Origin of the sequence: Pedosphaera parvula Ellin514 (assembly GCF_000172555.1) — a bacterium.
Lineage (GTDB): Bacteria > Verrucomicrobiota > Verrucomicrobiia > Limisphaerales > Pedosphaeraceae > Pedosphaera.
In genome coordinates, this window is the sequence record NZ_ABOX02000002.1 from 288358 (window position 1) to 346028 (window position 57671).

25 protein-coding genes and 1 pseudogene (2 of these 26 only partly in view) are annotated in these 57671 nt (G+C 51.9%); 19 read left to right on the top strand and 7 right to left on the bottom strand.

The features are described from left to right. Positions 1-1276, bottom strand: partial view of an Ig-like domain-containing protein gene (locus CFLAV_RS02305; RefSeq protein WP_150107226.1) — the 5' portion only. 1655 nt of this gene lie to the left of the window's left edge; the window shows 1276 of its 2931 coding nt (coding positions 1-1276); the start codon lies at positions 1274-1276; its stop codon lies beyond the left edge, outside the window. Positions 1277-1818: 542 nt separating this feature from the next. Here CFLAV_RS02305 and CFLAV_RS31685 point away from each other — a divergent pair. The 9 genes and pseudogenes from CFLAV_RS31685 (at position 1819) to CFLAV_RS02340 (ending at position 19582) form a co-directional block, all read left to right on the top strand. Further along, complete coding sequence (locus CFLAV_RS31685) at positions 1819-2799, top strand: beta-ketoacyl synthase N-terminal-like domain-containing protein (RefSeq protein WP_007412987.1); 981 nt, start codon at positions 1819-1821, stop codon at positions 2797-2799. Beyond that, positions 2681-4356, top strand: a pseudogene (locus CFLAV_RS37320) (type I polyketide synthase); the annotation flags it as partial. The gene CFLAV_RS31685 and the pseudogene CFLAV_RS37320, both read left to right, overlap by 119 nt. Positions 4357-4506: 150 nt before the next feature. After that, positions 4507-9075, top strand: a complete 4569-nt coding sequence (locus tag CFLAV_RS37325) for a non-ribosomal peptide synthetase (protein WP_341849380.1) — start codon at positions 4507-4509, stop codon at positions 9073-9075. A 118-nt stretch (positions 9076-9193) separates the two neighbouring features. After that, on the top strand, positions 9194-9439 hold the full coding sequence (locus CFLAV_RS02315) for a hypothetical protein (protein WP_040546511.1): 246 nt from the start codon (positions 9194-9196) through the stop codon (positions 9437-9439). Between the two features lie 509 nt (positions 9440-9948). After that, positions 9949-13965, top strand: a complete 4017-nt coding sequence (locus CFLAV_RS02320) for a DUF7133 domain-containing protein (RefSeq protein ID WP_007412990.1) — start codon at positions 9949-9951, stop codon at positions 13963-13965. 16 nt (positions 13966-13981) lie between these two features. Beyond that, positions 13982-15118, top strand: a complete 1137-nt coding sequence (locus CFLAV_RS02325; protein WP_007412991.1) for a c-type cytochrome — start codon at positions 13982-13984, stop codon at positions 15116-15118. Positions 15119-15208: 90 nt separating this feature from the next. Further along, a complete protein-coding gene (locus CFLAV_RS02330) occupies positions 15209-17200 on the top strand; it encodes a sialate O-acetylesterase (RefSeq protein WP_007412992.1) in 1992 nt (663 codons plus the stop codon). A gap of 105 nt (positions 17201-17305) precedes the next feature. Continuing rightward, positions 17306-18448 carry a glycoside hydrolase 5 family protein gene (locus tag CFLAV_RS02335; protein WP_007412993.1) on the top strand — a complete coding sequence of 381 codons (1143 nt, stop codon included), beginning with the start codon at positions 17306-17308 and terminating at the stop codon, positions 18446-18448. A gap of 87 nt (positions 18449-18535) precedes the next feature. After that, a complete protein-coding gene (locus CFLAV_RS02340; protein ID WP_202796822.1) occupies positions 18536-19582 on the top strand; it encodes an aldose epimerase family protein in 1047 nt (348 codons plus the stop codon). A 73-nt stretch (positions 19583-19655) separates the two neighbouring features. Here CFLAV_RS02340 and CFLAV_RS02345 read toward each other — a convergent pair whose 3' ends face one another. Both CFLAV_RS02345 and CFLAV_RS36330 read right to left on the bottom strand, forming a co-directional pair. Further along, the gene (locus tag CFLAV_RS02345; RefSeq protein ID WP_007412995.1) at positions 19656-22265 is read right to left on the bottom strand and encodes a glutaminase family protein; all 2610 of its coding nucleotides are present in this window, start codon (positions 22263-22265) and stop codon (positions 19656-19658) included. A gap of 124 nt (positions 22266-22389) precedes the next feature. Further along, on the bottom strand, positions 22390-23253 hold the full coding sequence (locus CFLAV_RS36330; RefSeq protein ID WP_007412996.1) for a type II secretion system protein: 864 nt from the start codon (positions 23251-23253) through the stop codon (positions 22390-22392). 388 nt (positions 23254-23641) lie between these two features. Between CFLAV_RS36330 and CFLAV_RS02355 the strand changes: the two genes are divergently transcribed. From CFLAV_RS02355 to CFLAV_RS02390, 7 genes are all read left to right on the top strand, one after another. Further along, complete coding sequence (locus tag CFLAV_RS02355; RefSeq protein ID WP_160164459.1) at positions 23642-25441, top strand: beta-L-arabinofuranosidase domain-containing protein; 1800 nt, start codon at positions 23642-23644, stop codon at positions 25439-25441. 273 nt (positions 25442-25714) lie between these two features. Further along, the gene (locus CFLAV_RS02360; RefSeq protein ID WP_007412999.1) at positions 25715-28768 is read left to right on the top strand and encodes a sensor histidine kinase; all 3054 of its coding nucleotides are present in this window, start codon (positions 25715-25717) and stop codon (positions 28766-28768) included. After that, positions 28765-29400: a response regulator gene (locus tag CFLAV_RS02365; RefSeq protein WP_007413000.1), complete on the top strand. Its 636-nt coding sequence runs from the start codon at positions 28765-28767 to the stop codon at positions 29398-29400. The genes CFLAV_RS02360 and CFLAV_RS02365 overlap by 4 nt, the downstream gene beginning before the upstream one ends. 19 nt (positions 29401-29419) lie before the next feature. Continuing rightward, positions 29420-31705 carry a glycoside hydrolase family 2 protein gene (locus tag CFLAV_RS02370; protein WP_007413001.1) on the top strand — a complete coding sequence of 762 codons (2286 nt, stop codon included), beginning with the start codon at positions 29420-29422 and terminating at the stop codon, positions 31703-31705. A 301-nt stretch (positions 31706-32006) separates the two neighbouring features. Next, positions 32007-36554 (top strand): LamG-like jellyroll fold domain-containing protein, encoded by a 4548-nt coding sequence (locus tag CFLAV_RS02380; protein ID WP_007413002.1) that lies wholly within the window; start codon positions 32007-32009, stop codon positions 36552-36554. A gap of 188 nt (positions 36555-36742) precedes the next feature. After that, entirely contained in the window at positions 36743-41536 is a 4794-nt protein-coding gene (locus tag CFLAV_RS02385; protein WP_007413003.1) for a LamG-like jellyroll fold domain-containing protein, read from the top strand. Further along, positions 41533-43095, top strand: coding sequence for an alpha-L-arabinofuranosidase family protein (locus tag CFLAV_RS02390; RefSeq protein WP_007413004.1), 1563 nt, complete (start codon positions 41533-41535; stop codon positions 43093-43095). The genes CFLAV_RS02385 and CFLAV_RS02390 overlap by 4 nt, the downstream gene beginning before the upstream one ends. Positions 43096-43138: 43 nt before the next feature. On the opposite strand, the gene hrpA is transcribed toward CFLAV_RS02390, so the two are convergent. Next, a complete protein-coding gene (gene hrpA, locus CFLAV_RS02395) occupies positions 43139-47260 on the bottom strand; it encodes an ATP-dependent RNA helicase HrpA (protein WP_160164460.1) in 4122 nt (1373 codons plus the stop codon). Positions 47261-47567: 307 nt separating this feature from the next. Between hrpA and CFLAV_RS02400 the strand changes: the two genes are divergently transcribed. Continuing rightward, positions 47568-48707 carry a lactonase family protein gene (locus CFLAV_RS02400; protein ID WP_040546635.1) on the top strand — a complete coding sequence of 380 codons (1140 nt, stop codon included), beginning with the start codon at positions 47568-47570 and terminating at the stop codon, positions 48705-48707. Positions 48708-49072: 365 nt separating this feature from the next. Here CFLAV_RS02400 and CFLAV_RS02405 read toward each other — a convergent pair whose 3' ends face one another. Next, a complete protein-coding gene (locus CFLAV_RS02405; RefSeq protein WP_007413007.1) occupies positions 49073-52057 on the bottom strand; it encodes a sensor histidine kinase in 2985 nt (994 codons plus the stop codon). A 440-nt stretch (positions 52058-52497) separates the two neighbouring features. Here CFLAV_RS02405 and CFLAV_RS02410 point away from each other — a divergent pair, with 440 nt between their 5' ends. Continuing rightward, entirely contained in the window at positions 52498-53463 is a 966-nt protein-coding gene (locus tag CFLAV_RS02410; RefSeq protein WP_007413008.1) for a hypothetical protein, read from the top strand. 63 nt (positions 53464-53526) lie between these two features. Here the strand turns inward: CFLAV_RS02410 and CFLAV_RS37330 are convergent, their stop codons facing one another. Together CFLAV_RS37330 and CFLAV_RS37335 are read right to left on the bottom strand one after the other, a co-directional pair. Then, entirely contained in the window at positions 53527-53877 is a 351-nt protein-coding gene (locus tag CFLAV_RS37330) for a helix-turn-helix transcriptional regulator (RefSeq protein WP_341849379.1), read from the bottom strand. Next, a complete protein-coding gene (locus tag CFLAV_RS37335; RefSeq protein ID WP_237712352.1) occupies positions 53855-54187 on the bottom strand; it encodes a response regulator transcription factor in 333 nt (110 codons plus the stop codon). Before CFLAV_RS37335 ends, CFLAV_RS37330 begins: the two co-directional genes overlap by 23 nt. 409 nt (positions 54188-54596) lie before the next feature. On the opposite strand from CFLAV_RS37335, the gene CFLAV_RS02420 reads away from it, so the two are divergent. Continuing rightward, positions 54597-57671, top strand: partial view of an immunoglobulin domain-containing protein gene (locus CFLAV_RS02420; protein ID WP_150107231.1) — the 5' portion only. It continues 960 nt past the right edge of the window; the window shows 3075 of its 4035 coding nt (coding positions 1-3075); its start codon is at positions 54597-54599; its stop codon lies beyond the right edge, outside the window.

Here is a 57671-nt window from a genome sequence, read left to right on the forward strand (position 1 = left end):
CAGAGGCCCCGACTGGAGCGGCAACTGGGAGACCCATCATAGGCACCATGATCGAACCGCCGTTATAGGTTCCCTTGACTACGGGAGTGCCGTAGAAGTTCTGGGCGCTATGCACTTCGTAAGCCGTGCCGACAGGTAGCACCTGGCTGACATCGACAGCCACGGAGTTCAGCTTTTCCCAGTTGTAAACGAGGATGTTGGCGCGTCCCGGCTCGTACTTGTTAGGACGAACAGCGATAACGTTCTTCGTTGGCGTTGTGGTCAGGTAACTATTGTTTGGATAGCTGCTCTGCGTGAGGCCGATGGTGGCACTGAGGAAGGTATTACCCGCCAGAGTCATGTTAGCGTTGGCGTTGAACATGGTGCTGGTCTGGAAGTAATTGCCCTGGCAAATGGCATTCGCAGAACCGCCGTCATAGCCCAGAAAGAAATCTGAACTGGTTCCCTGAGTGTCATAAATGAAGTTGGTGCGGACGACCGGATTTTGAGCCTGTCCCTGATAAGGGCCGATCAACAGATTTTGTTGATGCGAATTGGCCAGTGCGCCGTTCAGGAAGAAGGCGGAACCTTCGATGGTGAAGTTGTCGGCGATAGGACTGGCGGATCCAGTAGCTTGCATGCCCAGGGCGTAGTTGTTAAAAACGAGACTGTTTTCGACATACTTGACTGCCGGGGCTACGTTCTGTGCATAGATTCCATGACCGTGACCACGATCGGCACCCTGCCACCCATTGTAATAGGAGAGCATGCCATAGACCTCGGTATTTCCAGCGGCCGTATTCATGCCTAAGCCGCCACCGATATTATCATGAATAACCAGGTTGATCAGCTTGCAGTTCGGGGCTCGCAGGTCGACTCCGCTCACGCAGAAGTCGATTTGCTTGCCGTCATAGGGAGCCCACCAGGTTGTGGGGAAAGGGCCGGTTTGAGTGCTGGTGCGGGTCGGAATCCATCCACTGGCGAATTGTTGGGAGTCCATGACTTCGAATCCCCAATAATTGACATAGCCACCGGTGCTTTGCGTGAGGTTGCCGTCAATGGTCGCGCGTTCGCCAGGATATTGCCGGACCGTGATGGGGGCAGCGGATGTGCCGGACAAACTGCTGGTGAACTTGGTGGGACGGTTTAACTGACGATGAACACCGCCGCGCAACCAGATGGTATCACCAGGTTTAACGCTGGAAGCTGGTTCAACGCAGTCTGGAGATCCCACGGGCTGCTGGCGCTTCCGGTGCCGGAGGCGGTGCCGTGGGGGAGACATAGAACTCGGTGGCATGCTCTTGCCAGCGAGGCTGCGAGACCAAGTGTGACCAGAACTGAGGCTTTCAGAGTAGAACCAAATTTCGGAACCCGAAATTGGTTGGTTTTAAATTGTTGATTATGGGCCTTGCCACGGTATTGCACGCGGGCAGCCACACAACGAGAGCACGGACACTGTGTTTTCATTATGATGTTCTTAAGTATTTCTTATGTTACAAATGCAAAACTTCTCTAGGATGAATTGCACACAGGCTCAAATGAGCGTCGCCATGGTATGCGGGGTGTGATGAATGGTCATTGGAAAAGGCTGTAGGAATACTCCCGTTTTTTTGTAGGTCGATGTCTTACAAAAAATCGGCGGCACTGGAGGACCATACTTTCTGCCCACGAATGCGACTGACTTTCAATCGACCCGAGAAGAGTTGGAATCGGAACTTCAAAAGGCGACATGCCGGTTTGTTTCTGATGAAGCAAGCCACCTTGGGAGGAATTTAATCTACGAATGAGCCCGATAAGCAAGGGGCTCAGTACACCAATGCAAATGAAAGGAACTACAATATGATAGAAACAGTGACAGAAGGCATCGCCATCATCGGGATGACCGGGCGGTTTCCTGGCGCTTCAAACATTGAGGAGTTTTGGCGAAATCTTGCTACTGGTGTGGAGTCCATTTCCACGTTCAGCGATGATGAACTGGCGGCTTCCGGATTGGATGTGGCGGCAATCAGGAAAACACCTGGTTATGTTGCTGCACGTGGTATTTTGAAGAATGCCGAATGGTTCGATGCGGCATTCTTTGGGATGAATTCGAAGGAGGCGGAGGTTACAGATCCACAGCAAAGACTCTTCCTGGAAGGAGCCTGGGAGGCATTGGAGCATGCCGGGTATGATCCTGAGAGGTACGCGGGTTCTGTTGGTGTGTATGCCGGCATGGGAAACAACACCTATTACATTAATAACCTGCACTTGCGTCCGGATGTCCTCGAGTTGGTTGGTCCGATGGCAACGATGATGGGCAACGAGAAGGATTATCTGACGACGCGCGTTGCGTATAAACTTAATTTAAAGGGCCCTGCAATTAATGTTAATACCGCCTGTTCGACATCATTGGTGGCGGTGTGCCAGGCGTGCCAGAGTTTGCTGAACTATCAATGCGACATGGCGCTCGCAGGCGGCATTTCTGTCTCCTTTCCGCAGAAGCGCGGTTATTTTTATCAGGAAGGTGGGATCACATCCTCCGACGGACATTGTCGTGCGTTCGATGCTCAGGCACAAGGAACCGTTTCGAGCGACGGACTGGGAATAGTGGTGTTGAAACGTTTGGCTGAGGCTATCAAGCATGGGGATCAAATTTATGCCGTAATCAAAGGTGTGGGGCTGAACAACGATGGTTCCTTCAAGGTGAGCTTCACTTCTCCAAGTGTTGGCGGTCAGGCTGAGACCATTGCCCTCGCCCAAGCCCAAGCCCGGTTTCGACCCCGATACCATCACCTATGTCGAAACGCATGGTACGGGCACACCATTAGGCGACCCGATTGAGATTGCAGGTTGGCCCAGGCATTCGGTGACGCAGGCGGAAAAAGTAAATTTTGTGCGATTGGTTCAGTTAAGTCCAATATTGGTCACTTGGATACCGCCGCCGGCGTGGCAGGACTGATCAAGGCAGTGTTGGCGCTGAAAAATAAGCAGCTGCCACCCAGTCTGCATTACACGAAGCCCAATCCGAAAATTGATTTTGAGAACAGCCCGTTCTTTGTGAATACGCAATTGACCGACTGGAATCCGGGAGGGATTCCCCGTCGAGCAGGTGTCAGTTCATTCGGTCTGGGGGGCACCAATGCACATGTGGTCTTGGAAGAGCCGCCGACAATGCCTGCTTCAAGTGCATCCCGTGAGTGGCAATTGCTGCTGCTGTCAGCAAAAACGAAGTCGGCTTTGAACGATGGGACCGCCAACCTGACAGCCCATTTCAAAGCCAATCCTGGGCTCAAACTCGCGGACGTGGCCTACACCCTTCAGGTTGGAAGAGGGGTATTTGGCCATCGGCGAATGCTGGTATGCCGTAATGCTGCCGATGCAATCAAGACGCTGGAATCAGGGGACTCCAAGCGTGTGTTCACACAGCGCTCGGCTCTGAAAGATGTCCCCGTGTTTTTCCTGTTTCCAGGCCAGGGGGCACAATATGTGAGCATGGGGGCAGACCTTTACCGCACTGAACCAGTTTTCAAGGAAGAAGTTGACCGTTGCAGGAAACTCCTGCAGCCACAACTGGAGCTGGATCTGCATCAGATTCTATTTCCCCAGCCGGAACAGGCTGATCTGGCGAAGGAACTTTTGGTGCAAACCCGCACCACCCAGCCCGCGCTGTTTGTGGTTGAATATGCCTTGGCCAGGCTTTGGATGTCATGGGGCATCAAACCGAAAGCAATGATCGGCCATAGCGTGGGTGAATATGTCGCCGCCTGTCTGGCAGGTGTATTCACGTTGGAAGAAGGGCTGAGGTTGGTTGCCAGCCGCGCCCGGTTGGTGCAGGCGCAACCTGGCGGAGTGATGCTGGCGGTCAGGCTGTCTGAGGATGAATTGCAATCTCTGCAGGTCGATGACCTTTCCATTGGCGCAGTCAATGCCGCAAACCTGTGTGTCGTGTCAGGGCCAACCGGGCAGATTGAAAAGTTGGAAAAGGAACTGGACGCCCGGAACATCGGCAACCGCCGTCTATCGACATCGCATGCGTTCCATTCGACGATGATGGAGCCGGTGGTGTCACCCTTTTTGGAACTGTTAAAGAAGGTAACTTTCAAAGCCCCGACCATTCCGTACGTGTCGAATGTCACAGGCAAATGGATTACCCCTGCCGAGGCAACCGACCCGGTTTATTGGGCTCGACATGTGCGAAAGACTGTTCGATTTGCGGAAGGTGTTACAAAGTTATTGGAGGATTCACAAGCGATCCTGCTGGAGGTCGGACCGGGCAAGACGTTGACAACTTTGGTGCTTCAGCATGCGGCAAGGTCTCCTGACCAGATGGTGATATCCTCCATGATGCCCGGGAAAGACGAGGGGCAGGAAATGCTGAATGCGCTTGGAAAACTTTGGCTCGCAGGCGCCACCGTGGATTGGCCGGGCTTCTATCAGCAGGAGAGCCGCTGTCGAGTTGCGCTCCCGACCTATGCGTTTGAACGGAGCCGGTTCTGGATTGAACCTCCTGCCGTGAACACAAGGCAATTGGCTGCCCTGGCAAATCCAATGAGAGAAGTAGCGACTGTTTACGAAGTGGCAAGGAGCGCCCTCACAATCGAAGAAAGTCGGAATGGGATCACACGGAGCAGTCGGTTGGAGCATGCACTCAAGGGGCTTTTTGAGGAAATTTCGGGAATACAGATTTGCCATTCATCACGTTCGGAAGCATTTGTGGAGCTGGGTTTTTATTCCCTCTTACTCGCACAGGCAAGCCAGTTCATTCAGAAGCGATTTGGCATCGAGGTCACATTCCGACAGCTACAGGAGGAGTTATCCACCTTAAAGGATTTAGCTCAATATCTCGATGTCCGGTTGCCCGCAGAAACACCAGCTGTTGGTCAAGGAAAAGTTGAAGAGGTCGAGATTCCGCCGGCATCCACTGGATCAGAAAGCCAAACGAGTTCAGAGCCTACGATCTTTCCCTTGACTGAAGGGCAGACCGAGTTGTGGCTGGCCGCGCAGTTGGGGGCGGATGCTTCCCGCGCATTCAACCAAAACTTCCTCCTGCATCTTAGGGGCCAATTGAGGCAGGAATTCCTGATGCAGGCTCTTCAGGAAGTTGTAAATCGGCACGATGCCTTGCGGACCACCTTTCTTCCCGACGGGAAGGAGCAACAAATTGCAGCCCATCTAGAGATCGAGGTTCCATTTGTGGATTTGTCATCCATTGCTGAGCCAACCCGCGACCAAAAAATCAGAGAACTACTCAAGGAAGAGGATGAATTCACCTTCGATCTGGCGAAGGGACCGCTGTTTCGCGCAAAAATAATCAAGGTTTCCACCGAATACCATATGCTCGTGATTTCATCCCACCATATTGTAATGGATGGATGGTCAATGGGAGTTGTCTTTAATGAGGTTAGTAGAATCTATTCGGCAAAACTCGAAGGAAAGGCGGGGTTGCTCGCGCCAGCCATGCAATTTAAGGAATATGTGGAATGGCAACAGGGGACAGAGGCCTGCAAGAAAAGTGCGGAAGCAGAGGCGTATTGGCTGCGGCAATATGAAACTGTGCCAACCAACCTGGAATTGCCTGCGGATAACGCGCGTCCCTTGAATAAGACCTATAAAGCTGGCACCGAGTGCCTGGTGATTAGTTCCGCTCTTTATAAGACTTTGAAAGAAGCAACAGTGGAGCAAAGGTGCACGCTTTTTACTTATCTGCTCGCGAGTTTCAATGCCTGGCTTTATCGGTTGAGCGGGCAGGAGGATATTGCCATTGGCGTTCCCACTGCCGGGCAAATTGCCGCCGCGAACCATGGCCATTCAGGAAACAGAATGCTCCTGGGTCATTGTGTAAACCTCCTTCCATTTCGCAGCCGTTGTAATGGGGCAATCGCATTCAAAGATTACCTGAAGGAGGTCAAGCGAGTGGTTCTGGAAGGCTATGAGCACCAGCACCTCACTTATGGCAGACTGGTGAACAAGCTGAATCTGCCGCGAGATACGAGTCGCCTGCCATTAATTTCCATGACTTTCAATGTTGTGCAGGTCACGAATGGCGTCCATTTCAGTGGATTGGAATCAGAAATTGGGCTGTTAACCAAAAGTTGCAACTTCTTCGATATCACATTCGACTTGATGGATTCGGAAAAGGATCTCCTGATCGAATGCCGTTTTAACCTGGATTTGTTTGGCCCGGGCACAATCAAAAAGTGGTTGAAGCATTGGAAGACCATGTTGGAAGCCGCGGCAGCGAATCCGGCACAGCAGATCTGCGCCATTCCACTTTTAGATGAGGCTGAGCGCAAACAAATCCTCTGTGATTGGAATGATACGGATAAGGATTATCCAAAATCCAAGTGCTTGCACCATTTGATCGAGGCACAGGTGGAACGGACGCCTAAAGCGGTGGCCGTGCAGTTTGAGAGCAGCCAACTGACCTACGATGAACTGAACAAAAAAGCGAATCGTTTAGCCCATCACCTGAAAAGGTTGGGAGTGGGGCCTGAGACGCTGGTGGGATTATGTGTTGATCGTTCGTTGGAAATGGTGGTCGGTTTGCTCGCCATTTTAAAGGCGGGAGGTGCTTACGTTCCTCTGGATCCACATTATCCAAAGGAACGTCTGGCTTTTATTCTGCACGATTGCCGGACGCCCGTGCTTTTGACCCAACAACGTTTGCTGGAAAGCCTGCCCAAGCTGATTCCAGAATCCGAGACGAGTTCCAATGCGAAAACGCCGACCGTTATTTGTCTTGATTCCGATTTATTGACCGTTGAGCAAGGAGATGAGAGGAATCCCAAGACGACTGTCAGCGCTGAGAATGCAATCTACGTGATTTTCACATCCGGCTCAACTGGACAGCCGAAGGGGGTGCTGATTTCGCATCGGTCGTTCATAAACTTTCTAATCGGCATGCAGCAGGAACCGGGGCTTGAAAAGGACGACGTGATTCTGGCAGTAACCACGCTTTCCTTTGATCCCGCAGGATTGGAATTGTGGCTGCCTCTCGTGGTTGGAGCAAAAGTGGTGATTGCCAAATCTGATGTAGCCATGGACGCGAAGCGGCTCTCAAAGCAACTCGCTGCCTGTGGAGCCACGTTATTGCAGGCGACCCCTGCCACCTGGCAACTCCTGCTTGATTCCGGTTGGACAGGCAGTCCGAATCTCAAGATTCTCTGTGGCGGGGAGGCATGGTCGAACGAGATGGCGGGGCAGCTTCTGCCCAGGTGCAGGTCATTGTGGAACATGTATGGCCCAACCGAAACGACCGTTTGGTCGGCAGCCACCAGAGTGGAAAAAGCTGAAGTGCCGCTGATCGGCAAATGCATTGCGAACATGCAGTACCATGTTTTGGATTCCCAATTGCAGCCAGTGCCAATTGGTGTGCCCGGAGAGTTGCATATAGGCGGGGATGGACTGGCCAGAGGATATTTGAACCGGGAAAAGCTTACCGGCGAAAGGTTCATTCCCAATCCATTCAAGGCCGATCCAAAATCGCGTTTATATAAAAGCGGCGATCTGGTCAGATATCGTGAGGATGGAAGAATAGAGTTCCTGGGACGTATGGACAACCAGGTGAAAATCCGTGGCCACAGGATTGAACTTGGTGAGATCGAAAGCACGTTGCGCAAGCATGCCGCTGTGCGCAATGTCGTGGTTGCGGCACAGGAGTTGGCACCGGGTGATAAACGCCTGGTAGCCTATTTGGTGCTGGAGGAGTCAGAGACCGTCACCACAGCGGCACTGCGACAGTTCGTAAAGGGGCAACTACCGGAGTATATGATTCCTTCGGCTTTCATGGTGCTGGAGAAATTTCCCTTAACTCCGAATGGCAAGGTGGACCGGAAAGCGCTGCCACTGCCGGATTCCCGGCGCACGAGCAAGAGCTCAGTGGCTCCGCGTGACCCCCTCGAATTGCAACTCGCGCAGATTTGGGAAAAGATTTTTAACATGCGCGATAGCATCGCGATGATTCTTTCCTGGCGGCACTCGCTGCTCGCGATACGTCTTTTGCTCAAATCGAGAAATTTACCGCAGAACCTGCCATTGGTCACGCTGTTCCAGGCGCCAACGATCGAACAATTGGCCGGTGTGCTACGACAGCAAGGCTGGGAATCTCCATGGTTATCATTGGTGCCGATTAAAGCGGATGGCGCCAAACCACCGTTTTACTGCGTGCATGGGGTGGGGGGAAATATTTTGGAATACATGGATTTGGCCAAATACATGGATGCTGATCAGCCGTTTTACGGTTTACAAGCGATCGGTCTGAATGGCAAGCGACCATGGCACAAAAGCGTGGAGGAAATGGCCAGCCATTATGTTGAGGAAATCAAGGCCTTTCAACCGCGCGGACCCTATTATATTGGCGGATCATCGTTCGGCGGCCTCGTGGCGTTCGAGATGGCCCAACAACTCAAAGCGAAAGGAGAGGAAGTTGCGTTGCTGGCCTTTTTCGATACTCGTGCGCCAGGGTATCCGAGGTATTTAGCGAACGTATCGGCCTGGAAACTCAAGTTGAACCAGCTGGCGCATCGAGTGGCACTGCATTGGGGAAATTTCAGGGCTGCGCGAGGTGTTGAGAAAATAACATATATTAAGACCAAGGCGCAGAGATGGTACCGCAGCCAGATTTGGAGTTTCAATCGGATGCGGCGGCGTTGGAAGGAAAAGTTCGAGAGCATTTTTTGGCCCAAGGCGATTAAAGAAGCGCAGAAAAAAGGACTGCAGGCGGCCTGTGTGTATGTGCCTTCCAAATATGACGGGAGCGCGACCTTGTTTCGTGCAACCGGACAGATCAAGGGGATTTACCCGGATCCAACACTAGGCTGGAGTGAACTGATCGGGAAGGGTTTGGAGATCTACGACACCCCAGGCCACCATGGAGCAATTGTAAGAGAACCGCGAGCGCGGGTGCTGGCTGAGCAGCTCAAAGAGAGTCTGCGCAAAACCCAGGCGGCAGTGATGCTCCGGCGGGAGCATGTGAATTCAAAAAAGCCGCATGCCAATAGTAACAGGAACGGTCAAACCCAGGAGCCTGCCGTCCCGGAAGAAAAAGAAGTCGGGCAGATTCTGATTACACCTTCAGGAACAACAAACGCGGAAGAACTTGCTTCCTGCCAGGCGTGACTTTCGTTGGACCAGAATCCAGGAGAAACAGCCAATAAGCTCCGTGGTCAAATCCTGGCTTTGGTTGCCAGAAGCTGGTTTTTTATGAAGTGAAAAAATGCCTTTAAAAACTATGCATATGAAGGCGCTATTGCAGCAGATCGAAACGGGATTTTATTTTAAGAGTCCGGGGCAATGGACGGCGAGCACCCGGGAGGCTTATGATTTTAAGTCATCCCTGAATGCGCGGAGTTACTGTGTCCGGTGCAAAATGCCTGGACTGCAAATCCGCCTGAAGTTTGAAGAGGACAAATACGACATTGTTTTACCCACGGAGTACCCAATCACCAACGAGGAATTCAAAAGGCCCCGAATTAATATTTAAGCTCACTCCGAGAACTCATAACAACCCATCCCTGCATAGCGGGGGTGGGTTTTTTTGGGTCCAGGCGGGACTGTAATCGATGGCTCCGCCGAATCGGGTAATTAAAAAAACGTAGGTGAAGTACTTTTAATCTACCCCACTGTGCAGAGAGATGGTAAAACGATTTTGAATTCCGGTGATCGAACAGAGCCGACCGTGGGATCGGCTCAGTTTTAAATTAAGTTATGCTTTCTTAAATAATAATGTATCTGGTTCGTCAGAACTTTTTCATATGCGATTAAAATCGTTTCGTCTTGGTGCCTGGTTGCCCGTCCTGCTCATGCCTCCCGGCTGAGTCCCGCTTCCCCTTTGAGCGCTGAGGAAGTGAAGCCGATTCGTGCGTGTTGGTAATTGGAGGATGTTGCCACGACTATCCCCAGCAGAAGAGGATTTTAACGGAAGGGATTTCTGCCCGGGCCAATGTTGAGTGGACAATTGTGCATGAGGGTGATGGATCCACTTCGCACAGGATGAGTATTTACGAGGACCCGGATTGGGCGAAGGGATACGATGTGGTGGTGCATGACGAATGCTTCTCGGATGTAAAAGACAAGGATTTTGTGGAAGGGATTCTCGAGCCACACCGGGAGGGTTTGCCTGCAGTAAACCTGCATTGTGCGATGCATTGTTACCGGGTGAGTTTCGATGACTTCAAGGACTGGTTTGAATTTACCGGCCTGGACAGCCGGGGGCATGGAGCGCAGTTGCCGATTGCACTTACCTTTGTTGATCCTGAGCACTCGATAACCAAGGGGATGCAAAATTGGACGACCATTCATGAGGAGCTTTATAACAATGTTCAAATTTGGAAAACAGCGAAGCCGCTGATTTATGGCCAGCAGGGAAATGACAAGAACATGGTCGCGTGGGTGAATGATTATCATGGAACCCGGGTATTCAGCACCACGCTTGGCCATAACAACGAAACGGTTGGTGATTCCCGGTATCTGGATCTGGTTACGCGCGGTCTGTTGTGGTCGGTGAATAAATTGAATGCTGATTATATGAAGCCGGCTAAACGTGTGCTTGCGCCGGTGAAGCCTGGAAAGAAGGTAATTGTTCCCGAGAATTTGGCGCTGAATAAACCGGCAACAGCTTCAGCCTCACAAGGCGGTCATGATCCCGTTCATGCCGTGGATGGGGAAACGGATACGCGGTGGTGTGCGCCCGACAATGGAAATGGCTATTGGTGGCAGGTGGATTTGCAAAAGGCGGAAGAGATTACCGGGTGCAAAATTGCGTGGGAAAGAGGGGGGGTGGCCTATCAATACAAAGTAGAAGGTTCGGCTGATGAAAAGACCTGGCAGACTTTTGTGGAAGTAAATGGCAACGAAGGACGGCCTGAAAACGATACACACAAGTTTGAAGCCAGTAATGTGCGATACGTCCGAATCACAGTCACAAAGGCACCAGAAGGTGCCTGGGCCAGCTTTTGGGAGTTCGAAGTTTTCGGAAAGAAGATGGTGGAAAAGGCCGCGAATCAGAACGATTCACGCCTGGCTGGAGTCAAAGTGCCAGCTGGCTTCAACAAGACTATTTTTGCGGGGCCGCCGGATATCAGCTATCCAACCTGCATTGCCGCAACTCCTTCAGGTGAGGTCTTTGTCGGAGTCGATCAGAACGGGTCGCTGGATGTTCAGCCGAATCGGGGTTGGGTGGTTCGTTGCCTGGATACAGATGGAGACGGGATAGCGGACAAGTTTAACATATTCGCGAAGATGGACAGTCCGCGCGGAATTGTTTTTAACCACAATACATTATACGTGATGCATCCGCCCGTGTTAGAGGCGTTTTATGATGATAACGGGGATGGTGTGGCGGACCGCTCGGAAGTGCTGGTGAGCGGATTGGGAAACAGCCTTAAATTTCGTGGCGCGGATCATACCTGCAACGGGGTAAGGATGGGAATCGATGGATGGCTTTACGTTGCGCTGGGCGATTACGGGGCCCTCAAAGCAGTGGGCAAGGATGGAACAGAGTTGCAAGTTCATGGCGGAGGCATTGTGCGGGTGCGCCCGGATGGCTCCGAGCTTGAGTTGGTATCCGAGGGAACACGCAACATATATGATGTCGCGATTGATCCATTGATGAATATTTTTACGTGCGACAATACCAATGACGGTGACGATTGGAACGTGCGGTTGAGTCACATGGTTCAGACAGCGAACTATGGATATCCCAGACTTTTTAGGAATTTTTCAGATGAGATCATGCCAACCATGGTGGATTATGGCGGCGGGTCGCCGACGGGCGCTTTATTTGTGGATGAACCAGGCTTGATGTCTGGTTTGCTCGCCTGTCAGTGGGGGTGGAACAGCGTGACCCATCATCCGCTGCAAGAGAGCGGAGCTACCTATAAGGCTGAGCGAGAGAATTTTGTTGAATTGCCGAGGCCGACTGGAATTGATGCCGACGGAGAGGGCAACTTGTATGTAGCCAGTTGGAAGGGCGCAACATTTACCTACAACGGGCCGGATGTTGGCTTCATCTTGCGGGTCAATCGGAACGATTACAAGCCGACTCCATTTCCAGATTTGAAAAAGGCAAATGAGATCCAACTCGTCCAGTATTTAGCTTCGCCCAGTGCGGCTTGGAGATTCCATATTCAACAAGAGATTCTTCGTCGAGGCAGGAGCAAGGTGGTTTCACAGGAACTGGAAAAACTGGCTGAGTCAAAGGAAAGTCTGGCTGTGCGTGTGGCAGCGATCTATACCCTTAAGCAACTGCTGGGGGTCGATGCGCAAGCAGCATTGGTAAAAATATCGAAGGATCAACAGGTCCGTGAATATGCGTTGCGCGCGATGGCAGATCGAAAGAAAGAAGCCGCCAAGATTCCGACGAAGACTTTCACAGCGTCACTGAATGACCAAAACCCCCGCGTGCGCCTGCAGGCAATTATTGCGCTCAACCAACTTGGAAGAACCGAGGCCGCGGATGCAATCCTGCCTTTGACCATGGCTTCAGATCCTGCCATTGCGCATGTGGCATATCGCGCACTCGCCGCGCTCAAGGCAACAGACACCTGTCTCAAAGCTCTTGATCAAACGAATGCCCTTTTGATTCCTGGCGCGATGCGGGCCTTGCGAAACATGCATGACGAGAAGACTGTGGATGGATTGATCCAACGACTCGCCCAAACCGAAGGCACGGTGCATCAAGCTGTCCTGACTGCATTATGCCGGCTCTATTATCGTGAATCGGATTGGGATGGATCGTGGTGGGGGACACGCCCAGACACCAGCGGTCCTTACTTCAAATGGAGCACCTGGGAACAGAGTGATAAAATCGGCAAGGCGCTGCGGAATGTGGTCGCGCAAGCCGATGAACCAACATTGCAATTCCTGCTCGCGCAGTTTAAAGCTCACAAGATTGATTTTCCAGACCTTGCGCCGATTGTAATCAAAGCTGCAACTCAAGAGCCAAAGCTTCGTTCCGCCGTCGTTCAGTTTTTGACCCAAAGCAGCTCCTATAGCCGGGAAACGATTTCATTCTTGGAAACAGTCGCTTCGAATTCCAAGGAGGAGTCCAGCGTGCGCCTTGATGCGTTCAAAGGATTGGAACGGGCTTCGGACAAATCGGAAATTATGGATGCGACGGTGCGTGTACTCAGCGTTGCTGGAGGGGAGGAGAATAAAGAGTTTTCCAAGGGTTTGCGCGAGGCTTTTATTCGTGACGGGCGTCATGCAAAGAACGTCGGATACTTTGAAACACTGGCGGCCACACAAAATGAAGGTCAGGTTGAACTGGCTTACGCGGTCCTGCTTCAAATTGCGGGAAACACCAAGGCACCGAAGCAGGCAAAAACTTCGGCACAACGAGCGATCGATGAGGCTTGGAACTCAGCAAATTTGGCCAGGCTTTTGCGGGCCGTTGGCGATAGTGGTTCCATAATTTATACCGAGCAAGCCAAGGCACGTGTCAATGATGCCAACCAGGAAGTTGCGGCTGCGGCCAGATACGCTTGTGAAAAACTAAGTGCGAACCCGGTTGTCAGGCAGAATTCTGACACTAAGGATACCATCGCTAAATTGTCTTATGAAGAAGTTGTGCAGAGAGTTGTTAAAGCCAAAGGAGAAGCCAAGGTTGGCGCCCATCTTTTCCAGACTGTAGGTTGTGTTAAATGTCATACCACTTCAAAAAGTGAACCCTTAAAAGGACCATTCCTGGGAGACATCGCCACTCGCTACAGCAAAACCGAAATCATCGAATCCATTCTTCGGCCCAACGCGCAAATCGCGCAGGGTTTTGTCACGACAACCGTGCAAACGAAGGATGAGGCGGAATACGATGGCTTTATTGTTCGTGAATCTGGAGATGAACTTGAGATTCGCAATATAGTTGGTGCCACCGTGATTGCGAAGAAGGACATTACCAAACGGGGGACCCGGACCATTTCGATCATGCCGGAAGGCCTTTTTGATCAGTTGACACCCGAGGACCTGGCGTCGCTTCTGGCCTATCTGCAATCATTCACCAAGAAATCATAACCAAACATATTGCTGAATGATGCGTTCCCTTGTTTTGAGCTTTGGACTCTGCTTCGGGTTACTGAGCGGCAGTGTGAGGTGCGTGGCGGATAGCGGAGCTTCGGAATCTGACCGCACCGCGATTGCCATTGAAGCCTTGAGCCGGTTAAAAGGAATGGATCTTGAAACCAAGCCTTCCCTGAAGGCGGCGGTGATGAAGGTTTTGGATTCCACGCGTGGCACCACAAACTTCGTCACGATTGTGCGTGATTTTCAGTTGCAAGACCAGAATGTGGGCCTGCTTGAAGTGGCGGTGAAGTATCCCGCCGAGGAGTCCGGAGTGGAAGCGATGCGGTTGGTGTTGTCCAGCCATGAGCTCACTCAACTAAATGCATTTCTGCAAAGCACGAACGCGGCGGTTCCCAAAGCTATTGAGGCCATGGGAAATACTCGTGAAAAAGACATTGTGCCAGTGCTTTTGCCCATGGTGGGGAACAACCAACGTGATGTCAGCGTTCGGCGGCAAGCGGTGAAATCCCTGGCTCTAGTTCAGGAGGGCGCTACCGGACTGCTGCAATTGGCACAGGAGGATAAACTGCCGAATGATGTTAAGTTCGTGGCGACCTCTGAGCTGAATCAGGTGCGCTGGCCGGAACTTAAAGCCAAGGCGGCGCAGGTGTTGCCACTTCCGCAAGGCAGGAATACTGAATCGTTGCCGCCAGTAGCCGAATTGCTCAAGAGAACGGGTGATTCCGCCCATGGTGCAGAGGCCTTCGCGCGGCAGGAGGTTGGTTGCATTAATTGTCATCGTGTGAAAGACAAGGGCGTGGACCTCGGTCCAGCCTTGACTGAAATTGGTGACAAACTGGGCAAGGATGCGTTGTTTGAAGCGATTTTGGATCCCAGCGCCGGGATTGCATTTGGTTATGAGGCGTGGCAGCTCGAGTTGAAAAATGGAGATGAAGCTTTTGGCATTATTGTGAGCGAGACCGCTGAGGAAATTACCATCAAGGACACTAAAGCCATTCCAACGCGCATCAAGAAAAGCGAAATTGCCAAACGGCAACAGATGAAGACTTCCATTATGCCGGCAGGACTGCAGCAAACCATGTCCACGCAGGAGTTGGTGGATTTGGTGGAGTATCTTTCCAGGTTAAAGAAAGCGACTCATTGAATTCGACCTGTTATTTCGCTCAACGCTGGCCACGTCGTCGATACAGATGGCCTTGACATTGAAACCTGATCGTGAGATTCACAATCATCTATGTTCCCCCGAAAAATAATCTGCTTCATCCTTGTTCTCGTCGCGTTTACTGCGCCTGAGGCGCTGCACGCAGCGGGAGACGCGAATCACCCCTTCGTTCACCCTTTATTTGCCGATCACGCGGTGTTGCAACGCGGCATCCGCATTCCAGTTTGGGGTTGGACTCAACCCGGTGAGAAAGTAAAGGTTTCCATGGGCAAAAAAAGTGCCATTGCAGTGGCTGATGCCGATGGGCGATGGGAGGCGAAGATTGGTCCATTCAAGGCAGGAGGACCTTATACCCTTACCGTGAGCGGTCTCGAGACGGTTACTATTAATGAGGTGTTAATTGGGGATGTTTGGATTTGTTCCGGCCAGTCGAACATGGAAATGGGGATCGGGGCTTGCAATGTCACCAACGATATTGCACAGGCAAATTTTCCACAAATTCGCCTGCTGACAGTGCCGCGGTTAATTACCACCAAACCGGCACAGACTTTGGAGTGCCAATGGCTTCCTTGTAATCCGGCGAATGTGATGAAGGGACAGTGGGCCGGTTTTTCCGCGGCGGGATTCTTTTTTGGCCGGGAACTTCAGCAGGAACTTAAGATTCCAATTGGTCTGATTCATACCTCATGGGGTGGCACTGTGGCCGAGGCTTGGACCAGTCAGGAAGGTCTTAAGCCGTTGGGTGATTTCAACGCTCAACTGGAGCAGGTTAACAAGGTCAATACTTTGAACAAAGATGAGGATCCTTCGAAGGAACTGGAGAAGTGGTACGCGCATAACGATCCAGGAACCGCGCAACATTGGGAGAAAGGTGATGCAGACTATTCAAATTGGAAGAGCGCCAGCATGCCGCAGGCATGGGAGCAGGCCGGGTTGCCGAATTATGATGGCATCGTTTGGTTTCGGCACACCTTTAATCTGCCTGATGATTGGACAGGCAAAGACCTCACCTTAAGTCTGGGAACGATCGATGACATGAACACCACCTGGGTAAATGGTGTCAAGGTCGGTCAGAACAATCAATATACAGTGGATTGTGTTTACCAGGTGCCTTCAACCATCCTCAAAGCTGGCGAAAACGTAATCACCATCCGGGTGCTGGATACCGGCGGCCCGGGTGGTCTTACCGGTAAACCGGCGCAAATGCACGTGGCTCCGCGCAAGGATGCAGGCGCAACACCGATTTCATTGGCGGGTCAATGGCAGATGCACGACTCCGCGCCGCTCGCGAAACTTCCAGCTGTCCCCCAGATATGGAACCGCAACAATCCGAATGTCAGTACCGTGCTCTACAACGGTATGATTTCTCCTTTGTTGCCTTTCGGGATAAAGGGCGCCATTTGGTATCAAGGTGAGTCCAATGCAGGACGGGCTGAACAGTATCGAAAATTGTTGCCGGCCATGATCCAGGACTGGCGCAATCGCTTTGAGGTGGGAGAATTTCCATTTTACATCGTGCAATTGGCCGCGTTCACACGAACAGCAGCTGAACCGCGCAACAACGAATGGGCGGAGTTGCGGGAGGCACAAGCTTTGACGGCGAAGAACGTGCCGCATGCGGGCCTTGCTGTCGCAATCGATATTGGCGACGCAGCGGATATTCATCCCAAGGATAAGTTGGATGTCGGACGCCGGTTGGCCCTTTGTGCCCTGGCCGATACCTACGGAAAAAAGATCGAATCGTCTGGTCCGTGGTATAAATCGATGAAAATCACGAAGCAGGGGGTTTGTTTGAGCTTTGACCACTTGGCTGGCGGCCTGGTGGCGAAGGGGGACAAACTCACAGGCTTTGCGATCGCAGGGGACGATAAAAAGTTTGTCTGGGCAGATGCTGTTATCGACGGAAAGAATATATTCGTATCCTCTCCCAAAGTGAAAAAACCGGTGGCCGTGCGTTACGCCTGGGATGCCAACCCGGTTTGCAATCTTTATAACAAGGCGGGATTACCAGCCGTTCCTTTCCGCACTGATGACTGGCCCATGTTGACCAAGAATAATAAATGAATGGACAAGGTCGTGGGGAAAGATTCATTAGGCACAAACTCGGTGGAACCATCCCATGCGACTCACATTCACGTGGTTCATTCTTCATAACACAACGAACAACTTATGAAAAAGCAGATCGTTTATCGTGGAAGCCTGGTTTTGGCCATGCTTCTGGGAGTAGCAATACAGGTCTCAGCCGGAGAGCAATGGACTGCCCAGAAGGCCCAGGACTGGTATGGGCAAAAAGGGTGGGCTGCGGGTTGCAACTTTACGCCGAGCACAGCCATCAATCAACTCGAGATGTGGCAGGCAGAAACGTTTGATTCTGCGACCATCGACCGGGAGCTGGGCTGGGCTCAAGACATTGGATTCAATGCCGTGCGGATTTTTCTGCACAACATTCCCTGGGAGGAGGACAAGCAAGGTTTCTTGAAGCGAATCGATCAGTTTCTCACGATCGCTGACAAGCATCACATCAAAGTGATCATGGTGCCATTGGATGCGGTATGGGATCCTTATCCAAAGGCGGGCAAGCAGCGCGATCCGAAGCCGCATGTTCACAATTCCGGCTGGGTGCAAAGTCCCGGCGTCGAGATTTTAAAGAACCCGGCTCGCCACGACGAATTGAAAGGTTACATCCAGGGAGTGATCAGCCATTTCAAGGATGACCAACGCATCCTGGCGTGGGATATGTTCAACGAACCTGATAACATGAATCGTCCGGCGTATGAAGCCGCTGAACCGGCAAACAAAGCGCAGTTGTCATTGATGTTGCTCAAAAAAGCTTTCGCCTGGGCGCGCGAAATCAACCCATCCCAACCACTCACCGCAGGTGTTTGGATGGGCAACTGGGAACTGGCTGACAAGCTCCTGCCAATGGAAAAGTTTTGTCTCGAACAGTCGGACGTCATTTCTTTCCACAACTATGGGAATCTGGAGGATATGAAAAAATGTGTGCAGAATCTTAAGCGATATCACCGGCCGGTTGTGTGCACTGAATATATGGCTCGCCCGCAGGGCAGCAGGTTTGATCCGATACTTGGTTATCTGAAGGAGGAAAAAGTTGGAGCCATCAATTGGGGTTTTGTGAATGGCAAGACACAAACGATTTATCCGTGGGACACCTGGACCAAGAACTACACTGCGGCACCCAAAGTGTGGTTTCATGATATTTTTCAGCAGGATGGCACTCCTTACGACGCTAAGGAAGTCGCCTACATCAAGAGTGTGACTTTGAAAAACGAAGTAAGCTCAGCAAAAAGGTAAAACAGTAGATGTGAGTTTTGTGCTGGCCCTCAAATCTGTGCTACAGTCTTTTGATGGTGCGGCTAAATGGCATCAGTGGGAATGTTTATGCATAAAGGGATTGAGAAATCGCGGTACGGTAAGCTTTCGAACGGGACAGAAGTCGAGCTTTACACCCTGCAGAATGCAAATGGCATCATCTGCAAGATCATTACTTTCGGGGGAGCGATTACCGAAATGCACCTGCCAGACCATGAAGGAAAATTTGCCGACGTGGTGTTGGGGTATGATGATCTGGACGGCTATGTAAAGGATACTTCCTACTTCGGGGCACTCATTGGGCGCGTGGCGAATCGAATCGCAGAAGGCAAGTTCGAACTGAATGGCAGGAGTTATACCCTTGCAAAAAATAACGGGCCGAACCATTTGCATGGTGGGCCGAAAGGGTTTCATAAAGTTGTTTGGCAGGCTGAAGCGTCCAATACTGACAAGGGGGCAGTGCTGCGATTGACGTACACCAGTCCTGATGGCGAGGAAGGTTATCCTGGTGCATTGAAAGCTGTGGTCACTTACACGCTGAATGACCAGAACGAACTGCTGCTGGATTATGAAGCGACGTCGGATCAGCCTACCCCGATCAACCTCACCAATCACAGCTATTGGAATCTCGCGGGTGGCGGGACAATTCTGGATCACTTGCTTACATTGGAAGCAGATAGATTTACGCCCGTGGATGGGACGTTAATTCCCACTGGAGAAATAAAACCGGTGAAGGGGACGCCGATGGAGTTCACTACAGCAAAAAGTATCGGTGCCGATTTGCAAAGAATGGGCGGCTCGCCGCCAGGCTACGATCACAATTTTGTGTTGAATGGTGGAACCAAGGTGAATTTGGCGGCGCGGTTGGTTGAGCCAAAAAGCCGTCGTGCTCTGGAAGTCTGGACTGATCAGCCGGGAATTCAATTTTACAGCGGTAATTTTCTGGATGGCTTGGTGAAGGGGAAACGGGGGGACTTTTATCAACGCTACACGGGCCTTTGCCTGGAGACGCAGCAATTTCCAGACTTTGTACACCATCCAAACTTTCCACAGAGCATATTGAAACCGGGGGAAATTTACCGGCAGAATACAGTTTTCCGTTTTCTGGTAATTTAAGCAGGGCTCTCTGTGATTGTTGAGATGGCTGCTTCCATTCAGGAAGCAGCCATCTCTTTATCCGCTGCCGAAATTATTGCGCTTTGGAGAGCCGCTTGTCTGCTTCCATTACGCTGACGATCCCAATATCAATGTTTTGGCCACCGGTGGTTTGATGACAATGGGCCGCGAGGGTGATTTTCGCGCCCGGTTTGAGCAGTGACAGGGCTTGCGGGATGATTTCGAAAGGTTCGTAACCAGTGTTGAACCCCTGTTCCCTGGCAGCCAAGACCCCATTCACATAAATCTCCACGTCCTCGTCGTGATACACGAGGAATTGGAGATTCCCGCTGCTTTCCGTTGGCATGGTGAACTCGCGACGGATCCAGATGTCATCACTGTTCCACTGGGTGCGGATTACAGCTCCTGGTGGATTGGTTCCAAACCCGGCGGCGCCTTCCTTCCAATTCGTCGTATTAAAATCGGGCTCAGTCCAACCCGTGGGAGGCTTTTGAGTGGTATAGCGCCATAGGACAGGGTTTTTCTCAGATGTCGAAACGACTTCCTTGATTTGAGGCGGTTCCGGCAGTGCGGCCCAGTTGCCCACTTTCAAGTGATCACGGCTGGCCCATTTTTTCCACATGCCTTTATCCGAAAGCATCTTGATGAAAAGGCCACCCACAACTGGACGGGCATGCATGCCGTCACTCTTGATATCATCGGTGATGTAGGAATCGGCGAGGGGGCTTCTTGCACTCGTCTGATTTAAGTAATCATAGATCGGAGAGATGATAGTTTCAAAGTCTTCCTGGTTATCAGCGAGAGTGGCGCTCCAAACTGACCAATCCGTCTTGGTGAGGTGGGTGCGGGAATCAAGCGGCACGCCGTACCGTTGCATCACCTTCTTGTAATAAGAGACTTCCTTCTGCGCCACTTCCCGTGGGAAGACATTCAGACCAAGGATTCGGTCCCAGGCGAGATTATATTTTTGACTCCAGGTATTGGGCTTGTCAAAGGCCAGGCGGTAATGATCGCCTTCGGCGGCGGCCTGCATCCAATGGGCTGCATCCGTTTTGGCGAGCTTGGCGTACTTTTCTGCGTTGACCAGGTCACCGCGCATCCGGCAGAGGTCACCGTAAGCGGCAAGGCCCAGAATCGCTTTGACCGAGAGGTTGGCATTGTGAGCCAGGTGCCCCATGAAATCATCCGTGCAAAGCTGATTTTCCGGATCCAGACCGTATTGTTCCAGATATTGTGCCCATTGGGTAAGTTGTGGCCACCAGGGAGTGACAAAGTCCGCGTTGCCTTCCGATTGAGCAATGGCATCGCAGAGCAGGAGCATATTGCCGCTTTCCTCAACCGGCATGCCTTCGCCTCCGTCATCGGTGCCGCGGGCGTTTGGATAGGTGCCAAGGTCATGCGGAGCATTTGGAAACTTCCAGTGCCATGAGGCTGCGTAGCTAAGAATGGGAACGACGGAGGCCTTGGCCAATGTGGGGCTCAGCAGAATCAGCACAGGGTCCATGGGATAAAAGACATCCACCGTGGCAATGTCGCCGTTGCTGGTGTTTTCCTTGGTGAAGAAGAGCGGCTGCTTGTTGGCATCGGCAGCCAGACCACAAGCGGCGAGGCATTGACGATAAGCGAGGGCACAAATCTGAGCGTAGCGGCTACCTCCCACTTTGGTCAGGTCAGCAGTGAGTTGTTCGTCAAATTCTGCGCAACGCTTCGACAGCTTGGGATAATCCTTTGCGGCCACCTGAAAGAGACTTGCAGGAGTGGCACCATTACGGCGCCAATAGGGTTGCAACTTTTGACCAAAATACTTGATGGAATAAACTTCATCATAGGCGATCATCACCTGGCGCATGATGGGTTTGGCCGCTACTTCACCGAGATTGAAAACAAAAGCCAGAGCTGGTTGCTGATCGTGGACGGCGCGCGGCATCTTCTTTATATCTTCATCGGGCAAATCTCCATTGCGTGCAAACGAGCGGGCCATGGTTTCGCCGGAGCCCATGGAGCTTTTGGACTGCGCCGCGGGGGCTGCTACATAAGCGTAACCCCAGTTAATCCGATGATCGTCACCGGAGGAGCGGAGAACAGGTTGTTCCTCGGTGCCAACTTTTAACAATGTAAGATCGCCGGCTTGTTCGCGAGCCCAGGTTACCTGTTCCTGTTCTTGATTGACGACCAATTGCGAACTGGTGCTGTCATATATTTGAACCTTATGTTTGGAGCCATCGACTGAGTGCACGCTCCAGGTGAGATAAGTTACGGGGCGGGCCAATACCTCCAGATCATCGGGCAGAGCAGGGGTCATGAAAGTGAGTTGGACATGCACGCCGGTGTCTTCAAATTCATAAATGCTGCGCGTTGGGGTTACTTGCACGCTGACTTGAGGGAAGGCGGGAATGTCTTTCGGGTTGTTCCCCATCAAGCGAAAAGCCTTTCCATCCACTCGAATGAGGCTGCTGAGCGAGTGCTCATGGTGGGTCCAATGACGAGTGGCATCATCGGTCAGATGATCGGCCTCAGACCAGATGCTGAAATAAGGATCACTCGTGACCAACGGGACTGCCGGAGGGCGAAAAGCTGGGGCGGCATGAGATGTTTGAACTGACAGTGAGGAGAGACACAGAGCGACAGCAGCCAGAATAGAGGCGCAGTTGTTGGTTGCCGGAAATGATTTGGATTTCGTCATGAAAATAGGGTTTGTGGCTTGTGAAAAGTGGGTTTATCCATCCTTGCTAAGCGTGGGGAAACTCCAAGAGCCCTGAATGGATTATGAGATTTACAACTTAAATGTTAGGGATAATTGAGACGAGCTATTGGTCCAATATTGCTTCTTGAGTTGGATTAACTGTCCAATATGGCGTTGAGATGTCGTAATGAGGCTGGTTATCATTGTTCCAGCGACGGCGCCAAAGATCATTGTAGGGATTAATAACATCCTTCCGCAAAGGTCGGTCGGCATGCGAATCGCAAAACAGCATGTCGGTGCGTCGGCTATGCCGATTGGAGGGCCATTGGTCCGGTTGAGTCGGATCCATATTTCCCTCCCAGGTATGCGTGGTTTTCTGCCCTTGGCTGTCGCCGAGCATGATCATTTCGGTTGGAGCCACGACCATGGTGTCCGTCACGATACCTTTATATTGGGTGCCGTCGACATCTCCTCCCAGACCCAGTTGCGGGCTATGGCCCAAATCAAGACCCCAATCATTGTAAGCCAAGGAGAAACGAGAATTGGATGTAACCGCCCAAGGATTTGTGCCAAGGCCCAGGGTCTTGTTGACATTGGTATCCCAGGCGCTGTCGGGACTTGCTGCCGGGCATTGAAACACTGCACGGTTATTCCCCATCTCAGTCAGGAGCCGTTCCGGCCACACATAATAAAAGCTAGGCGTCGTGGAAACGCATCCTGGATAGGCTTTGTTGTCATTTATATATAGTGCCAGGCCAATACCGATTTGGCGCAAATTGTTGATGCAGGCAGTTTGTTTTGCCTTCGCTTTAGCTCTGGCCAAGGCAGGAAGCAACAGTCCTGCAAGGATGGCAATAATGGCAATGACCACCAGGAGTTCAATCAGGGTAAATGCTGAGCGACCGCGGCATCTTTGGGTTCTTCCGATTCGACGACCTGCGCGATCTAATGGCCTCTTAATGCCGATTTGGCAGCTTTTAGTCTTCATATCTCAGATGGTTTCGACGACATTCGCACAATCCAGTTCTGGTGGTGTTATGGGAATATATAAGACAAACTCGAATTGTGAATGTCACATGAAAAGGCCACAAGCAAGGACCTGGAATTACTGCTATTAAAGACACAACTCCATGAACAAAATGTTATGTATGTGCCGATGGCTCCAAGCAGCCTGGGTTGCCGGTTTGTGTTTACCTCTAATTGTTAACGATGCCCCTGCCAGCGGCATGCAACCAGGAAACACAGATTTTCCGGGCACAAAGGGATGCGTAACCAACAGGTCTCCACTGGTTGCGACTCCGTTTTTTAAGTTGCCAATTGGAGCAATCAACCCAAAGGGGTGGTTGCGACATCAACTGGAACTTGAGGCTGCGGGTATGACAGGGCATCTGGAGGAGATTTCGGGATGGTGCAAGTTCGAGGGGAATGCCTGGGTGAGTTCCGACGGCAAGGGGCACAGTGCGTGGGAGGAGGTTCCCTACTGGCTTAAAGGTTACGGTGACCTTGGCTACGTGCTCAAGAATGAGAAGATTATTACTGAGGCGCGCAAGTGGATTGATGGAGTTCTCTCCAGCCAGGAAGCGGATGGTTATTTCGGGCCGAGGGCCAACAAGACAGGGTTGAACGGCAAGCCCGATTTATGGCCGCACATGGTGATGCTAAATGTATTGCAAACCTTTTACGAGGCCACTGGAGATGAGCGAGTCATTCCTTTCATGACCAAATACCTAAAATGGTTGAACCAGCAACCGCCTGAATACTTTGGGAACGGTTACTGGCCCAAGATTCGCTGGGGCGACACCATTGAATCGGCCTACTGGTTATATAACCGTACCGGGGATACATGGTTACTGGATCTCGCCAAAAAAATTCATGAACACATGCAGGATTGGACCAGCGGGGTTCATGATTGGCACAATGTGAACATTGCCCAGGGATTTCGTGAGCCCGGTGTCTATTACCTGCAAGCAAAAGATTCCAGTTTTCTGCAGGCAGTTGAGAATAACTACGAGCAGGTCATGAATGCCTATGGGCAATTCCCTGGAGGAGGTTTTGCAGGAGATGAAAATTGCCGACCGGGCTACACTGATCCGCGCCAAGGTTTTGAAACCTGTGGGATGGTTGAATTCATGCACAGCTTTGAAATGCTGGAGAAAATCTCAGGCAATCCGGTCTGGTCGGACCGCTGTGAGGAGATTGCCTTCAATTCATTGCCAGCCGCGATTACTCCGGACTGGAAGGGGTTGCATTATCTGACTTGCGCCAACCAGGTTCAACTCGACAAGGGAAATCATGCTCCTGAGATTAATAATGAGGGCACGATGTTTTCGTTCAGTCCTTTCCAGGTCTACCGCTGCTGTCAGCATAACGTTTCTCATGGTTGGCCCTATTATGCGGAGGAGCTTTGGTTAGGAACGAGCGACCATGGATTGGCGGCCTCGCTGTATGCAGCAAGCGAAGTGAGCGCGAAGGTAGGAAATGGTTCGGTCGTCAAAATAGCGGAAGAGACTGATTATCCTTTCGATGACACCATCACATTGAAAATTTCAACACAGAAGTCGATCAAGTTTCCGCTGCATCTTCGCATCCCAGGTTGGTGTGAACAACCAACTTTTAAAATCAATGGCAAACTTGCTTCGGTGAAGACACAAAAGGGCAGCTTTGCCATCATTGATCGCAAGTGGAAGGATGGCGATGTGGTTTCATTAAGGCTGCCGATGAAAGTCGCGGTGCGACATTGGGAAAAGAACCACAATGCAGCATCCGTCGATTACGGTCCGTTGACATTTTCATTAAAGATTGGCGAAAAGTGGAATCGATATGGCGGGACGGATACGTGGCCGGAGTATGAGGTCTTCCCGGGAACCGCGTGGAATTATGGGTTGGAATTAGACGGGAAGAATCCGGGTTCATCCTTCAAGATTGTAAAGCGGGCTTTTGATTCGACTGCGAATCCATTCACACAAGGAACCATGCCGATCGAACTGCATGTGCAGGCGAAGAAAATTCCGGGCTGGAAAGTGGATGATCATGGCATGGTTGGGAAATTAATGGATAGCCCCGTAAAAAGTGAAGAAGCGAGCGAAACTGTCACTTTGATTCCGATGGGCGCCGCGAGGTTGCGCATATCAGTTTTCCCGGTCGTGGGAGTAGAAGGGCGGAACAGTCAGCATTGAAGTAACTGCGCGTCAAAGCGATACGGTTCACGTTGGGATCCGATTTTTGCGGTTCCGACTGGCAAGAGCTAACAATTCTTTACAGTCTGGGTGGCCGATTTGGCGGCTTTTTGGCACTAATCTTATGACACCGATCCCAGAGCGTCACAAGCATCCTGCATCGTTTCAAGGAGGATTCAGCAACGAAGGCTTTATTTTTCAAGCCGGACTTATAGAATCCAAGTCAGAATCGTGCATAGACCTTGTTACATTTTTTGGTGGCTCCTGTGCTTTATGCTGTCGGGTTGGACTGGATTGGCGCTGGCGAGTGAGCCGCAGCTTTTGCCGCCGGACCTCAGCTTGAAAAGCTGGACCCGGGAGGACGGTTTGCCGGCAAATTCAGTTACTGCCGTGCTGTTGACTCGTGATGGTTACGTTTGGGTAGGCACACCGAATGGGTTGGCCCGGTTTGATGGTTTGCGGTTCGTTTTGGTAAAGCCATCCGGAATGAACTCAAACGACCTAATCCGTGTCACAGCCCTTTGTGAAGATTCCAGCGGGCGGCTCTGGGTGGGAACACAGGGAAACGGTTTATACTGCTACGCAGAAGGAGTTATCAAGAAGTTCAGTCGCAGCCACGAGTTGCTCGATCCGACCGTGACGAGCATCGCAGAAGACCGGAATCAAAACCTTTGGATTGGAACGCCATCCGGGCTGAACCGGTTTGAAGGATCCCGAATGGTGCGGATTACGAGTGCCGATGGGCTGCCCAACGATTTTATTTCAAGTATAAACATTTCCCGTTCAGGCAACGTTTGGATAACCACCAGGGGGGGCATGTGCCAGTATAAAAATGGCAAGCTGCTGCCGCTCCCCTTCGAGGCTGAAGGATTTAGCCGCAGCCCGGAATTCATTGGCGTTTACGAGGATGATAAAGGAAGCCAATGGGCATTTGGAGACACCTACCTGGTGAATCTGGACGAGGGGAAGCGGTTTAATTATTTCCGCCGGGGTGATAATTCATCGTTCCGCATTTGGACCATTTGCGAAGGACGTAACGGGCATTTGTGGGTAGGCACCAGCGGTGAAGGATTGTTTTGCTTTACGGGCGGTAAATTTCTTCCGCCGATTCTGCGTGAAGGACGCCTGCCCAGTGATGTGCGAGCTTTGAGTGAGGATCCCGAGGGGAACCTTTGGCTTGGAACCTACGACGAAGGATTGGTGCGCCTGCAACCGCGCAGTGTGCGATTGCAGGAAAACAGCCTTGGTTTTCCCCGGAGTCCTGCCACATGTCTGGCGGTCGGACCGGACGGTCGTTTATGGGGTGCGTTTGAACATGGTGGAATTTATTCCGGCACACCTGACCATTTTGAACGCCTAAACATCGAAGGAGGAGGAGAACCACAAAACCTGATTGTCTCGATGTGTGTGGCTCCTGACAACACCCTATGGGTTGCGACAATGGGCAATGGAGTTTCCGCAATCAAGGAGGGGTTGGTGACGCATTACAGCACAGCTGATGGTTTGTCAGATGACTCAGTTTTGGCGATGGCGGCGCAAACTGACGGGGGAGTATGGGCCGGGACTCGCGCCGGAAAACTGCATCGGTTCAAGGATGGATTGGCGCTAAGCGTTGGGCGGCAGGAGGGGCTATCCGGCAAACCAATCAGCGTCATCCTGCCAGCGAAATCCGGGGAACTTTGGGTGGGAACAGAGGGTGGAGAGATATTTAGCTGGAGCAAAAAAGCGATTAGATTTTCAGCCGAAGCGCGTGAACTCTTCGGCAAACCTATTCGTGCACTGCATGAGGATGCTGGAGGGCGGTTATGGATCGGGAGCGCAGGAAACGGGCTCGCTTGTTTGTTCAGAGGCGCCTGTTTGAGATGGGGTATGGAGCAGGGCTTGCCTGACAATTCGGTAGTCGGGATTTTGGATGATGAGAAAGGGAACCTCTGGCTGGAGACGGGGAAGGGTATTTGTGCCATTTCAAAGACAGATGTGGAACTACTGGTTTCCGGCAGGGGAAATGTGCGCACCAAGTTGCTGCTTGAGGCTGAATCGATACCGAGCAGTTCACTCGGCAATGGATGGCCGCGAGTAGTGAAGTCGACTGAAGGCAAGCTTTGGTTTGCGACGGCCAATGGAGTGGTGGTATGTGATCCCAAGGGATTGGGGCCACTTTCCCGGCCGCCGCCCGTCTATATCGAGGATGTCATGGTTAACGGCCAACTGCTATCCGCCGGGTCACACCAAGGCAGGTCAAGAGAACCGCAAGGCGGGTTGCTTAAGAATGACCCTGACATTGCGAAATTGCCTACCAATCTGCGATCACTTGAGGTGCAATACACCGCGATCAGTTTTGTCGATCCTGAGAAGATACGATTCAAACATAAACTCGAAGGGTTTGATTCCGAGTGGGTGGAAGCTTCAGACCGGCGGGTTCGTTACGGCAAGTTGCCCTATGGAAATTATGAACTGAAAGTGCAGGCATGTAATGCCGAAGGAGTCTGGAATGAAACGGGAGCTAACTTTGCGTTTGTCGTGCCCACTCCCGCATGGCTTTCCTGGGAGGCTATAACTCTGTATGGGCTGGGAGCAGTGGCATTGGTTGCCGGGGCTGTCCGGTGGATTTCCTACCGCAGGTTTGGACATCGTCTCGCGCTTTCCCATGAGCAACAGGCAATGGAAAAGGAACGAGTTCGAATCGCGCAGGACATGCACGATGAGATTGGTTCCAAATTGACCAAAATTTCGTTTTTGAGCGAGAGAGCGAGAGGGGAAATAAACGGGAATGTCACCCTGGCAGCGAAGATAGAATCGATCGCGCATACCTCGCGCGATTTGCTGCTTTCACTTGATGAATTGGTCTGGGCGGTCAATCCGCGCAATGACACCCTGGAGCACCTGGCGGCCTACCTGGGACAATATGCTGTTGAATATCTTCAGAACACGGCGGTGGAATGCGAACTGCATATTCCGCGCGAGCTGCCGCACCATGCAGTGTCGGCCGAGCTGCGGCACAATCTATTCCTGGCATTTGAAGAGACGTTAAACAATGCCTTGAAGCATGCGAAGGCCTCCCGCATATCCATTACGATGGCCATGGAAACTTCCCAGTTCAGCATTGAAATTGAAGATAACGGAATGGGTTTTGATATTTCGGCCACGACTTTGGCCAATGGAAATCGGACAGAAAATGGAAAAATTATATATGGCAACGGATTGCTTAATCTCAAAAGCAGGCTGTCCAGCGTGGGCGGCCAATGTGGCATTCAGAGCAAACCCGGAAAGGGAACAAAAGTGGTGTTAAGCATACCTGTAGGAGCAACAAGTAGAAAGAAGCTATGAGCAAAGTGATTACAGTCTCAATTGTGGATGATCAGCAGGACATACGTGAAAACATTGCAGGATATGTGGGTGGGACCAAAGGTTTTAGCTGTCTCAGCTCCTATGCGAGCGCGGAAGAGGCTCTTCCAAAGCTGGCCAAAGACAAGCCTGACGTCATCCTCATGGACATCAACCTGGGCGGGATGAGCGGAATTGAATGCGTGCGGCAACTAAAGCCGAAGATTCCGACAACACAGATTGTCATGCTCACGGTTTTTGAGGATACCGAAAAGATTTTCAGCGCATTGGCGGCAGGAGCCAGCGGGTATTTGTTGAAACGGATGCCGCCTTCCAAGTTGCTGGATGCCATCCGGGAGGTAAATGAAGGGGGTTCCCCAATGTCCGCGCCCATCGCACGGAAGGTGGTTGAATCGTTGCAGGCCACGCGACCGCCAAAGCCCGATGACACGGCTGAACTGTCGCCACGTGAACGGGAGGTGCTGGAGGGGCTGGCCGAAGGTTGCGCTTACAAACAAATTGCGGACAAGCTTGGAGTAAGCATTCATACCGTGCGGAATTACATCCGCCGGATTTATGAGAAGCTGCATGTGCGATCCTCCTCGCAAGCGGTCGCGAGATACTACCGACATTAGAAAATAGTTCATTATCGAAATGGCAAAAGAAAAAAAATCCGGATTCAGAATCAATCGCGTGACAACGCGCGCGACCGTGGCGGCCTGGGTAATGCTGATGGTTTTTGGAGTGGTGCGAACGGTGGTTGCAGAGGGATGGGAAGTGGCGAAGGGGCCGTTGATGACTCGTTGGGCCAAAGAGGTGAATCCCACCAATGCTCATCCGGAATACCCGCGTCCGCAATTGGTGAGGGCTGATTGGCTGAATCTGAATGGACTCTGGGATTATGCAATAACCCCCGGTGGGACATCCGAGGTTAAATCCTACCAGGGAAAGATTTTGGTTCCGTATCCATTAGAATCCGCGCTTTCAGGAGTGATGAAGCATTTGGATGAAACGAACAAACTTTGGTATCGTCGGACATTTACCGTACCAAGGGAATGGTCCGACCGCCATGTGCGTCTGAACTTTGGAGCGGTGGATTGGCAAACCTGGATTTACGTCAACGGCAAGGAGGTGGGAGCGCATCGTGGAGGGTACGACGCGTTTAGCTTTGATATCAGCGAATATTTGAAGAGGGAGGGGGAGGAAGAGATTGAAGTGGCCGTAATGGATCCCACTGAAGGCGACCAACCGCGAGGCAAACAATCCCGTAAACCGGAAGGTATATTTTACACACCCACCTCGGGCATATGGCAGACCGTGTGGCTGGAACCGGTATCGAAAGTGTGCATTGATAACCTCAAGCTGGTCCCGGATATCGATGCCCAGGTGCTGACAGTCAAGGCGGGGGTAAACAGTTTAGCTGAGAATGTGATGGTTGAAGCGGTGGCGCTGGCTGGCGGCAAGGAAGTGGGAAGAGTGGTGGGATTGGCGAACAAGGAATTGTCGCTGAGGATTAATGCGCCGCATCTCTGGACTCCGCAGGATCCATTTCTATACGACCTGCAGGTGACACTCAGGCAGGGAGGACGGAAGATTGACAGTGTCGACAGCTACTTTGGAATGCGCAAGGTGAGTTTGCGGAAGGATTCCCGGGGGATCACACGCATTGCGTTGAATGACGTGCCGATATTTCAAATTGGCACGCTGGATCAAGGTTTCTGGCCCGATGGCATTTACACTGCGCCGACGGATGAGGCGCTGCGCTACGACATAGAATTTCTGAAGCAGGCCGGGTTTAATTTAACGCGCAAGCATGTCAAGGTGGAGCCCGATCGCTGGTATTACTGGTGTGATAAACTGGGACTGTTTGTATGGCAGGACATGCCCAGCGGAAACAATGGCACACCGGAGGGGCGCGCTGAGTTCGAGGGAGAACTGAGGAGAATGCTCCAAGGGTTGCGCAATCATCCCAGCATTGTGATGTGGGTGTTATTCAATGAAGGGTGGAGCCAGTATGACACGGAGCGATTGGTGCAATGGATAAAAACATTAGACCCCACACGGTTGGTTGATAATGCAAGCGGTTGGACCGACAAACATACGGGAGATGTGGTGGACGCACATAGTTATCCAGGACCGGAAGCGGTGCTGGGGGAGTCAGGCCGGGCAGCGGTGCTGGGGGAGTTTGGAGGGTTGGGATTGGGAATGGAGGGGCACCAGTGGTCGAAGCAATCCTGGGGATACCAGATCATGGGAAATGTGGAGGCATTGAATGAACGGTACTGTGCGTTGATGAAACGCGTATGGACTTTTCACGAGTATGCGGGATTGAGCGCGGCAGTTTATACACAGACAACGGATGTGGAGACCGAGTGCAATGGCTTGCTGACCTATGATCGCGCGGTTGCGAAGATTGATTTGAAAGTGGCTCAACCGGTGACCAGTGGAGCCAGGCGTGAGGCCTCGATGCAAATTGTCATGCCCGATGCGTTATGCGGTATGGTGACGTGGAAATATAGCTTCGAAGTGCCGGATACCAACTGGATGATGTTAAATTATGATGCAGCAAACTGGAAGGAAGGCCCGGCAGGTTTTGGCACATTTGGTACACCTGGATCGATGGTGCACACGAAATGGAACACGTCGGATATCTGGTTGCGAAGGGAATTTACCGTCAATGAACGAAGCCTCGATGCGATTAAGTTTGAATTGCACCATGACGAGGATGTGGAGGTTTATTTGAATGGGGTGCTGGCCGCGCAAGCGAGCGGTTTTGTGACGGATTACTATCAGGTGGAGCCGTTTTCCGAAGCGGCGGCCACACTGCATCAGGGAACCAATCTGATAGCGGTCCATTGTCATCAGACAGGAGGGGGCCAGTACGTGGATGTGGGGATAGTCAGGTCCGAGACCTTGCCAGCAGCAAATTCTAAAAAATAGCATCCAATGACCTAAGGCTTCCTGGATTTCAGCAGTGGAAAGTTTTCCAACGGATCAAGTCAATTACTTCGGGGCTCTTTCCATGGCTTCGGCCACTGGACCTTCGGATAAGAAGCTGCCTGGGAGTGTAATATGCCTGCGTACAATTTTGAAAAGTCTGGGGATTCCTGCAAGAAACGCCAACGGGTTTGAAATATCAGGGGACGATTTCGCCTGTGGCCATTTTATGGCACACGACAGCTTGAGAGCCCGTGCTAGGATTTCCGCAATCCCTGACCGAACTATCGGTTCACTACGAACTATGAAGACCATACGCACATTTGGTGCCTGCGCTTTTGCCATGGCGGGCCTTGTAATGCAGAGTCGCGCTCAAATTCAGACTGCGGGCACGCTGCTTGTTAATATCGATCCATCCAGCATGCCGACAGGCTCGTTGAGCTGGATTACGAATTCCGGCTCGGTTGGCGGAGTATTTGAAGCCACTGGCATTGCAACTGACAGCCTGCCACAGATCATCAATGTGGGTGGCAGTGGTGGAACGTCGGGAATCATGCTTGACCGGCAGAGTTTCATGCAGCATGTGGCGGCACCAGGCGGGGCGGTTGTGCCCGCGCCAGCGAGCGTGGTGGGAGTGAATCCACCCTGCTCAATCGAAGTTTGGGCGATTAATCCCACGGTGAGCACTGAGGAAGCCATGGTGGCCTGGGGTGCGCGTGGATCGAATGGGCGGGACCGTGCATTTATCTATGGAACGAGTGGCGGATTTGGCGCTGCCGGACAATGGGGCAATGCAGACCTTGGCTGGAACAATTCGGGTGGCGCACCCGCTGCTGGCGTATGGCATCACCTGGTTTACACATATGATGGAACGACCACGCGGGTTTATGCTGACGGCGTGCTGTCAAACTCCGAGGACGACTCTCCCTATGGTGGCTTAAACATTATTGCTGGCACACCCATTACACTGGGCGCACAACGCGAAAGTAACGGCACCGTTTCCACCGGAGCCGGGCGCGCTTCGCTGACACTTGGAAAAGTGCGCATTCACAGCGGCACGCTCACGGCTTCACAAATTTCAAACAACTACAATTTTGAAAAGAATTCGTTTGTGCTGGGAACACCAACTCCGCTGCAAACGTTCCCGATTCACCGGTATACTTTCAACATGGCGGCAACGAATGACGCAGTGGGAATGACGGTGCCTGACGTGGTTGGTGGTGCTGATGGCGTTGTACAGGGAATTTATGGCACTGCCACTGCTGGTTTTAATGGCTCAAGACTTTCCCTTGCTGGTGGTTCTTCAGCGACGGCGCCTTATGTGGATTTGCCGAATGGGTTGGTATCCAGCTTGAGCACGAACAATGGCGGGCCTGGAAAAGTCACGATTGAAGGTTGGGTGACCGCGACCGGATCACAAGGCTGGCAGCGTATGTTTAGTTTCGGCAATAACACCGCGGGTGAGATTTCCGGTCCAGGGGGCACTTTTAATGGAACCACTGAGTTGATGATCTCTCAAAATGGCGGGGATCAGAATACCCTGCACGTAACGGTGGACGCGGTCGGTCGGGATACTGGTGGAAATTTTGGGACCGCATTTCCTTCGCTTGCGCTGACGTATTACGCGCTGACGTGGGACGAAGCGACAGGGGAAGTAACCGTTTATCAGAATGGCATTGAATCGGTTCGCCTCAAGGCCGCCGATCCATTTACCGCCGTAAATGACGTGAACGTTTGGTTGGGGCGCTCCAACTGGAGCGGGGATAACAATTTGCAGGGCAGCTATGACGACTTCCGTATTTATAACCGCGTGTTGAGTCCTGCGGAAGTATTAAACGATTATCAGGGCGGGGCCAATACTGTGTTAGTGTCACCTGGCCCAATTCAAACGGTTCACTTGCAAGTTCCTCGCGCAAATATGGTGGCGGGAACCTTCCAGCAGGTATCGGTTAGTGCGGATTTCCAAAACGTGACCAATGTCGTGGTAACCACCAAGGCTGGAATCGTATATACCTCCAGTAACACCAACGTTGCCACTGTCTCGGCGAGTGGATTGATAGTGGCCGTGAGTGCCGGCACAGCAACAATCACGACAACCTACCAGGGCAAATCGGATAGCTCGATCATAACGGTTGTGCCAGTCAGCGCCACCTTGCAACATCGCTACAGCTTCACTGCAGACATTAGTGATTCAGTTGGCGGCCCGGCGTGGGATGGGACCGTTTTCGGTGGAACATCGTTTGACGGACACCAAGTGGTGTTGGATAGCGCGAGCGGGAGCTTCGTGCAATTGCCGTCCGGAATCATCAGCAATCAGGATGCTGTAACCATAGAAGCCTGGGCCAGTATTGGTGCAAATGCAAACTGGTGCGAGTTGTTCGCGTTTGGTGACCAGAATGGTGCCGGGCAGGGCCGATACCTGATGGCGTTCATCCCGCACAGTGGCGGTGCGGATGCCCGCATGACGATTGCGGATGGTGACCCGGGAAATACGCATGAGCAGTTTACAGCACGACCAGGTGTCCTGGATGGCCAGTCGAACGTGCACATCACTGCGGTTTACAATCCGTTGGCCGGCACGGAGAATCTCTATATTAATGGCCAATTGGTGGGCCAAAACACCAATGTGAACATTTTAATTTCGGGAGTTCAGGATGTTTACAGTTATCTTGGACGGTCGCTCTATAATGGCGATCCATTGTTCAATGGGGCGATTGATGAGTTGCGCATTTATAATGGCGTATTGACTCAGGATAAAATTGCACTGGATACCGCGGCTGGACCGGACGCGATGGTGAGCAATCCGGGCGCCTTGCAATCGGTGCACTTGTCGGTAACCAACCAGATGATTCTCAATCTGACACAACAGGCGTCACTGGCAGGAAATTTCGCCAATGTGACGAATGTGAATCTGTTCTTTTACGGAGCGCCCACGGTCAGTTCCGCAAACACCAACATTGTGACAATCAGCCCAAGTGGTTTGATCAAAGCCGTGGCACCCGGAACAACCACGGTGACGGCGTCCTATGGCGCGTTCAGCGATACGCAGACAATCACGGTGAGCATTCTGCCTGCAGTGCTTGGGCATCGATATAGCTTTGCAGTAGATGCGAGTGACTCAATTGGTGGGCCAACCTGGGATGGCGCGCTGTTTGGAAATGCCACAATTGCCAATGGACAACTGGTATTGGATGGCGCAGGTAGTTTTGCGCAACTCCCATCAGGCATCATCAACGGCTATTATGCGTTGACGGTGGAGGCTTGGGCAAGTTTTGGGCAGAACAATGGCTGGGTGAGACTGTTCGATTTCGGTGATCAGACAGCTCAAGGTGGTGGGAATACCACCGCATTCTTCTCTCCGCACGACGGCGGCAATGCGATCCGCGCCAGCGTTTCAGACGGTGCTCAGGGACAATTCGCGAGCCGTGCCGGGAACCTGGACAACCAAACCAATGTTCATGTGGTGGTGGTGTTTGATCCGACGGCTGGAAAGGAGCTGGTTTATATCAACGATCAATTAGCAGCTTCGCTGAATGGCCTGAATATTCCGCTGTCGGCGGTGAATGATGTGAACAGCTGGATTGGGCGTTCGATGTTTAACGCGGATCCATTTTTGGTGGGATCGATTGATGAGTTACGCATCTACAGTGGTTCATTGTCCGCAAGTCAAATTGCGCTCAATGCTGCCGCGGGACCAACCAATCTGGTTTCCAGTCCGGGTGCATTGCAGGCTGTGCATCTGAATGCAACCACCAACATGATCGTGGATCAAACTCAGCAGGTGCAACTGTTGGCTGATTTCGCGAATGTTTCCGGTGTGAATCTGTTCACATATGCTACTCCAGCCCCAACCATTTCCTCAAGCGATACAAATGTGTTGAGGATCAATGCCAGTGGATTTGCGACCGCTGTCGGACCGGGCAAGGCAATACTCAGCGTCACTTACAATTCGTCGATCTACACGCAGAGTGTGACGGTGGTGACAACGCCTTTCGCATTGAAGCATCGCTATAGTTTCAGCGATGCAACCAACAGCACCACGGTGGCTGATAGTATCGGTGGTGCAGATGGCACTTTGAATGGCGGGGCAGCGCTTAGTGGCACCGGCTCACTTACTCTTGATGGCGCAAATGGCTATGTGCAATTGCCTGCAGGAATTATTTCGAGCTTGACCAATGCCACGATCGAATTCTGGGTGACGCACAGTACGGCGGCAAATTGGCAGCGTGTTTTCGATTTTGGTGAAGACAACGGAGCCGGCAGTGGTCTGGACTACCTGTTCTTTGCAGCGCAAGGCGCGCCTGGATTCCGGTTCACGGTGAAATCACCAACGGGTGGAGAAAGTCCCATTCTGGACGGTCCCAGTGGCCTTCTGGTGGGAGTGGAAACACACATCACCATCAACTACAACGTGAGTGCCGGGGTTGCCTCAGTTTACCAGAACGGTCAATTCGTGCTCTCGGGCGCCATTACCACTCCGCTGAACTTGATTAACGACGTGAATAACTGGCTGGGACGTTCCCAGTTCGCAGGGGATTCGTACTTCGGTGGTGTTTACGATGAATTCCGCATCTATGAAGGCACACTGACGCCCGCCGAAGCGGCAGCGAGTGAAGCACTGGGCGCGAATATTCTTCCGTTCCCCAGCATGCAGGTCGTCGCTACCGGTGGAAGCATTCAGCTCTCGTGGCCAAGTTGGGCAGCCCGGTACACAACCGTGCAATCCAGCCCGACCGTGGGATCCGGGGCGGTATGGACGAACGAAAGCCTGACACCAGTTCGCAATGGCGATGTCATTACCGTGACGTTGCCGAAGGCCGGGCAGATGAAATACTACCGGCTTAAGAATTAGTTTCCGCAGAGAAGGATATTTTGGCGGAAAATCGATGGTTTGCAGGGGAGCGCGGACTGAGTCCGCGCTCCCGAATTTCAAGAGCTCGTGCTAAATGTAATTTTAAATCTATTTTCGCGTAGCTGCAGCAAATGTAACAACTTGTTTTAAGCCACAAACGGCGGAGTTTTCGCCATTCTTACTTATTTATGTCTGTTTTGGGAAAAGAAATGCCGGGTCGTAATTCGTTGTCTTCCGCCAATTCTCAAGACCAACAAAGTGCACCTATTCAAGTGGTTTTTGCGGGTTTGCTTTTGATTTTGCTGTGCCTGCTGGTTCGAACTCCGCTGCACGCACAGTCCTATGGTTTGGATATTGCGACTGCGGTGGGGCCGTACCTCAACAACATTTTTCCGCATTCCGCACCCAACACAACCGCGAAGTGGGATGTTGAGGTGGCGTATACCAACATGGTCTTCGATCAACCCATGTATATGACCCCATATCCCAGGACAAATTGGCAGGTGCTGGTGGAAAAGCCCGGAATTATTTACATCTTTCCCAACCGGCGGGACGTGGTGACAAATGATCTCAGGCTTTTTTTGGATATCCGTTCGCGGCTCTACACTGTGTCAGATTCCGGCATGACTGGAATTGCCTTCCATCCGGAATTTGGACAATCGGGGTCAACGAATCGCGGCTTTGTTTATGTGACCTACAAATGGCGACCAAATCCGGATCTGGGTGCCAATAGTGATTATGCTTATATGCGGCTTTCCCGCTTTACGGTTCCTGATGGTCAAATGGCGGCGGACCCGAATTCTGAAATGATACTCCTGCAGCAGCTGGACCTGCAGATGTGGCATGATGCCGGGTGCTTGATGTTTGGCCAGGATGGCTTTCTCTATTTCTCAATTGGCGATGAAGGTGGCGCTAATGATCAATACAATGTAACGCAAATTATTAACCAACGCCTGATGTCCGGGATTTTTCGCATTGACGTAAATAAGAATTCCTCCTTGAGCCATGCGATTCGACGCCAGCCATTTCATCATCCCAGTACACCGTCAGGCTGGCCGGAAAGTTATTCTACAAACTATTTTGTCCCGAACAATAATCCTTTCGTAAATTCGGATGGCAGCGTGCTTGAGGAATACTATGCCTTGGGACTGAGGAACCCGTATCGCTTTTCGCAAGATCCGGCCACTGGACTTATTTGGATTGGTGAAACCGGACAGGACACTCGTGAGGAATTGGATTTCTTGACTCCGGGCGCCAATTACCAATGGCCTTATCTGGAAGGTATTTTTCCCGGTCCCAAGACTAAGCCTGCCACCATTATCGGGACGGAGAAGCTTCCAGTTTGGGATTATGGTCATACGAATGGCAACGGGTGTTTGATAGGTGGTTACGTCTATCATGGCACAGAGCATGCGCCGGGGCTGACCGGAAGGTATATTTGCGTGGATAATGTTTCAGGCCGCATCTGGGCTATAAGTTCCGATGGCAACACGCTGGGTTCTGTAGAGCAGATTGCAACCATGCCTTCGGGATCGGTATATGGGGGAACTTCCTCCTGTGGATTTGATGCGAATGGAGAAATTTATTTTCTTAAATTTGGCGGCGTGGGGGCTGGACGCATTTTCCAACTGAAAACTGTTACTTCGTTCACTCCCGAGCCCCCCGCACTGCTTTCACAGATCGGCGCATTTACAGATCTATCCAGCCTCAATCCAGCGCCGGGTCTTCATCCTTATACGGTGAACACACCACTCTGGTCCGATGGGGCAGTCAAGAAGCGTTGGATGGCCGTGCCCAACGATGGCACGCATGATACTGCGCAAGAAAAAATTGTATTCTCGTCAACAAACGAGTGGCAATTCCCGAAGGGAACTGTATTCGTCAAGCACTTCGAACTTCCGGTAGATGATTTAAATCCAGGCAATACGAGGCGCGTGGAAACCCGTTTTGTTGTGATGGACGATTCGGGAGGAGTCTATGGCGTCACTTACAAATGGCGCGCAGATGGATCAGATGCCGATCTCTTGCTCACCGGAACGAATACTGACTACCAGATCAGCGGTTTAGGAGGCACGACACGGACGCAAACCTGGCAATTCCCCAGTCGACAGGATTGTCTGACCTGCCATAACGCCAATGCCGGGTATGTGTTAGGAGTAAAAACCCACCAACTCAATTGCAGCCTTTTTTATCCGGAGACCGGCCGCACGGATAATCAGCTCAGAGCGTTGGGGCACATCGGGATGTTTGGCTCGAATTATAGTGAGGTCCAAATTACGAACTATCTCCAGTCCTTTTCCATTTCGAATACGACGGCCTCGTTGGAATCGCGCGTGCGTTCCTATATTGATGCCAATTGTTCGCAATGCCACAGGCCCGGTGGTGTGCAGGCTTATTTTGATGCACGGTATGCGACGCCTTTGGCGCAGCAGGGGTTGATCTATGGCCCGACCTACACGTTCATCAATGATCCGTCTGACCAGGTTCTGGTTCCTGGAGACATTGCGCACTCCATGATGCACAACCGGGCCAGTCGGGTGGGGCAATTTCAAATGCCGCCGCTGGCCAAGAACGTCGTGGATACCAACGCAATTCAAGTTCTGGCCGATTGGATCAACAGCCTGCCTCCCGGTCCAGGTGTTGCTTTGGTCCTTGGAGAAGAACCAGGAGATTCGGTGGTCACCGGTCCGTTTAATGTGGATGTGGAATTTACAAGGTCGATCAGTGGTCTTACCTCAAATATGTTCCAAGTTGTCAATGGACAGATCATCTCGTTTTCTGGTAGCGGCACCAATTATACCTTGAGGATTAATCCCCAAAATGAAGGGAGCATCACGCTGCAATTGCCGGGAGGTCAGGTCCTGGATGGAACCGGACACACCAACTATCCCTCCAATTTGCTGGTGGTGGATTATCACAACCTGGATTCGTTTCTGCTGACGTGGCTGCGCTTTGATGAGAGTTCTGGTACTGTTGCGAGCGATGCATCCGGCAATGCGAATAATGGTGTCCTCTTCAATATGAATTCAGGTGCATGGGGACCGGGTTTGTACAATGGGGCTTTGACGTTTAATGGAGTTAACAATTACGTGGAGATCAGCAATGCCTTGAGGCAGGATTTTACCATTGCCTGCTGGATCAAGACGGCGCAAACGTTTCCGGTCGCTGAAAATAGTTATGATGGAACGGGAATTATCTGGGCAGACGTGGGCGGTCCAGCGAATGATTTTATTTTTGGAGCGACTCGCAGCGCCGCGGGCGTGAACCGACTTTCATTTTTTACTGGAGGAGGCGTTGAAACCTCGATCAGTGGGACAACTGAAATTAGTTCCGGCCAATGGACGCATATTGCAGCAACGCGTGATGGGACCACGGGCGAGATGAAGATCTATGTAGACGGCCAGTTGGATGCGACGGGAATGGGCAGCAGTGGCAGCGCCCTGAATGCGAATCCGGTGATTCACATTGGTGGCAATACCCTTGATGGAAGATATTTTGCCGGAGTGATCGATGATGTGCGTCTTTACTCTCGAGTCTTATCAAGCTCCGAAATTCAGGGCGTGATTGCCATCAACGTTCCACCAACCATGTCTCTCATTGCATCGCTTGCCGTCAACAGGAATTCCACCACCGGGCCAATCAACTTTATCGTGGGTGATGCGGAAACCCCGGCAGATCAATTAAGTGTTTCGGCCGCATCGTCCAATACAGTGTTGGTTCCGAATCAGAACATAGTGCTTGGCGGCAGCAGTGCGAATCGCACAATTACTGTAACACCGGTGGTCGGCCAGATTGGTATGGCGACAATCACGGTTACGGTGAGCGATGGTTTAGCCACTGCACAACAGACATTCGCGGTAACTGTAAACGGAACGTTCGCCGCCTATTACCCATTCGATGGCAATGCCCAGGACATTAGCGGCAATGGCAACAACGGAACTATCAACGGGAATGCGACGTTTGTTACTGGCAAGGTGGGCGCTCAAGCCCTGAATATGGATGGCGTCAGTGGTTATGTTCAGATTCCGAATTCAATTAAAACCAACTTCACCATCGCATTTTGGGCCAAGACAACGACGACGGGTGGAACCGGGCAATGGTTTAATGGCAAGGGATTTGTTGACGGCGAAGTGGCTGGGGCGACCAATGACTTTGGGACTTCTCTCATCGGCAGCAAGTTCGGATTCGGAGTGGGAAATCCGAATACCACGATTTCTTCCATTAGCTCTGTCAACGATGGAGTGTGGCATCACCTCGCGGCGACGCGGGATGAAAGTTCGGGGCAGATGAATCTGTATGTCGATGGAGTATTGCAGGCCACTACCACTGGACCGACGGGGCCGCGGTTGGCTTCAGCTGGATTGAGAATTGGAGCGATTCAAACGGGTGGAAGTGGAAGTTTTCTGGCTGGAATTGTGGATGATGTGCGTCTTTACAATTATGTCCTTTCCTCGAATGAGATCATCGCATTGATCAATACCACACCGACGCTTGCGGCAATTTCGAATCGGACGATACTTGCCGGAAACATACTGCGAATTACCAACAGCGCCACCGATCCTGATCTGCCGCCGCAATCGCTCAACTACAGCCTTGTTGCGGCTCCGGTCGGAGTGAGTCTGAATGCAACAAGCGGTGTTTTGGTGTGGCGTCCTGCAATATCGCAGGGAGGGACTTCGAATTTACTTAGCTTGAGAGTTACGGATAATGGCACACCGAATTTGAGTGCCACCCAGAGTCTTTGGGTCACGGTGACTCGTCCGTCGCAACCGGGATTGAACTTGCAAACTCCCGGACCCGGCCCGTTCAAATTATTCATTTCCGGTGACGTAGGACCGGATTATACAGTTTTGGGTTCCACCAACTTGATAAACTGGACGACAGTCTGGAGCACAAATTCGCCGCTCACACCATTCCTCTTCACGGAACCCAATGAAACAAATTATGATCAGAGATTCTATCGCGTGATTCTTGGGCCATGAAAAGGAGAACCTTTTTGAAAAACTGCACCGGTCTGGCAGCAGGGCTGGGACTGAGCGGAGAACTAAGCAGTCTGGCCGCGGCACAAGCAGGTGAAGCCAGGGATTCCGGCAATGCAATCGTCGTGGATACAAAACCGCTGTTCGACATTTCTCCTTATCTGTACATGCAGTTCATGGAACCGCTGGGAACAACGGATTCCTCCGTGGAGGCATCCTGGTCGTATGATGCTGATGATTGGCGGAGAGACTTTATTGAAACCAGCAAAGATTTGGCGCCTGATGTGGTTCGTTTTGGCGGATTGTTCAGTCGATATTACAAATGGCGCGAAGGAGTGGGGCCGGTGGAGAAGCGCCCCTGGATGCGCAATTATGTCTGGGGTGGAAAGGAAACCAATCGCGTTGGGACGCATGAATTTGTCGATTATTGCCGGCGCATCGCAGCGGAACCGTTGTATTGCGTAAACTTTCTGAGTGACGGTTTTCAACATTACGCGCACACACGGGAAGGGAATCGCACGGCCGATGCGAAAGAGGCAGCGGAATGGGTTTCGTATGCGAATGATCCGGAGAGCTCTGAGCGCAAAGCACATGGTTACGACCAACCTTATGGGATTAAACTCTGGCAGTTGGGAAATGAAACGAGTTACGGAAAGGGCGGGTTCACCCGGGATCAATCCATTGCAGCAACGCTTGAATTTGCGAAGGCGATGCGTAAGCGTGACCCAGCAATCCAATTGATCGGTTGGGGTGACAATGGGTGGGCAGGGGAGTTATGTAAGCAGGCAGGTGAGCATTTAAATTATGTGGCGATCCACATGATGGGACAGACACCGATGCGCAAGGACACCGTGTTGAACGGCTTTGAGTATCAAAATGCACCGGAACGGGCATGGGAAGAATTAATGGAGATGGTGCACGAGCGCGTCGAAAAGAAGCTTCTGGCGCTCGAAGCTGAGTTGGATGCGCATCAATCCCAACTGCCCATCGCCATCACCGAGGGGCATCTAAGTCTCACACCACACAACGCCAATCCGCTTCTGACCGAATGGCTGACGGGTGTTTATCACGCACGCGTTCTCAACCTCTATCAACGCCATGGTGACCGGGTGAAGATTTGCACCGCCGCTGATTTCAATGGCTCGCGTTGGACCACCAATGCTTTGATCCTTCAGGTGCCAGGAGGCGTCAGTTATCTTCTTCCCGCGGGTGCGATCATGCGCTTGTTTAAAAAGCATAACGGAAAGCAAGGATTGAAAGTCAGGACACTGCCTTCGAGTCTGGATGTTGCCGCCAGCCGGACAGGTAATAAAATCTTTTTGCATGTGGCCAACATGGACTACTCACGAGCGATTGATACGACCTTTGCAATTGATGGAATGGTTGTCACTGGCGGCAGAGTTTTCGAGATCGCGCCGGAAAATCCCCGGCAGGAAATCAGTCACAAGAATCCGGATGTCTTCAAGCCCAGGGAGCGAGTGCTTGCAAAGGAAGAGATTTTGCGCTGGCGTTTTCCTGCACGCTCGGTAAGTGCGGTCGAGTTGGATTGTGTCCCTTCATAGAAGCAAAGGCGAACATTACATTTTTCAGAGGTTGCCGACGTTATCAAGCTACAATTTGGCGCACGCGTTCCAATTCCTGATCCAGTCTCTTGGCGGAAACAGGTACAGCGGTGCCAAGCTCCTGCGCGAAGATTGATACTTTAAACTCTTCTACCAGCCAGCGGAATTCCTCAATCTGTTTTTGAGCTTCGGGTGACTTGGATTGTGAAGATTGGAATTTCCGCAATGCTTCCTGGTAAGGAGCGAGTTGGCGGGAGCGCTCCTGATCTTTGAGAGGATTCAATTTCGCACGTTCGGCACGCGTATGCAGGGCTTTCAAATAACGCGGGTAATGTGCCAGTTGCTCGTACGGAACCGATTCGAGGAAGCGCTTTGGAAATAAAGCTTCAAGTTCATTTGCCAGTGAGGCAGTGCTGTTGGCTGCAGTGGGCTTGGCGCCTAGATGTTTCAAATCCGTCAAGGTTTGCGGACCTTTCGTAATTGCGGTTGAAGCCGGGCCGACTCGACGAAGAACATCCTGCCGCAGTTGAAAAATGTTGCCAAGCCGATCAATCAATTGTGACGCCAGCCCTGGAATGCGACTCTTGACCTGATTAACAGCTAGATTGAAATGGTTTTCAGTCAGGGCCGGCAAGGGTTCGCGTGGAAGAATAAAGCGCTTGAGATTTTCAAAAGCACTCTCCTGTAACTCTTCGACACCACCGGGGGGAAGCAGTGGTTGGAAACGTGAAAAGCCACGCAAATCTTTTTGCAACCATGCGAGATCCTTTTGAAGGGCGAGCTCTACGAGGCGCTGAACGCCGGTCAAGCTGGCACGCCGGGCGGTATCCTGGCTCGGGAAAAGGTGAACATTTACATGATTTTCCTCCACCTGTAATCCTGGCCAGCCGTAGACGGGGACAACCTCACCTTCACTCACGGTAATCCTTTCTGGCAGGTCACCAAAAGTCCAGCCTGTGCGGCCGAATCGTTCCCACTTTGCAGCGGCACTCTTCCAGGCGGGTGGGGCGCCAACAGGTTTTACTTTTACGTTCTGAAATTGTTCGCGGAGTTGGCTGAGATCGCGACCCGCGCCAAGAGTTTTGTGGTCGTTACCCACGATTTCTATACGAGGTCGGAGATGTTGCGGGAGGGCGTCAGAGGGCCAATCAGTTGGAGATACTTCAATGTGATAACGCTCTTTAATAAAATTGGCCAAATCCTGCTTCAACGATTTGCCGGTGGGGCGGAGATCGCGCGTGATCTCGGCAACCTTGGGAGGGAAGGGCATCAACTCGCGACGGATTGTCTTGGGCAAGGCGCGGAGCAGCTCGCTTACCAGGGATTCCCGCAAACCCGGCACCGCCCACTCCGTACTGGCTGGTGATACAGATTCCACAAGCGAAAGAGGGAGCTTCAGTGTGACACCATCCATCTCCTCACCGGGTGCATAGGCATAGGACAACGCGACGGGCTGGTTCGCAAGTGAAACGGAATCGGGAAAAGCCTCAGCATCGAATTTCAATTCCTGATCACCGATAAGGTCGGCTTCAGTGACGCAGAGGTAACCCGGTTCGGGATGATCGCGCAGGAGGCGATTTAATTCATGGAGCGAGGAGACATTTTCGATTCGCCTGGCGTAAAACTCGCACATCGCCTTGTCCAAGTCGGCCAGATCGTGGCGACGCATGCGGGTTTGCCAGGTTTCAATCTTTTGACGAACCTGGCGATTGTTTTCCAAGAACTGATAACGGGCAGGCGGTTTCTCCTTTTCGGCTGCAATCGAAGCGAGCATCTGCGGGGTTGATTTAGCCAGAACATCGTCCTGCTCGTGGCGGTTGCGTGGTGGCTCGGGAAACAAGTTCTCTTCAACCAGGGCTGAGCGGATAAAGATGTCAGTTGCCTCCTTTGGATTAATGTTGCCGTAGACCACCCTGCGGTTGTGGATCTCCATTCCATAGAGCGAAACCTTTTCATCCGCAAGGACGCGGCCGGAGTTGGCGCTCCAATGGGGATTATGATGCGTCAGTTTGCACAGATGCGGAGCGATTTGAAGAATCCAAAGAGGATCAATCCCGGCAACGGTGCGGGCAAATAATTGAGAGGTTTCAACGATTTCGCCCGCAACAATCCATTGTGGTTGATTGGAAGCACGCGGCTTGGGCTGAGTTCTCGGTTGTGATGGCGACGGCTTCTTCGGCTTTTCCGTCCGATCATACAGAACTGAACCCGGGAAGACTGTTAGTTGACGATTGCCGGTGGCTTTGTAGAGATTGCGTTCGGCTTTGGTCGCAACGTGACCGAGGAGCCCCGCGAGAATGGAGCGATGGATGGCATCGTAAGCGGCGTTGCTCTCATTGAGCTTCAACGTGCGTATATCATCCAGAGCATCGTGGAGTTGCGTATATAAATCCTGCCATTCGCGCATACGAGTGTAGGAGAGAAAGTTTGCTTTGCAGAATTTGCGACGTTGATTTTGCGTTCTGAGTTTGTCCCATTGATCGTGAACCGCATTCCAGATGTTCAGCAGGGCCAGGAAATCAGATTGCGGATCAAGAAAGCGCTTGTGAGCTGCATCCGCCGCGCTCTTCTGGTCCAACGGGCGTTCGCGTGGATCTTGAATGCTCAGGCCGGCGGCGATGATCAGCAATTCCTGGGTGGCATGTTCCCGTTGAGATTGAAGCAGCATGCGGCCGAGAGTGGGATCAATGGGAAGACGGGCGAGGTCCCGGCCGAGCGGAGTTAAATCGCGATTCTCATCCAGCGCGCCGAGTTCCTGCAATAGTTTGTAGCCGTTATCGATGGCGGCGGGCGTCGGAGGATTCAGGAAAGGAAAAGATTCAATCTCACCCAGGCGGAAGGCTTTCATGCGCAGGATAACCTCAGCGAGGTTGGCTCGCTGGATTTCCGGCTGGGTAAAAGGTGGGCGGGCGTTGAAGTCTTCTTCAGAATAAAGGCGAATGCAGATGCCGTTCTGAACGCGGCCACTGCGTCCCTTGCGTTGATTGGCGCTGCTCTGAGATACAGGTTCGACGGGCAGACGTTTAGTGCGGGTGCGGGAATTGTAACGGCTGATGCGCGCCAGACCGGCATCGATCACGTAGCGAATACCGGGAATGGTGAGGGAGGTTTCAGCGATGTTTGTGGCGATTACGATTTTGCGTCGTGAAGATGGCGCGAAGACTCGTTGCTGATCGCCGGAACTAAGTCGGCCATAGAGCGGGATGACATCGGCATCATTGCCGAATCGGCCCTCGATTTGATCACTGGTTTCACGAATGTCACGCTCGCCCGGCATGAAGATGAGAATGTCGCCATCACCTGATTCATACATGGACTTTTCCGTCGCGCTAACAGCGGCGTCGATGAAAGTCAGGTCACCGCTTTCTTCAGAGGCGGCATCGAATGGGGCGTAAATAACTTCGACGGGGAAGGTTCTGCCGGAGACTTCGATTATGGGAGCGTTATTGAAAGCACGAGAAAACGCTTCTGTGTCGATCGTTGCGGACGTGATAATGAGTTTTAGATCGGGGCGTTTGGCCAATAACCCCTTGAGATAACCCAGCAGAAAATCAATATTCAAACTGCGCTCGTGGGCTTCATCGATGATGATGGCGTTGTATTCTGAAAGCAGCGGGTCACCCTGGGTTTCAGCGAGCAGGATGCCATCCGTCATCATCTTTATATAGGTGTCCGAACTGGAGCGGTCATCAAAGCGGATCTTGCAGCCGACTTCCTTCCCCCAAGTGACGTTGAGTTCCTCGGCAATACGGCGGGAAATTGAAAGGGCGGCGACACGACGGGGTTGAGTGCAGCCAATCTTGGCTTCAATCCCCAGGCCAGCTTCCAAGCACATCTTGGGAATTTGCGTGGTCTTGCCGGAACCAGTTTCTCCGGCAATAACAATCACCTGGTTTGAACGAATCGCGGTGACGATCTCGTTCCTGCTCGCACTAATTGGCAATGAAGGGGGATAATCGATGCGGGGTAACTGTGAGCGGCGCCGTTCGCGCAGTTCAACCGAAGCCCTGGCTTGCTCCAGCAATCGGTTCAAAATTGAGTTGTGAGCGTCGGGATGATGTTGATCCTTCAAAAGACGCACGAGCCGAGAGCCAAGACGCACCCAGTCAGGTGTCATGGCTTTTGGAAGCAAATTTTTAATTTCTTCGATTCTAGCGTCGTTCATGCCGGTCCAGACAGTGTAAGCGAACATGGGTAAGGGTTGCAAATGCCGTCGGTGGATTTGAAAACTGGCGGTTGTAACCTGCTGAGAGCCGAGGCCAGGAGAGTCGATGCTGATGCACAGACTCTAATGCACATGCATTGTGGCGTGGAGTTCGTTTCCCTTCCTAAAAAAAATATACTTCTTTCAATTACTCACAAACGAGGGTAGTAACGAACAATCATCACTTTAGCGCGTTTAAAAGGCAGTAGAAATAATTTCAATGCGAGTTAATGTAACAAAACTAACGGGAGTTGCAGTTTCCATTTTTATGGCTTTATCGGGTTTGAATACCAAGGGGCAGGTGGCCAAGACGAGAGCAGCCGAGGCTGATGCAAAGAGTGAATGCCTGGTCTATGTGGGCACTTACACAAATGGGAAGAGCAAAGGGATTTATGGCTACCGAATGGACCTGCGCACTGGTGGCCTTAATTCAATTGGTCTAGTGGTAGAAACTCCCAATCCTACTTTTTTGGCTATAGACACCGAGCGTCATTTTCTTTTTGCGGTGAACGAAATCAGCCGTTTCCAAGGCAAGGCAGCGGGAGCAGTCAGTTCCTTCTCCATCGATACACAAACGGGAATGCTGAAGCTGATCAACCAGTATTCATCGGTTGGGAGCGGGCCGTGTCACATTCAGCTCGACAAGGAAGCATGCCATGCCTTGGTGGCAAATTACGGAAGTGGAAGTGTCGCAGTGTTGCCGATTGAGAAGAGCGGTAAATTGGAAGAGGCCTGTGCTTTCAATCAACATGAGGGCACCAGTATTAATTCCGAACGACAGGAAGGGCCGCATGCCCATTGCGTGACGTTGGACAAGGGAAATCGTTTTGCGTTTGTGTGTGATCTGGGACTGGATAAAGTCCTGAGTTACCGATTTGACTTGAAGCAGGGCACACTGGTTCCCAACGAGCCGGCGTTTGCGAAAATTCATCCTGGAGCAGGGCCCAGGCATCTGACTTTTTCACCGAATGGCAAACATGCCTATCTCGTGAATGAGATGAGTTGCACCGTGAATGTGTTTGATTATGACGCGAAACATGGTGTTTTGAAGGAAGTTCAGACGGTGGAGGTTTTGCCCGAGAACTACAAAGGATTTCATTCAGGAGCAGAAATTGAGGTGCATCCTTCGGGCAAATTTGTTTATGCCTCGGCTCGTGGGCCTGATCTGATAGCTGTATTTGCAGTGGATGCCAGGAATGGCAAGTTAACGCTGGTGGAGCGGCAGTCAACTCGGGGGAAGACACCCCGGCATTTCGGCGTTGACCCAACGGGAAAGTATCTGTTGGTGGCCAATCAGGATTCAAACAATATTGTTGTTTTCAGCATTGATGCAAGCAGCGGCCGGCTGACACCGACAGGGAAAATTTTGGAAGTCGGTGCGCCGGTTTGCGTGAAGTTTTGCCAGTAGCGGAAAATGGCGAAAGTTGGCGGCAATCTTTTGCCACAGGTTGAATTTCACGTTCGTTCGAGATTATACCGAATGCCAAAATTAATTTCCGGAATGGGGAAAAGAACCGGAATGAAAGGAGCCAATAAGCCGGATGAAAGTGGAGACTGAAAAAGCCATGGCCTTGGGGATGAGGAAGATTCATTGGTCATTGGCTGCAGGGTGCTTTTGATTTGAGGCGGCGTTGTCGGCCTTGGCGTTATCTTTCAGATAGCGCCTGCGGCCTCCGCCTTGCCTCAAACCAAAATCCCTCCTGCCATCCGGAAATTACTTTCGGCATTCGGTATAACTCGGCTTGAATGAAGCAGTTTTGCGGGCTGAGGAAATTACTTCTTTATGCGAACGGTAAATTTGATGCGTGTGCCTTCGCCGTGGGTACTGCTGATCTCACAGAGGCCTTCAATTTCCTCGAGTCGCTTGCACATGTTGATGAGTCCATTGCCGGAAGAAATGCGATCCTGAAGCCTGGAATCAGCGGACGCGGACAGGGGCGCCTTGGGATCAAAACCCCTGCCGTTATCGGCGACGAACAGATTAAATTCTTTGTTGGAAAGAGTAAGTGAGACCCGCACTTCGGTTGCGGCGGCATGCTTGAGCACGTTGTTCAACGCCTCCTTGAAGGCAAGGAAGAGGTTGTGTCGCACTTCGGCAGTAAGCGGCCAGTGTGGCAGTTCGATAGGCACATCCAAACGGCAGCGGATTCCAGCGACGCTCAGAAAGTCCTGAGCAAATTTACCGAGATAGGAAACCAGGCTGTCGAGAGTGTCGTGTTGGGGGCTTACGGCCCAGACAATTTCGTCCATGGCCTTGGTTAATTCGCGAGCAGTGCGGTAAATATGATCCAGGTCGGCGGCGGCCTGATGAGGGTCCTCGGCATCGGTACGGCCCGATTGGCTGAGCATGGTGATACGGGTAAGGCTGGCACCGAGGTCATCGTGAATATCCTTGGCGATTCGGGCGCGTTCTCTTTCCAAGGCGCGTTGCCGTTCCAACTTTTCCATTCGTTGGCGGAGACGGCGGCGGGTGGCGTAGCGCGCGCCGCCAGCGACCGCACAAATGCCGGCCATAACGCCCCCGGAGGTGAACCACCAGGTTTGCCAAAACTGAGGCAGAATGGTGAGCGGAAGGCTGGCACCGGTTTCATTCCAAACACCGTCGTTGTTGCAAGCAGTGGCTTCGAAGGTGTAAGTGCCGGGTTTGAGATAGCTGTAATAGGCAATACGACGGTTGTTGGCATCGACCCACTCCGATTCCAAGCCTTTCAGCCTATATTTAAAGCGGACTTTGTCCGGAGCGACAAAGCTCAGGCCTGTGTAGCGGAATTCAAAACGTTGTTTGCCGGGCGCGACAGTAAGGCCGGATTGAGTTCCGTGCTGATCGACGGGAGAAAGAGGAATTAAGTCCCCATCAACGGTTACTTCTTCGATCACGACTGGTGGTGGGCGCGGGTTGATTTTGACATCTTCAGGGTCCAGCACGGCCAGGCCCTTGCTGGTTGGAAACCAGAGACGCCCATCGGGTGTTTTGCAGCCCGCGGGTTGGAATCCGCCGGAGCATTCGAGCGTGCTGAGCCCATCTGCCTTGCCGTAAGAAATACAATGGATCAGTTTCTGTTTGCCATCGGCACATTTATTCAACTCTTCCCGGCTGACACGAAAGATGCCGCCGTAAGAACTCATCCAGTAATTGCCATGGCCATCGTCCGCAATATGGCAAACGACGTTGTTGGGCAATCCTTCGCGGGTAGAGATGGTAACGAATTTACCTTGCTTTAAACGGCACAGTCCACTGCCGAAAGTGCCAATCCATAGGGTGCCGTCTGGCTCGGAGTGCAGGGACCAGACAAAGTCGTTGGCGAGGCCGTCAGATTTGTGGAATTGAGTGATCTTGTCGTCCTGAATTTTGCCCAACCCGCCACCCGACATGCCGAACCAGATCGCACCGGTCGCATCTTCAGTGATCGCCCGGACATCCGGCACAGCCAGGCCTTCCTGCCGGGTGAACCAGGTGCAAAGACCCTTATCATAACGAGCAAGGCCGGACCGGGTGCCGATCCAAAGCATGCCTCTGCGATCTTGATGAAGCGCCAGCATGGGGCGGGAAATGTCTTCCAATCCTGGAATGGTTCGAAAACCTTTTTCCTCGCGTATCCGCAGACCGCCACCCCAAGTGCCCACCAACAACTGATGTTGGCGATCCTCCAAGAGGGACCAGACGAAGGAGTTTGGTAAACCGGCGGATTGGTCATACCGGGTCAGTTTGCCATCCAGTAAATGATACAACCCGGCGCCTTCAGTTCCCACCCAAAGGCTGCCATCGTAACTGGGAGTGATGGAGAGCAGAGCACGGCCCTGCCATTCATCGGGCGCCTTGATCATTTCCACCTTGCGGCGACGAAAGGCATCCAAGCCGCCACCGCCCGTGCCAACCCAGAGATTGCCTTCAGAATCCTCACGGAGAGAACGAATCCAATCGCCAGAAAGTCCATTTTGGCGCGAGAGATGTTTGCGGGAGCCATCGGGCAGGATCAGGAAAATGCCCTCCTTAAGAGTACCGACAAGCAGTTCGCCGCTGCGGGCTTCCAGCATGGTGGTGACGGAACTATCTATCGGCGCATAACCGGAGTCCTTGATGACACCATCCGGCGTGCGTTTGACCAGTTTGCCATTGTTGACGAGCCAGAGGCCGCCATCGTGGGCGGCACAGCCGAGTTGAAAATTGTTGGTGCCGTTTGGTCCCGTCGTATCGCAAATAATGATCTCCCGCTTTTCCAGTCCACCAAAGAGGCTGCCCCGAACAACCCAGAGTGTGCCGTCCTTTTCCCTGGCAAAGGAGGGAAGGGTTTCGCCGGGCTCATTGCCCTGGCCGCAGCGAAAACCTTTATTGTCCTTGAGACAGAGGAGCCAGCTGGCATCACTGAGAAGCCAGAGGTCGCCATGCTTATCGGCTTCAATGCCGGTGATAGGGCCGCCGGGCCAGTTGGTGCCAAGCGGGATGTGGCTGAAGATGCCGTTGTGATATTTGGTGAGGTCACCAGTTTCATGACCAATCCAGAGAGCCTTTTGGGCATCCTCGTAGAGGCTGGTGATGCGACGGCCAATCAGTCCGGGAGTATTACTGGTGTCGAAAACCGTGAAACGGACTCCATCGAAGCGGACCAATCCATTGTAAGTGCCGAGCCACAGGTAGCCATCCTGGGTTTGCGCGATCGAGGTTATGGAGTTTTGCGGCAGCCCATTCTCGGTTTCCCAGATATCAAACGAGTAATCCGAACTGGTGGTGGGATGTTCAGCTGAAAAAGCAGGTTGCATTGTGAACAGACAACCGAGAAGGAGCAAAGTGTGCCTGGCGACACGCCAACCAGAAAAGACATTATATCCAGGGAACACGTGAGGGATGATATCAGTTTTACGGAGGGAAGCAAGAGTGGGGCACCTTTAGCCAGCATTAGCGCGGAAAGGGGATTTCGACGGTGAACCGAACACGCAAACACGAATAAGTAGAGGTTTCGGAGGCGAATTCTTCTAGGGGGAAGACCTACCGACGAAACCTTTGACAATTCGACACTTATCACCAGACAATGTCCGGGGCAGAAGAACTCCACTTGTTTGAGATCACGAAAGAAATGGCTAAATTATTCGGGATTGTTTTCCCGGATGCCGGTCAACTTTGGTGATTTCATTGCGATGGATTCGTAATTGACAATACAAATGATTCATGGTTTTAAACGGCGCTTTTAATTCTAGTGCATATGAAGAAATCCGTTCGTCGCGGTGCTGCTCCTTCGATTTCGGTGACTCCGTGCTTTGGAGTCAGTCAGCTTGTTGCCCTCTCGATTGGGATTTTCTCCATCCAGTCAGCAACCGGCACTGAAAATGTTCCTCATGCTCCTTTTGCTCAGTGGGCCGAAGTTCCGGCTAAAGGGCAGATTATTGCCGGACTCTTCTATGATGAATCAGAGTCCTACCATATTTGGGCTAAAAACAGTTATCACAACATTTCGGTGAAGGCTGATGGAGAGACTTACGGCATCGACATCAATCAGGGCTATTTGGCGCTGCAATACGGCATCACGGAAAGGTGGGCAGTCGATGCGGCGGTTGGGTATACGACGTCGGGGTGGCGATTTTTTTCACCCAACTTTCAGCCTCAGTCCACCTCAGGATTCATGGATTTCGCGTTTGGTGTGCGGTACCAGATTTTCAAAGAAGACGAATCAGTTTCTCCATGGCAGCCTACTCTCACCTTCCGGGCCGGGGCCGTGTTGCCGGGCACTTACGCTCAGGATTTTCCTTTTGCACCTGGAACCCGTTCGACGGCAGTGGAACCGGAAATTCTTATCCGGAAGCATTTCGGCTGGCCGGGACTTGGCGTTTACGGCGACGGGCTCTTTCGTTGGAATCGGACCACACACAACGACCAGTACATCGTTTCGACCGGACTGTTCCAACAGATTAAGGGGTGGGAATTGAATGTAGGCTATCGCCATCTGGGAACGATCACCGGTGAAGACATTGTTTTAAACCCGGACCGCTCGATTTTCTATCCCAGGATGCTGCGTGAAAACAGCGATTCAAGTGAAGCCGGATTCAGTTATACCACTTCCAAGCGGCAAATCCAGTACGGCTTCTATACCCGCTCAGTTTGGGGCGGGTCGAACACAGACGGAAAATTTTGGTTTGGAGGTTATGTCAACGTCCCTTTTGGAGGTAAGTAGCTTTTTTGGGAGCAATTGCAAAATCTTCACCTGCCTGGGCCGGCAGAAGTGAAAAGATTTGAATTATGTCTTGGTTTTCGGCAACTCTTCGCGGCCGGCAAATCGGGTATACTTTGCCACCGCCTGGGCTCTGGAACGCACGTGCAGCTTCTCGTAAACGCGGCGAATATAGGTATTCACCGTCGCCACGCTGATGTTTAAGTTTTCGGCAATTTCCTTGTACAGGTAGCCTCGGGCGAGCAAATCGAGCACCTCTTGTTCACGATTCGACAACTCATCAGCTTCGGATGCATGAGGCCTGGTTTGTTGGAAGGATTGAACGACTCGGCGGGCAATATTGCTGGCCATGGGCGAGCCACCACGGTTGACTTCCTGGAGAGCTGCCAGCAACTCAGGACGGGGTGTCTGTTTCAATAAGTACACCTGTGGCACCAGCGGCGAGAGCGTTGAAGATGTGATCCGCATCTTCGTAAACTGTAAGCATAACGAATTGCGTATCCGGCAGAATGCCCTTCAAGCGACGGACACATTCGACACCATTCATTCCGGGGAGGTTGATGTCCATGAGCACCACGGCAGGCTGCTCCTTTGGCAGGATTTCGAGGGCACTTTCAGCTGATCCATGATCGCTGAGAAAGCGGAATCCCTCAGCACGAGCGATCCAACCGGCGAGAACCTTGCGAGCCTGGGTGTCGTCTTCAACGATGGATACGGTCATTGCCATAAATTTTTTTACGTCTTTTGATCAGGGCAGGCGAATTATGGGTTCAAACTTTTATTAGCTTCAGTGCCTGATCGTATAGTCAAGTTGCTCTGTCAAAATCAATGTTGCAAGACTCCGGCGGTTGCAAACAACCCTATTTCAAATCAAAACGCCAGTCGGTCTATCCAACAACACGGATTAAATAGAAGCTACCATGACGTGACGGAAATGTGTTGTCATCAAAATAGACTACAGTTGGCCGGTTGTGACATGAGTTTTGATCACATTGAAAGGCGCCGTTAATACCAAATCTAGATTTCTTCGGAACGATTTCCTTGGGATCAAAGACTTGCAGATTTTGCTGGATTTCGGGTTGTTTTATCCAATACTTAGCTACAAGAGCGCCCCAGATCCTTTCGAAACATTCGTCATGCGTAAGCTTTTGCTGATCATTTGTACAATCGTGCTGCCTTGGATAGGGGGTGGTGGCGCTTTGGCATCCTCTCCTTATGGACTCGATGTCCGTGAGCAGATGGGTGTTTTCCTGAATAATCATCTGCCGCCAGTTTCGGTTGATGCTTCAGGCGGATGGGTGACGGTTCCAGCATTTCCAAACCTCACCTTCGAGGATCCCACCTTTCTGACCCGCGCACCGGGAACAAGCAGGCTTTACGTTTGCGGTCGGCAGGGGATCATCTGGTTTTTTGTCAATGATCCCAGCACCTCCAACAAGACGGTTTTCCTAAATATATCGAATCGCACCCAAGGCAACGATGACTGTGGCCTTACGGCGATGGTATTTCATCCTGAATTTGGCCAACCCGGTTCAACGAACCGGGGATATGTTTATATTTGGTATCAGTTTAGCCCCAGCCCGGTGAATCCAGCTCCTAATCGGCCCGATCCGGACACGCCAAGTTATAATCGACTGTCGCGATTCACGGTTCCTGATGGATCATCAGTGGCAGATCCCAACTCCGAACTTGTCCTTATCAACCAATTTGATCAGAACCTCTGGCATAACGGCGGAGGCATGCTGTTTGGTGAGGACGGCTTCTTATACTTAACCAACGGCGACGAAGGCGGGGGAGATGACGGTTATCGCAACACACAGAAGATCAATAAAGGCTTATTTTCCGGGGTGCTGCGCATCGATGTAGATCAAAATCCTGCGAAGAGCCATCCAATTCGCCGCCAACCGCAAAGCGGCGTCACTCCACCCGATGGTTGGCCCAACAGTTACACTGCCAATTATTATATTCCCAATGACAATCCTTTTGTGAATGCCGATGGGAGTGTGCTGGAGGAATTTTATGCGATTGGCTTTCGCAATCCGTTCCGTATGAGCTACGACAGTGTCAGCAAACATATTTGGCTGGCAGACGTGGGTGATAGTGCCCGCGAGGAAGTGGATATTGTCGTAAAGGGCGGCAATTATCAGTGGGCCTATGGGGAAGGGTTGATTTTAGGACCGCGAGACAAGCCTGCCACCATAATTGGAACGGAAGTCCCTCCCATTTATGATTATCTGCATAGTGAGGGGAATTCCTGCATCATAGGGGGGTATGTTTACCGGGGGTTGCAGTTCGCTGCTGATTTGAGCGGGAACTACATTTTTGGAGACAACTATTCCGGGCGCATATGGGCCATGTCTTACGATGGCAGCAACGCGCCGGTTGTGACGTATTTGTGCAACATGCCCCCGGGACTGAGTTATAATGGACTGTCTGCTTTTGGGCTCGATGAGAAGAATGAGCTCTACATGTGCCAAATGGGGACCAATGGGGCGATATATAAACTCGCACGAACGGGAGCGGATTACGCGCAACCTCCAGCCGTCCTCTCCCAGGTCGGTGTCTTCACGAATCTATCGAATCTTGCGACCGATTCGGGCTTAATTCCTTATGATGTCAATTCACCTCTTTGGTCCGATGCGGCGCTGAAAAGCAGATGGATTGCAGTGCCGAACGACGGAGCGCCTGATTCCAGCGACGAACAAATTGGATTCGCGGCTACCGGAGAATGGAACTTTCCCATCGGGACCGTCCTGGTAAAACATTTCGAACTTGCAGTTGATGATACCAATCCCAATATCCGCAAACGTTTGGAGACCCGCCTGCTGGTCCGGGGGACCAATGGAAGTTTCTATGGCTTGACATACAAATGGCGGGCAGACAATAGCGAGGCTGATTTGCTGACGAACAGCCTGGCCGAAGACATCGTTATTACCACGGGCAGCAGCAGTCGCACGCAGAGGTGGTATTATCCCAGCCGCCAAGATTGTCTCATCTGTCACAATCCTAATGCCAATTATGTTTTAGGAGTCAAAACGCGGCAATTGAATGGGAATTATGCCTATCCAGATACTGGAGTTACGGATAATCAACTGCGCACGTGGAATCACCTTGGATTATTCAACCCCTCCATCGATGAAACGACGATTACAAACTATGCTGCCATGGTGCACGTTACCAATACCACGGCTTCGCTGGAAGCGCGGGTGCGTTCTTATTTGGACGCAAATTGCGCACAGTGTCATCGCCCTAACAGTGGGATTCAAGCGTATTGGGATGCCCGCTTCGACACACCATTGGCAAGCCAGGCAATTACGAACGGAGCGGTGGTCGCAGATTTGGGAATAGCAGGCGCCAGAGTCGTTGCTCGGGGGGATGTATCGAAATCAATTCTGTATACGCGGCTGAATACAACAGGTGCCGTCGAGATGCCGCCTCTGGCGCGCAATTCAATCGATACGAATGCCGTGGCTACGGTGGCTGCGTGGATCAACAGCCTGAAAGTGCTCATAACAAATACACCGCCGACCATCGTCGCCCAGCCTCAAAGTCTGATTCTCAATCAAGGCGCGAATGCTGCCTTCAGTGTGACTGCGTCTGGCACCGTACCATTGAGATACCAATGGCTGAAGAATTCATTCATCATCGCTGGTGCGACGGGCAGCAGTTATGACATTGTCATGGCTCAGCCGGGGGATGCGGCAGCTTACTCGGTGACAGTCACCAACATGGCTGGAAGTATTACGAGCGCCACTGCGAGGCTGACCGTAAACATTCCCCCCAACTTTTCGATGCGGCCACATGATGTGACAGCAAGGCAGGGAACCAATGCCACTTTTATTTCCTCTGCGAGTGGGACTTTACCATTGAAATACCAGTGGCGGCACAATTCATTAGACCTTGCAGGCGCCACCGACCGCGCCATTACCATTTCCAATGTGCAGCCTGCGGACTCGGGAAACTATGCTGTGGTGGTGACAAATATCGCGGGAAGCATTACCAGTTCCAGCGCACTGCTAACGGTGATCACTCCGCCCGTCGTTACCGCCCAACCGCTTAATCTGATTTTAAGCGCCGGTGAAAATGCAACTTTTAGCGTGGGATCAACGGGAACAGCGCCCCTTGGTTACCAGTGGCAGTTTAACAACACAAAAATTGTCGGCGCATCAAGTTCCTTGCTGCTTTTGACCAACATCCAGGCGATCAACGCT

What these genes read in the sequence shown, in the direction of transcription:
- CFLAV_RS02360 (WP_007412999.1), top strand. Translation starts at nt 25,715, where the DNA reads ATGCTGTCGGGTTGGACTGGATTGGCGCTGGCGAGTGAGCCGCAGCTT.
- CFLAV_RS37335 (WP_237712352.1), bottom strand. Translation starts at nt 54,187, where the DNA reads ATGGCAATGACCGTATCCATCGTTGAAGACGACACCCAGGCTCGCAAG.
- CFLAV_RS02325 (WP_007412991.1), top strand. Translation starts at nt 13,982, where the DNA reads ATGATGCGTTCCCTTGTTTTGAGCTTTGGACTCTGCTTCGGGTTACTG.
- CFLAV_RS37325 (WP_341849380.1), top strand. Translation starts at nt 4,507, where the DNA reads ATGAGAGAAGTAGCGACTGTTTACGAAGTGGCAAGGAGCGCCCTCACA.
- CFLAV_RS02345 (WP_007412995.1), bottom strand. Translation starts at nt 22,265, where the DNA reads ATGACGAAATCCAAATCATTTCCGGCAACCAACAACTGCGCCTCTATT.
- CFLAV_RS02365 (WP_007413000.1), top strand. Translation starts at nt 28,765, where the DNA reads ATGAGCAAAGTGATTACAGTCTCAATTGTGGATGATCAGCAGGACATA.
- CFLAV_RS02390 (WP_007413004.1), top strand. Translation starts at nt 41,533, where the DNA reads ATGAAAAGGAGAACCTTTTTGAAAAACTGCACCGGTCTGGCAGCAGGG.
- hrpA (WP_160164460.1), bottom strand. Translation starts at nt 47,260, where the DNA reads ATGAACGACGCTAGAATCGAAGAAATTAAAAATTTGCTTCCAAAAGCC.
- CFLAV_RS36330 (WP_007412996.1), bottom strand. Translation starts at nt 23,253, where the DNA reads ATGAAGACTAAAAGCTGCCAAATCGGCATTAAGAGGCCATTAGATCGC.
- CFLAV_RS02405 (WP_007413007.1), bottom strand. Translation starts at nt 52,057, where the DNA reads ATGCAACCTGCTTTTTCAGCTGAACATCCCACCACCAGTTCGGATTAC.
- CFLAV_RS02335 (WP_007412993.1), top strand. Translation starts at nt 17,306, where the DNA reads ATGAAAAAGCAGATCGTTTATCGTGGAAGCCTGGTTTTGGCCATGCTT.
- CFLAV_RS02370 (WP_007413001.1), top strand. Translation starts at nt 29,420, where the DNA reads ATGGCAAAAGAAAAAAAATCCGGATTCAGAATCAATCGCGTGACAACG.
- CFLAV_RS02340 (WP_202796822.1), top strand. Translation starts at nt 18,536, where the DNA reads ATGCATAAAGGGATTGAGAAATCGCGGTACGGTAAGCTTTCGAACGGG.
- CFLAV_RS02355 (WP_160164459.1), top strand. Translation starts at nt 23,642, where the DNA reads ATGACAGGGCATCTGGAGGAGATTTCGGGATGGTGCAAGTTCGAGGGG.
- CFLAV_RS02315 (WP_040546511.1), top strand. Translation starts at nt 9,194, where the DNA reads ATGAAGGCGCTATTGCAGCAGATCGAAACGGGATTTTATTTTAAGAGT.
- CFLAV_RS31685 (WP_007412987.1), top strand. Translation starts at nt 1,819, where the DNA reads ATGATAGAAACAGTGACAGAAGGCATCGCCATCATCGGGATGACCGGG.
- CFLAV_RS02410 (WP_007413008.1), top strand. Translation starts at nt 52,498, where the DNA reads ATGAAGAAATCCGTTCGTCGCGGTGCTGCTCCTTCGATTTCGGTGACT.
- CFLAV_RS02385 (WP_007413003.1), top strand. Translation starts at nt 36,743, where the DNA reads ATGTCTGTTTTGGGAAAAGAAATGCCGGGTCGTAATTCGTTGTCTTCC.
- CFLAV_RS02400 (WP_040546635.1), top strand. Translation starts at nt 47,568, where the DNA reads ATGGCTTTATCGGGTTTGAATACCAAGGGGCAGGTGGCCAAGACGAGA.
- CFLAV_RS02320 (WP_007412990.1), top strand. Translation starts at nt 9,949, where the DNA reads ATGAGTATTTACGAGGACCCGGATTGGGCGAAGGGATACGATGTGGTG.
- CFLAV_RS02380 (WP_007413002.1), top strand. Translation starts at nt 32,007, where the DNA reads ATGAAGACCATACGCACATTTGGTGCCTGCGCTTTTGCCATGGCGGGC.
- CFLAV_RS02330 (WP_007412992.1), top strand. Translation starts at nt 15,209, where the DNA reads ATGTTCCCCCGAAAAATAATCTGCTTCATCCTTGTTCTCGTCGCGTTT.